Source organism: Nocardia nova NBRC 15556 (assembly GCF_001613005.1).
Taxonomy (GTDB): Bacteria; Actinomycetota; Actinomycetes; order Mycobacteriales; family Mycobacteriaceae; genus Nocardia; species Nocardia nova.
On the sequence record NZ_BDBN01000052.1, the window covers coordinates 1 to 56,027 of the forward strand.

Below are 56,027 nucleotides of genomic sequence, written 5' to 3' on the forward strand. Positions count from 1 at the left end.
GCCGGACCGGTGATCGGCGGCGTATTGCTGGCGACGCTCGGCTGGCGGTCGCTGTTCCTGGTCAATCTGGTGATCGGCGCCTGCGGACTGCTGGCCACCACCCGGGCGGCGGCGACGCCCGCGAGCACCGGCCGTGGCATGGATCCGGTCGGACAGCTCACCGTGGTTGTGGTGCTGTGCGGTTCGACCTACGGCTTGATCGAGGGTGGCCACCGGGGCTGGAGCTCGGCGCCGGTGCTGACCGGATTGATCGCGGCGGCGGCAGGTGCGGTCTTCTTCGTGCGGTGGGAGCGCCGGGTGGCGGACCCGATGTTGCCGTTGGATCTGTTCGCGCACCCGGCCTTCTCGGCCGCCTCGGTCGTCGGCTTCGTGCAGAACTTCGCCTACTACGGCATCGTCTTCCTGCTGTCGCTGTTTCTGCAGGAGCAGCGCGGTGATTCGGCGCTGGTGACCGGGCTGGTATTCCTGCCGATGAGCCTGGCCGCGCTGACCGCGAATCTGCTCGGAGGCCGGATCACCGCCGCGGTCGGCCCGCGCTCGCCGATCGTCGGTGGGCAGCTCGCCTTCGCTGGTGGTCTGCTGCTGCTCGTTCTGGCCGGTGCGGATGCTCCGCTGTGGATGATCTGGGTGGCGACCGTCCCGGTCGGCTTCGGTGCGGGAACGGTCGTGCCGGCGATGACCAGTGCGGTGCTGGAGAGCGTGCCGGCCGCCCGGGCAGGGGTGGCGTCCGCGCAGCTCAACACGGCACGGCAGGTCGGCGGCGCGGTCGGGGTCGCGGTATTCGGCACGCTGGTGGCCGGTGACTTCCTCGGCGGCCTGCGGACGTCGCTGGTGATCGCCGTCCTCGCACTGCTCGCCGCCGCGGTGGTCGGCGGGATATTCGTCCGGACCCGCTGATCGCAGCGGGGCCGCCTTCCGAACGTTGCGCCCACGAGTTAGCATCGGTATCGAATATACGTTCGAATCTACGAAGGTGCGTGCCGATATGGGCTGGGGAAACGGCCCGCCCACCTGGGCGGAAATGGAGCGGGTGCTCTCCGGTCTGCCTGGGCGCGGGGCCGCCCCGCCGGGTGACGGCGGAGACAGCCCGGCGTGGTCGCATACACGCGGCGAATACCGGGCGGGGTCGCGGCCGGAGCCGAGCGGTCCGCTGGTGCCGTATGCGGAATTGCATACGCATTCGGCCTACAGCTTTCTCGACGGCGCCTGCCAACCCGAGGAGTTGGTGGAGGAGGCGGTGCGCCTGGGGCTTGAGGCCCTGGCGCTCACCGATCACAACGGCTTCTACGGGGTGGTGCGTTTCGCCGAGGCCGCCGCCGAATGGGGGCTGCCGACGGTGTTCGGCGCCGAATTGTCGCTGGGTGAAATCCGCGACGCGACAACGATATTCGGCTCCGCTCCGATGGACGATTCGCAACCGCGCACGGGGGAACCGGACCCGTCCGGGCCGCATCTGCTGGTGCTGGCGCGCGGGCAGGAGGGATATCGGCGGCTGTCGCGGGAGATGTCGGCGGCACATATGGTGGCCGGTGAGAAGGGAATCCTGCGCTACGACCTGGACCGGCTCGCCGCCGCCGCCGACGGGCACTGGCATATTCTCACCGGCTGCCGCAAAGGTCATGTGCGCCGGGCGCTGGAGCGGGGTGACGCCGAGGCGGAGGCGGCGCTGCGCCGGCTGATGGATCTGTTCGGCCGCGACCGGGTGAGCGTCGAACTCACCCACCACGGAGTGCCCGACGACGACGAACGCAATGCCCGGTTGATCGCCCTCGCCACCCGGTTGGACGTGCCGGTGATCGCCACGACCGCAGCGCATTTCGCCACCCCGGCGCAGGGGCGCCGGGCGATGGCGCTGGCGGCCATCCGGGCACGGTGCAGTCTGGACGACATCGACGGCTGGCTGCCGCCCACCGGTGGCGCGCATCTGCGCTCGGGTGCGGAAATGGCCCGGCTCTTCGCCGAATACCCGCAGGCGGTGGCCGGGGCGGTCGATCTGGCTCGCGCATGCGCCTTCGATCTGCGCTTGATCGCCCCCGAATTACCGCCGTTCGACGTGCCGCCCGGCCACGACGAGAATTCCTGGCTGCGGGAACTCACCCTCGCCGGAGCGCGCGATCGTTACGGCCCGCCGGAGGGGAATCCCAAGGCGTACCGGCAGATCGAACACGAACTACGGATCATCACCGAACTGAATTTTCCCGGCTACTTCCTGGTCGTGCACGATATCGTCCACTTCTGCAAACAGAACGACATCCTGTGCCAGGGCCGGGGGTCGGCGGCCAATTCCGCGGTCTGCTACGCGATCGGCATCACCAATGTGGATCCGGTCGCCAACGATCTGCTGTTCGAACGTTTCCTGGCGCCCGAACGCGACGGCCCGCCCGATATCGATCTCGATATCGAATCCGATCGCCGGGAAGAGGCGATCCAGCACGTCTACCGCAAGTACGGTCGCGAATACGCCGCCCAGGTGGCCAATGTGATCACCTATCGCGGCAAGTCCGCGGTGCGCGATGCCGCTCGCGCGCTGGGTTTCTCGCCCGGCCAGCAGGACGCGTTCAGCAAACAGGTGAGCCGATGGACCGGGGTGGCATCCGAAACGCATACCGATATTCCGGACCGGGTCCTGGAACTGGCGGGTGAGATCGAGGGCCTGCCGCGACATCTCGGTATTCATTCCGGCGGCATGGTGATCTGTGATCGGCCGATCGCCGACGTCTGCCCGGTGGAGTGGGCGCGCATGCCCGGGCGCAGTGTGCTGCAGTGGGACAAGGACGATTGTGCCGCAGCGGGTCTGGTGAAATTCGATCTGCTCGGTCTGGGCATGCTCTCGGCCCTGCACTACATGATCGATCTGGTGCGCGAGCACAAAGGTGAGGTCGTGGAATTGCACGCCCTCGATCTCACCGAATCCGCCGTCTACGAGATGCTGGCGCGCGCGGATTCGGTGGGAGTGTTCCAGGTCGAGTCGCGCGCCCAGATGGCGACACTGCCGCGGCTGCGCCCGCGTGCCTTCTACGATCTCGTCGTGGAGGTCGCGCTGATCCGGCCCGGCCCCATTCAGGGCGGTTCGGTGCATCCCTATATCCGCCGGCGCAACGGCCGGGAGGAGGTGACACTCGACCATCCGGCGCTCGAGAGTTCGCTGGCCCGCACCCTCGGAATTCCGCTGTTCCAGGAACAACTCATGCAGATGGCGATCGATATCGCGGGTTTCACCGCCGCCGAGGCGGACCAGTTGCGCCGCGCGATGGGATCGAAACGGTCACCGCAGCGCATGGAGCGGCTGCGCGGCCGCTTCTATCAGGGCATGCGTGATCTGCACGGAATCACCGGAGAGCTGGCCGATCGCATCTACGAGAAGATCTACGCCTTCGCGAATTTCGGTTTCCCGGAAAGTCATTCGCAGAGTTTCGCCGCGCTGGTGTTCTATTCGGCCTGGTTCAAACTGCATCATCCCGCGGCGTTCTGCGCGGGGCTGCTGAACGCGCAGCCGATGGGTTTCTACTCTCCGCAGTCGCTGGTGGCCGACGCCCGCCGGCACGGGGTGGTGGTGCACGGGCCGGATATCAATCACAGCCTGGCCGGGGCGACGCTCGAGCAGTGCGGAACCCAGGTGCGACTGGGCTTGTCCGCGGTCCGGCACATCGGTGACGACGTGGCCGAAAAGATCGTCGCCGCACGGTCTTCCGGTCCCTATCGATCGTTTCTGGATTTGACCGGGCGGGTCGAGTTGACGGTGCCGCAGGCCGAGGCCCTGGCCACCGCGGGTGCGCTCGGCAGCATCGAGTCCGCATCGGGCCACGGTCTCGACCGGCGGCAGGCGCTGTGGGCGGCCGGTGCGGCGGCGGGGGAGCGGGCGGATCGGCTGCCGGGGACCGGGGCGGTCACCGACGCACCGGCGCTGCCCGGGATGAGCGAACTGGAAATGGCGGCCGCCGATGTGTGGGCGACCGGTGTGTCGCCCGGTCGGTATCCCACCGAATTCCTGCGTCCGCGGCTGGACGAACTCGGCGTGGTCGCGGCGAACCGGCTGCTCGCCGTGCCCGACGGGTCGAAGGTGCTGATCGGCGGTGCGGTGACGCACCGGCAGCGACCGGCCACCGCGTCCGGGGTCACCTTCATCAATCTGGAGGACGAGACCGGCATGGTGAACGTGGTGTGTTCGGTGGGGCTGTGGCGCCGCTATCGGCGCATCGCCCAGGGCGCTCCCGCGCTGCTGATCCGGGGGCGGGTGCAGAACGCCGAGGGTGTGGTGAGTGTGGTGGCGGAACATCTGCAGCGCATGGACCTGCGCATGGCCTCGAAGTCACGCGATTTCCGCTGAACGGTCGCGGCTACGCTCGTCCCACCGACCGACATCGAGGAGCAGCACGTGGCGACCGTGGTCCGCGCGACCATCAAACCCAACAGCCGCAAGGGCCCCCTCGTCGAAACCCTCGACGACGGCACCCTGCAGCTGTACGTGCGCGCCCCCGCGGTGGAAGGCAAGGCCAACAAGGCCGCGATCGAACTTCTCGCCCAGCACTACGGCGTGCCCAAGTCGGCCGTCCACCTCACCGCGGGCGCCACCTCCCGCTTCAAACGCTTCACGATCGACATCTGAGGCGTGCCGTTCGGGCGCGGGCCTCGGCGGCTACACGGCGCCCGGGAATCCCAGCTGCCGCCACGCCTCGTACACCGCGACCGCCGCGGCGTTGGACAGGTTCATCGACCGGCGACCGGGCAGCATCGGGATGCGCAGCTGATCGGTGATATGCGGGTCGGCCAGGACGTCGGCCGGCAACCCGGTCGGTTCCGGACCGAACAGCAGGACGTCTCCGGCCCGGTAGGAGATATCGGTGTTGTGCGTGGTGGCGTGCGTGGTGAAGGCGAAGACGCGCTCGGGACGCAGGGATTTCCATGCGGCGGAGAGGTTTTCGTGCACGGTGACCACCGCGAGATCGTGGTAGTCCAGTCCGGCGCGGCGCAGCTTCGGCTCCGACAGATCGAATCCGAGCGGCTCGATCAGATGCAGTTCGCATCCCGTGCCGGCCGCCAAACGGATCGCATTGCCCGTATTCGGTGGGATACGCGGTTCGAAGAACACCAGCTTGAGCACACCGAGACGGTACCCGTCCCGGATAAGTGGTACGCCTCGCAGCCCGGCCTCTGTTACCGTGATCGGCGGCCGTATGGCGACGGCCGATCCGTTTCGACGATGCCGCGATCGCCTCGGTATCGATGAGCTCCCGGGAGGTGGATCGATGACTGTGCGTGAGGCCGCCGTGCGTGCAGGTGCCGGACACCTTCCCCAGGGCCCCTTCCGCGCGTCGGCCTGATCTCGTCCGCGATTGCGCCGAGCGCCCGCTCGCGCAGCCGCGTCGACTCATCACCCGATCGATACGAAACGGATTCGTAGCATTGACTATTCGAACCTGGATCACGCGCGCCGAAACCGCCGCCGACATCCCCGCCGTCCACGCGGTCACTACCGCCGCATTCGACCGGCCCGACGAGGCCGACCTCGTCGAGGCGCTACGCGCCGACCCGGCCTGGATCGACGGCCTGTCGATCGTGGCGACCGGACCGGACGACGCAGTCGTCGGCTATGCGCTGCTGACTCGTTGTCATATCGGCGATATCCCGGCGCTGTGCCTGGGACCGTGCGCCGTACTGCCCGAGTATCAAGGCACCGGTGCCGGGGCGGCGGCCGTTCGTGCCGCACTGCGGGCCGCTGCCGACCGCGGCGAGCATTTCGTCACAGTGCTCGGCCACCCCGAGTACTACCCGCGGTTCGGTTTCCGGCGGGCAAGCCGATACGGCATCGATCTGAGCATCGATGTCCCCGATGACGCGCTGATGGCCCTCGCACTCGACGCGGACCATCCGCTCCCGGCGGGCCGTATCCGCTACGCCGCACCGTTCGGCGTCTGATCGCAGCTCGGTCGCGGCGGCCGCATCCGGTGGCCGTCGTGACCGGGCCCGCCCCCGCTCCCGGGGGCGGCACGACCGGACATGCGAGAATCGCAGCCGTGACCGACGTGCTGACCACCCACCCACAGCATTCCAGCCCGGCGAGCCGCTTCTTCCAGGTTCATCTGCCGATGTTGCTGGTCGTGGTGGTGCTGCTGGTCGCGGTGGTCTTCGTGGCCCAGGACCGGTGGCGGCGCGGCGCGTTCTTCATCGGCGGGGCGACCCTGCTGGCGGCGGTGTTCCGGTTGTGCCTGCCGACGGCCCGGGTGGGGCTGCTGGCGGTGCGCAGCCGCCCGTTCGACATCGGCGCCTACACCGTGCTGGGCGGCGCGATCATCGTGCTGGCGGTCACCATCAGCAGCCTCGGCGTCGGCTGAACTCAGGACGCGCGGGCGTCCTGCGCGGCGCGCGCCAACTCCATCGTCTGCTCCAGCAATTTGCCGATCGCCTCGGTCTCGGTGAGGAAACCGTCGTGGCCGTCGCGCGAATGCACGACTTCCAGGCCCTTGCAGCCGGGCAGGAGATCGGCCAGTTCCTGCTGAGTCCGCAACGGATACAACCGGTCCGAGTCCACGCCGCCGACCACGCAGGGCACCGGGGTGGCGGCCAGCGCGGCCTCGATACCGCCGCGTCCGCGCCCGACGTCGTGCCGGTTCATGGCCTCGGTCAGCAGCACGTAGGTGGCCGCGTCGAACCGCGCGACCAGCTTGTCGGCCTGATGTTCCAGATAACTCTGCACCGCGTAACGGCCACCGTCCCAAGGGTTTTCGTCACCCTGGGCGGTGTTGGCGAACCGATGGTCGAGTTCGAATTCGGTGCGGTAGGTCAGATGCGCGATCCGGCGCGCGATGCCCAGCCCGGCCTGCGGGCGGCGGCCGGTGTCGTGATAATTGCCGTCCTGCCAGTCCGGATCCGAGGTGATCGCGGCGATCTGGGTGGTCTGGGTGCCGATCTGATCCGCGGTGGCGCGGGCGCCGACCGCCAGCACCAGGGCCGCGTCGACGCGATCGGGATAGCCGACCATCCATTCCAGCACTCGCATGCCGCCCATCGAACCGCCGACCACCGCGGCGATGCGGGAGATGCCGAGCAGGTCCAGCAGCACCACTTCGGCGCTCACCTGGTCACGAATCGAAATCTCCGGAAACCGTGCGCCCCAAGGCTTTCCGTCCGGCGCGAGGGACGAGGGGCCGGTGCTGCCCTGGCAACCACCCAGAACGTTGGTCGCGATCACGCACCAGCGATCGGTGTCCAATGCGGCGCCCGGTCCGACCAGTCCGTCCCACCAGCCCGGAAGGGCGTGCAGTTCGTCGGGCTGTCCGCAGACGTGCGAATCTCCGGTCAATGCGTGCTCGACCAGCACCACGTTGTCCAGGCCGGGGGCCAGTTCGCCCCAGCGCTGCACGGCCAGTTCGACACCGGGGACGACCGCCCCGTTCTCGACGCGGACATCGCCGATGCCGATGATGCCCACCGTGCCGTCCGCGGGTGGTAGCAGTGTCGTTGCGCCCGGGCGTGACGTGCTCGATTCGATACTCACGGTCACCGTGCCGTCACCACGTCGAGCCGTGCCAGGCCGTCTACTCCCGTGCCGTCGAGTCCCAGGATCCGCATCGGCCCGCGGACCTGCCGGAACACGGCGCCGGAGGCCGCCGGGTCGGCGCACGGCGAGAGCGCACGCGTGGTCGAGGCGGTACGGAGGGCTGGGGCACACACATCCCCGATGGTAGCGATACGCCTGCGCCGCTCCGCCGCCTCCACGCACTTGTCGACGATGGGCACGGTGGACTCACTCACTTGTTGCTCCTGACAGTCGCGCTTGCCCTCGGCTTTCGAGAGCCCGGTCAATCACCCGGAGCACCCCACCGCAACTGGAGGGTTGCCGGCCAGCGAGCCGGGGCTTGGCGCTGGCACTCATGACCTGCCGTGGATGGTAACAATCGGTCACGGCGGGGGCGAGGGTTGGGCTCGCCCGATTCGAGGCGGATGTTCGCGGTGTATGTCCGTTTCCCTGGCGACCGGACATCGGGCCGGTGTGACGTGGGTAGCTCGCAATGGGACCGCCCCTGTCAGTGAGACCCAGCGCACCAGTACGCTTGTCTTGTTTAGCACCAGGCGTCTCGTGGACAACGCGGGGCGTATACGTTGTCTGTTGAACAGCTGGGGTCCGCTCACAAGCGTGCTCGCCTGGCCGTGCAATGGGAGCACACCTTCCTTAGGAGGACACGAAGATCCATGTCCAAGATCAAGGTTGAAGGGACCGTCGTCGAACTCGACGGCGACGAGATGACCCGGATCATCTGGCAGTTCATCAAGGACAAGCTGATCCATCCGTACCTCGATGTGAACCTCGAGTACTACGACCTCGGCATCGAAACTCGCGACAAGACCGATGACCAGGTGACCGTCGACGCGGCCAACGCCATCAAGAAACACGGCGTCGGCGTCAAATGCGCCACCATCACCCCCGACGAGGCACGTGTCGAGGAATTCGGTCTCAAGAAGATGTGGCGTTCGCCGAACGGCACGATTCGTAACATCCTCGGCGGCACCATTTTCCGCGCGCCGATCATCATCTCCAACGTTCCGCGCCTGGTGCCCGGCTGGACCAAGCCGATCATCATCGGCCGTCACGCCTTCGGTGACCAGTACCGCGCCACCGACTTCAAGGTGCATCAGGCCGGCACCGTCACGATTCAGTTCACCCCGGAGGACGGCTCCGAGCCGATCGTCCACGAAGTGGTGAAGATGCCCGAGGACGGCGGCGTCGTCATGGGTATGTACAACTTCAAGAAGTCGATCGAGGACTTCGCGCGGGCGTCGCTGAACTACGGCCTGCAGCAGAACTACCCGGTCTACATGTCGACGAAGAACACCATCCTGAAGGCCTACGACGGCATGTTCAAGGACACCTTCCAGGAGATCTTCGAGACCGAGTTCAAGGAAGAGTTCGAGGCCGCCGGACTGACCTACGAGCACCGGCTGATCGACGATATGGTCGCCTCCGCGCTCAAGTGGGAAGGCGGCTACGTCTGGGCCTGCAAGAACTACGACGGCGACGTGCAGTCCGACACCGTGGCGCAGGGCTTCGGCTCGCTGGGCCTGATGACCTCGGTGCTGCTCACCCCGGACGGCCGCACCTGTGAGGCCGAGGCCGCGCACGGCACGGTGACCCGCCACTTCCGGCAGCACCAGCAGGGCAAGCCCACCTCCACGAACCCGATCGCCTCGATCTTCGCGTGGACGCGGGGTCTAGCGCATCGCGGCAAGCTGGACAACACCCCCGAGGTCATCGGCTTCGCGCAGACCCTCGAGGACGTCGTGATCAAGACCGTCGAGAGCGGCCAGATGACCAAGGATCTGGCGCTGCTGGTCGGCGGCAACCAGGGCTACCTGACCACCGAGGAATTCCTCGGTGTGCTCGACGCCAACCTGGCGCGCGAACTGAGCTGAACGCTCACGACCGGCCGGAATCCGGCGCGGCCGGTAGACATATCCGGGCACCCGCCCCCACCGATCCCGGTGGCCGCGGGTGCCCGAATTGCTTTCCGCACCCGATCGCGCGGCGTGTGAGGTATCCGACAGCGCGCCGGGCGCGGCCTCCGATGCGGCGAGAGCCGTTGTCCCGCAACGATTTCGATGCTCCTCGGACGGCGCCGGCGAGCGGAAGCCGGTTCCGGTGAGTCGAATCACCCCGGCCGCCGGTATCACCGCGACGGCCGCGCGTGTTGGCCACACCCGTGGCCGACTCAGCTCCCGTGCGTACCGCACCTCCCGTCGACTTCCCCTCGGCGCCGTCTGCGAGTGACGCGTCGTCCCGTGCGGCGCTCGGCTCGGCGCGGGAGACTTCCGTCCGCACCGGATGGCATGTTCCGGCGATGCTCGCGCTGGCGCTCGGCGGTTTCGGAATCGGCACCACCGAATTCGTCACCATGGGACTACTGCCCGACATCGCCGCGGATCTGCATGTTTCCGAGCCCACCGGCGGACATGCCGTCTCGGCGTACGCGCTGGGCGTGGTGGTCGGCGCGCCCGTGATCGCGGCACTGTGCGCCCGCATGCCGCGTAAGCGCCTGCTGATCGGCTTGATGATCGCGTTCACCGTCGGAAATATCGCCTCGGTGCTGGCCCCGGCGTTCCCGGCGTTGGTCGCCGCGCGTTTCGTCGCCGGTCTGCCGCACGGCGCCTACTTCGGTGTCGCCTCGCTGGCCGCCGCCTCGCTGGCGCCGGTGGGGCAGCGGGCCAAGGCCGTCGCCGCGGTGATGCTGGGCCTGAGTGCCGCCAATGTGGTGGGCGTCCCCGCGGCCACCTGGCTCGGGCAGGGGCTCGGCTGGCGTGACGCCTACGTGGTCGTCGCCGTCATCGGGCTCGCCACGGTCTTCGCGATCACCCGCTTCGTGCCCGATCTGCACGGCGTGCGGGTGACCGATCCGCGCACCGAACTGACCGCCCTGCGCCGCCCCCAGGTCCTGCTGACCCTGCTGGTCGGCGCGGTCGGCTTCGGCGGCATGTTCGCGGTGTACACCTACATCACCTCGACCCTCACCGATGTCGCCGGCATGGGTCAGGGCCTCGTGCCGATCGTGCTGGCACTGTTCGGCCTGGGCATGGTCGCGGGCAACATCGGCGGCGGCGTCCTCGCCGACCGCGGCGTGGACCGCTCGGTGTTCGTCGCGCTGATCGCGATGGTCGTGATTCTCGCGGCTTTCGTTGCGGCAGCACACAATCCGTTCACCGCCGCCGCGGGCGCCTTCCTGGTCGGCGCTTCCGGAGCCGCACTGGCGCCCGGCCTGCAAACCCGCCTGATGGACGTCGCCCACGACGCCCAAACCCTCGCCGCCGCCCTCAACCACGCCGCCCTGAACATCGCCAACGCCGCCGGCGCCTGGCTGGGCGGCCTCGTGATCGCGGCGGGCCTCGGTTACACCGCGCCCGCCGTCGTGGGCGCGGGCCTCGCCGTCGCAGGGGTGGTGCTGTTCACCATCACCGTGTGGTCGTCTCGCCGCGTGGCGCGACGCCGTGAACCGGTCGCTCCTCGCCTGTAGCCGACCGGGAGAACGCCGGGCAACCTCCCCTTGTGCGACCCTCCGGCGTGGTTGAGTGATCCCGAGCAGGCGGCAGAACTCGACCGGGAGGTCAGGATGGATCCGCAGGAACAGTGGAGCGGCGGTGACGGTGCGCGGCGGCGGGCGGCGTTGTATGCCGCCGCCCGAACCGCGGTGACGACGATCGTGCTCGTCGCGCTGTATTTCGTCCTGCCCTTTCATCATCTGGACAAGCTCGGCCCGCTACTGGGCCTGTGTGGTGGTCTGGTGTTGGTCGTCGTGCTCATCGTGCGGCAGGCCACGCGGATCGTCGCCGCGCCCTATCCCGGACTCCGCGGAGCCGAGGCGCTGACCATGATCGCGGTGGTGTTCATTCTCGTATTCGCCACGACGTATGTGTTGATGTCGTCGGCCGCGCCGGACAGTTTCACGATCCTGCTGACCCGGGTCGATTCCCTCTACTTCACGGTGACCGTGCTGGGAACGGTCGGTTTCGGCGATATCGCTGCGACCTCGCAGGCCGCCCGCGTCATGGTGACTGTGCAGATCCTGGCCGATCTGGCGCTCATCGGCGCCGGCGTGCGTGTGGTGCTGGCCGCGATCCAGCGCGGCCGTGCGGCGCACGAGCCCGAGTGAGTTTCATGCACGTGTGTATGTAAGTGTAGGATTTCCGAATGGCCAGATCTGTCGTCGGTAAGCCGCCGCGTCGTACGCAGGAGCAGCGCAGCAGTGAGATGCGGGTGCGGCTGCTCGACGCGACCATCGATTGCCTGGTCGAATACGGCTATGCGGGCACCACGACGCCGCGCGTCGCGGAACGGGCCGGGGTCACTCGCGGCGCTCAGGTGCACCATTTCGGTTCCAAGACAGATCTGGTGGTGGCCGCCATCTCGCATCTGGCGCAGCGGCGCACCGAGGCCGCGATGAAGGAGCTGGGCCGGTTGCGCGCCGGCGACGATCCGATCGGCGCCACCCTCGACGCGATGTGGGAGCTGCATCAAGGACCACTGTTCATCGCGGCCATGGAGCTGTGGGTGGCCGGGCGCACCGATCCGGTGCTGGCCGCCGAGGCCGAGAAGGTCGAGCCGTTCGTCAACAACGCCGTCCTGATGGCGGTATCGCAATTGGTCCCGGACGAATTGCGGCGCAAGGAAGTTCGGGACTTCGCCTATACCGCGATGGACACCTTGCGCGGAATTCTGGTCTCCAACTTCGTATCCCCCGATCCGGAGCGTGCCCACCGCCGCTGGCAGCGAGCTTCCGCGCATCTGCGCCGGGCCGCCGAATCCGCACTGCCGGGCCTGGGAATCGGGGGCTGAGAGCTCTGAAAGGCTCCGCGCCGGCGCCGATGTGCGGTGCCGTGGGGCTTCCCGGTAGCCGCCTCGCGACGAATGACGCTGCGGCGCAGTCCGATGCGCCGACTCTCGCGCGCGGGAGATCGGGCTGCTGTTACGGGCGCCACCGCTGACTGCCGTACCGCCCCGCCGGTGCGCCGGCGGCGGGGCGCGCGCTATAGCGAGCTACAGATGCACCTGTACGTATCAACACAAACGTCCTAACTGCGCATACCTCCCGATCCGGCAGCGACCTCACGCACCCTATTGCGCATTTACATACAGCTCCGTATGTTTGTTTCCAGTTCGATCGGAACGGATCGACCGCTGCCGCTCGCCGGGGCGGCCGACTGGGAGAAGGGTGGTTCGATGACGAACAAGGTCTACGTCGTCGGCGTCGGAATGACGAAGTTCGAGAAACCGGGGCGACGGCAGGTCGAGGAGGCCGACGGGACGACCCGTGCGTGGGACTACCCGGATATGGCCCGCGAATCCGGCACCAAGGCGCTGGCCGACGCCGGAATCGACTATCGCGAGGTGCAGCAGGCCTACGTCGGCTACGTCTACGGCGAGTCCACCTCCGGCCAGCGCGCGGTCTACGAACTGGGGATGACCGGTATCCCGGTGATCAACGTGAACAACAACTGTTCCACCGGATCCACCGCGCTCTACCTTGCGGCACAGGCGATTCGGGGCGGGCTGGCCGACTGCACGCTGGCGCTGGGCTTCGAGAAGATGCAGCCCGGATCGCTCGGCTCCACCTGGGACGACCGCGAGCAGCCGATGGCCAAGCACATGATGGCGCTGGCCGAGATCTCCGAAGTGCTGTTCCCGCCGGCGCCGTGGATGTTCGGCGCCGCGGGCCGCGAACATATGAAGCAGTACGGCACCACCGCGGAGCATTTCGCGAAGATCGGATTCAAGAACCACAAGCATTCGGTGAACAACCCGTATTCGCAGTTCCAGGACGAGTATTCGCTCGACGACATCCTGGGCGCGAGGATGATCTACGACCCGCTCACCAAGCTGCAGTGCTCGCCGACCTCGGACGGTTCGGGCGCGGTGGTCCTGGCCTCCGAGAACTTCGTCGACCGCCACGGTCTGGCCGGGCGGGCGGTGGAGATCGTGGGCCAGGCGATGACCACCGATTTCGCGTCCACCTTCGACGGCACCGCGAAGAACCTCATCGGCTACGACATGAATGTGCAAGCCGCGCAGCAGGTGTACCGGCAGTCGGGCCTGGGCCCGCAGGACTTCCAGGTGATCGAACTGCACGACTGCTTCTCCGCCAACGAACTGCTGCTCTACGAGGCGCTGGGCCTGTGCGGCGAGGGCGAGGCCGGCAGCCTCATCGACGGCGAGCAGACGACCTACGGCGGCAAGTGGGTGGTCAACCCCTCCGGCGGCCTCATCTCCAAGGGGCATCCGCTGGGCGCGACGGGTTTGGCGCAATGCAGCGAGCTCACCTGGCAGCTGCGCGGCGAGGCCGACAAGCGTCAGGTGGACGGCGTCACCGCCGCGCTACAGCACAACATCGGCCTCGGCGGAGCCGCGGTCGTCACCGCCTACCAGCGCGCCGAGCGCTGAAAGGAGTACGAGCATGGGTCACATCGAAGCCACCAAGAACCTCAACGCCACCCCGGACGCGCTGTGGGCGGTCGTCTCGGATCCGCAGACCTGGGACAAGTGGTTCACCATCCACGAGCGCTGGATGGAGGAACCGCCGGCCACGCTCACCACGGGCTCGAAGCTGGTCGCCAAGATCATGATGCTCGGCATGGCGAACAAGATGGAATGGGTTGTCGAGGAGGTGAATTCGCCGAACAACCTGGTGCTCAGCGGCGCCGGTATGGCCGGTGTGAAGGTGAAGTTCTCCTTCGACATCACGCCCGAGGGGGCCGGCAGCACGTTCTCGGTCTCCGGCGATTTCGAGGGCGCGCTCATCAAGGGCGCGCTCGGCAAGGCGGTGGAGAAGGACGGCGCCAAGCAGCTGGACACCACCCTCGACCAGCTCGACGCGCTCGCGACGGCATAGCGAGGCGCATATGGCCACCGAAACAGCACCCCGGCCCGTGGAATTCGACGACGCGGGCCTCGACGTCTGGTCCGACGAGGAACGATTCGAGGTCACCCGGGAGCGGATCGCCGAGTACGCCGCGGCCACCAACGACCCGATTCCGGCCCACCTGTCCGGCGATATCGCCTCACCCGTCTTCGCCATCGTGCCCGTCTTCGAGGCGATGATGATGCCCGTGATCGACGTCGTCCCGATGGACATCTTCGGCCGAGTCGTGCACGGCGAGCAGGACTTTCACTTCCACCGCCCGATCCGGCCCGGTGATCGGCTGGTCTCGCGGGCCAAGGCGGTCGGCTACGAGGGCCGGGAGAACGGCACCACCATCACCATTCTCATCGAATGCCGGGACTCCGAGGGCGAGCTGGTCAACGAGCAGTACCTGACCGCCTTCTTCCGCAACATCGATGTCGGCAAGCGGGTCGGTGAGAGCGCGCCGGCGCACAAGTTCGATCCGGAACTGGAGGCGCGCCCGCCCCTGGCCCGGGTCGCCGCCCACGTGGACGACGATCAGACCTACCGCTACGCCCCCGCCTCCGGCGATCCGGTGCCGCTGCACCTGGACGAGCAGGTGGCCAAGGACGCGGGACTGCCCGGCATCATCGCGCACGGTCTGTGCACGATGGCGATGTCGTCGTGGGCGGTCCTCACCGAGGTCGCCGGTTCCGATGTGCACCGGTTGAAGCGTTTCGCGGTGCGCTTCTCGAAGATGGTGTTCCCCGGCGACGATCTGGAGACGCAGATCTGGAAGGTCGGCTCGACCGGCTCCGACACCACCTACGCGTTCCGCACCGCGCGCGGAACCGATCTCGTTCTGACCGACGGCCTGGCGGTCGTCGCCGACAACTCGTAGCCGAGGAGACTTTCATGGGTGTATTGGATGGGCGGGTCGCCGTCATCACCGGCGCCGGCCGCGGCATCGGACGCGAACACGCGCTGTTGTTCGCGCGCGAGGGCGCTTCGGTGGTGGTGAATGATCTGGGCGGGAGCAACGCCGGAGAGGGCGCCGACGCCGGACCGGCGCAGCAGGTGGTGGAGGAGATCCGCGCCGAGGGCGGGAAGGCGGTGGCCAACACCGACAACGTGGCGCAGTGGGACGGTGCGAAAAACCTGGTGGACCAGGCGATCTCGGAATTCGGCACGCTCGACGTGGTGATCAACAACGCCGGCATCCTGCGTGACGGGTTCATCGCCGGACTGGAGGAATCGCAGTGGGACGCGGTCATCGCGGTGCATCTGAAGGGCCACTTCAACGTGCTGCGCCATGCCGCGGCGTACTGGAAGGACCAGTCGAAGGCCGGTAAGCAGCCCAATGCCGCCGTCGTCAACACCGCCTCGGCCTCCGGCGTCACCCTGCCCAACGCCGGCCAGGCGAACTACGGCGCGGCCAAGGCCGGTATCGCCGCGTTGACCCTGGTCGCGGCGGAGGAACTGGAACGCTACGGCGTGCGGGTCAACGCCATCGCCCCGATGGCGCGCACCCGCTTGACCCTGGCCACACCCGGTATGGGCGCGATCTTCGCCGCCGAGGTGGGCGAAGGCGAATTCGACGCCTTCAGCCCGGCCAACATCTCGCCGCTGGTCGCCTATCTGGCCACCGACAAATGCCCGGTCACCGGCAAGGTCTTCGCCGTCCAGGGCGGGGCCATCTCCGAGCTCGGCGGCTGGCACGACGTGAAGACCATCGAAACCGACGGCCCCTGGCTGATCGACGACATCGCAGCCCGGCTGCCCTGACGCTGGAGGAGAATGACGATGTTCGAATGGTCCGAGACCGACGAGATGATCCGCGCGGCCGTGCGCGCCTTCATCGACAAGGAGATCCGGCCGCATCTGGACGCCCTCGACAGCGGTGAGATGCCGCCGTATCCGATCTTGCGAAAACTGTTCGGCGAGTTCGGCATCGACGTCATGGGCGCCGAGGCGATAGAGAAGATGCTCGCCAAGCAGCGTGCCGCCGAGGCCGCGCCGGACGAGGCCGGACAGCGCGACAAGAAACCCAGGTCCGGCAGTGACCCGTTCGGCGAGCAGCAGTCGTTGATGGCGGTGCTGATCAGCGAATTGTCCGGCGTCAGTATGGGTTTGGTCGCCGCGATGGGCGTCTCGATCGGTCTCGGCGCGGCCACCATCATGTCGCGCGGCACGCTCGCGCAGAAGGAACGCTGGCTCGCCGATATCGTGACCTTGAAGAAGGTCGCGGCCTGGGCCATCACGGAACCGGATTCGGGTTCGGATGCCTTCGGCGGCATGAAAACCTCGGTCAAGCGCGACGGCGAGGACTACATCCTCAACGGCCAGAAGACCTTCATCACCAACGGTCCGTACGCCGATGTGGTGGTCGTCTACGCCAAACTCGACGAGGGCGACGGCACCGACAAACGCGATCGCAAGGTGCTCACCTTCGTCCTCGACAAGGGCATGGAGGGCTTCACCCAGGGCAAACCGTTCAAGAAGATGGGTTTGCACTCCTCACCCACCGGCGAATTGTTCTTCGACAGCGTGCGATTGGGCAAGGACCGGCTGCTCGGCGAGACCGAGGAGCACAAGGGCGGCGACGGGCGAGAAAGCGCGCGAACGAGTTTCGTCGCCGAGCGGGTTGGCGTGGGCTTCATGGCGCTGGGCATCATCAACGAATGTCACCGGCTGTGTGTGGAATACGCCAAGACCCGCATGCTGTGGGGTCAGGAGATCGGCCGCTTCCAGCTGGTGCAGCTCAAGCTCGCGAAGATGGAGATCGCCCGCATCAACGTGCAGAACATGGTCTTCAACACCCTCGAACGCGGCCGCGCGGGCAAACCGCCGACCCTGGCCGAGGCCTCGGCGATCAAGCTGTACTGCTCGGAGACGGCCACCGAGGTCGCGATGGAGGCCGTGCAACTGTTCGGCGGTAACGGCTACATGCAGGAATACCGCGTCGAACAACTCGCCCGCGACGCCAAGTCGCTGATGATCTACGCCGGCAGCAACGAGATCCAGGTGACCCATATCGCGAAGGGCCTGCTGGGCCGGTGATCGCCACGTGATGGCGGCCGGCGGATCGGCGCCGAGGGGTTCGAACCGATCCGCCGGCCTTTCTCACACCGCCCGCAGACGCGTGCGGCTGGCATAGACGTGCTCGGCGATGAGGGTCGCGATGCGGTCCGGAGCCTCCAGCATCGGGACGTGACCCACGCCGTGCACCAGGATGCGGTCTGCCGTCTCGGGCAGTTCCCGCAGAAAACGCTTGGCGTACATGCGGTTCGGGATGATCCGGTCGAATTCGCACATCAGCAGGCGCACCGGCGTCCGCACGGTGGACAGATCGTCGAGAACCGCCATCCGCAGACCGCTGACGATCAGCGGCAGCATGGCCGCACAGTGGGTCGCCGACATGATCGCCGCTTCCACTCCGCGTCGCGGCGCCGCGGCGATGTTCTTGCTCAGCAACATGGCGGTGGCCCGCCGGACCGGCGCGCTGAACCGGATCCAGGCCGGCAGACGCTTGCCGATTTCGACGATCGGCAGCAGCATCAGGAACTCCAGCCCCACCCGCAACTGCGCCAGCGACGGATTGTGCCATCCACCGGCGGGTGCGATGGCGGTGAGCGTGCGCGCCCGGCCGCGGCGGGCCAATTCGAAGCCGACCCAGCCGCCGAGCGAGTTGCCCGCGATATGGCAGGTGCGCCAACCCAATTCGTCGAGCTGTTCCTCGACCCGGTCGGCGAGCAGATTCACGTCGATGTACCAGCCGCTGAGGTCGGGGCCGCCCCAGTGCCCGGCGAAGGCCGGAGCGAACACCTCGCAAGTAGCGGACAATCGGGACGCGACGTCCTCCCAGCAGTGCGGCGACATCAGGAAACCGTGCAACAGCAGCAGCGGATCGCCCGATCCGGTGTGCAGGGCTGTCATCGGCGCAAGGGAGGTGGCGGGTTGGGTGGTGCCGGACGTCATCGTCGTCACCCCTTCCGAATCGGCGGCGGCCTGCTCGGCGTGGCCGCGATGTCCGCGAGGACGGGTTGATTCCCGCATTGTACGGTCGATACGTGGCCCGCATCATCAGTTCCGTCAACGTCAATGGCATACGCGCAGCTACCGGCAAGACCGGGAAGGGGATGCTCGAATGGCTCGCAGTGACCGAGGCCGACATCATCTGCCTGCAGGAGACCCGGGCAACCGATGACCAGACCCGCAAGGCACTGGCGCCGGTCCTCGACGCCGGGTGGTTCCTCGCCCACGCCGAGCCGGGCGCCAAGGGCCGCGCCGGGGTCGGAATTCTGTCCCGCCGTGAGCCCACCCGCGTGCGAATCGGCTTCGGCAGCACCGAATTCGACGGCGTCGGCCGCTACGTGGAGGCCGATTTCGACGACGTCACCGTCGCGAGCGTGTACGTGCACACCGGTGAGGCCGACACTCCCATGCAGGACGAGAAATATCGTTTCCTCGGCGAACTGGGCGCGCATATGAAGGCGCAGACCCGCGATTTCGTGATCTGCGGCGACTGGAACGTCGCGCATACCGAACTCGACATCAAGAATTGGAAGGGCAACGTCAAGAACTCCGGCTTCCTGCCGGGGGAGCGGGCCTGGATCGACGAGATGCTGGCCGCGGGGTATGTCGACGTGGTCCGCCAACTCCATCCGGGCGTGCCCGGCCCCTACAGCTGGTGGTCCTACCGCGGCCGCGCCTACGACAACGACGCCGGCTGGCGCATCGACGCGGTTTACACAACGCAGGATATAGCATCCCGAGCCGTGTCGGCTCGGGTGGAGCGTGCCCCGGAGTACTCGTTGCGTTGGTCCGACCATGCGCCGGTAACGGTGGAGTTCGCCGACAAGGCACCCGAGCCGGTAGTCATCCCTGCCCCGTCCGGCACGGTTCCCGGTGCCGAGACGGTATCCGTGCATCCCGGCTGATAAGTTCCGGCGGGCTGACCGCCGGGGCCGATGCCCACGGCGTAGCGACATACCGGCGGTCGGCTCTCGTTTTGCTGCAACGTGTCTCGGCTCAGAGTCCGGACTTTGAGCCTAGGATTTCGGGTGTGCACTTCACCTTGACTCAGCCGTGGGCAACTATCATCGCTGCGGTACTCGCGATCGGTGCCGCAACGATCGCATATCGGGGCGTCATTAAGAACATCGAGGCGCAGGCAAAAGCCGCAAAACAAGCACGAGCCCTCGGGTTATTTGATGAATTCGTTACAGCTGTAGAAACGACTTCCCACCTGCTTTTGATTCTGCCCGTCGCGTCAACGGAGCAGGCGCGCGAACGGTACAATGAGAGATTGCTTCAGTTGTTCGAACATCTGATCACCGTGCGTGCGAAGTTTGTACTGTACGGATTGCTCGATGCTGCGGATGCCGCCCAACACTACATCCAGACTGTGAATGATCCCGATCGCAGGAATGAAGCGCTTACGAAGCTTGCGGACGCGAGAAAACAAATCGAAGGTAGTGACACGCGTCGATCGCACGGCCTAGAGCTGGAATTATTCTCTCGCAAGGTTACGCTTAGAATTTCTCGGAATAGCGACTAACTCGCTTGTTGTTCATGTGTGGACTCTGGCTTGGATTGCCTTGCGTATCAGCTCTCGGGCTACCTCTCCGGTAGCGGATTGTCCGGCGAGCGTGTCAAACGCTCGGCTATATAAAGCAATCTCCCTCGGCTGAGTGACTGTCAGTTTCGCGGTAGAACCTTCTTCGGTCACTAACCGGTTGTCGTACATGACGAAATTGTTGAACAACACGCGGGCCTCAGCGGTGAGCGGGACTATTCCGAATGTCACTCGCGGGAGACTCCCGGCGGACAGCAACCGGTCAAGCTGACCAATCATCACGCTGTCGTCTCCAACGGTGGTGTACAAGGCTTGTTCACCGATGATGAAGTGGAATCGGTGGTCTCGCCGGTACAGGACTTGTTGCCGCTCCATCCGGGCGGCTACAGCTTGCTCCACGTCATCGGGGAGCTGGTAGAACTCCGATACCCACCGAATCATTGCCTCCGCATACTCCGGTGTTTGTAGTAGCCCGGTGACGATATACGGCTGATAGTTCCGTAGGTGCTTAGCTTGTGTTTCGAGCTTAGAAGTTTTCTTCTGAGCCGACTTCACACCGGAACTCAGATGTCTACGCCATTCGACGTAAGCGGAGTCGATATTGTGCAACGTGGCTAACAAGTCTTCGAGTTGATCGTTAGCCCCGGCATGGTTGCAGTACGCCCGGATATCGTCATCGGACGGGCGTAGCTTGCCGTACTCTATTTTAGAGATACGCGATTCGTGGTAGCCCTCTAGCCGGGCAAGCTCCCGTGCGGATAATCCCGCGCGTCTGCGTATCTCCCGGAGACGTGTACCGAGAGCTTGCCTGGCCTCCTGAACGGAACTGGTCACGGGTGGAATTCCCCGTAAGGTGTCGCCACCGACCAGAGGCGCTGTGCCTCAGTTAGGGATAGTTTCAGTATTCGCGGGTCGGTTGTGACACCGGACCCGCCGACCGCACGGCCATCCGGGTCGGACAGCGTGAACGCAACAGTTTCCCGGTCGATAATCCAATAATCATCGACCGGGACTGAGCCCGCTTCGGCCCGGTTCAGGTAGCGGAGTTCTTCGCCAGCCTCGATATTGAGCGGAGCTATCTCCGCCAGCGACCAGCGTTGATAATCCACCACCGGAACCGTAACCACCCGAACCCGACGGACCGACACACCTTTAGATACGAGCCCCTGAACTAGCTCCGTCCAGTCCCTAAACCATTCCCGGTAATCGAACGGCTCGCTATTCATGAACCGCTGAAACGGTTCATCTTCGCTTGGCACTCCGTAGGTGTCTCGGACTTCTACGCGGAACAGTTCAGTTCGACACTGCCGCAAGAGGTCGCGTGTCGGCCGGAATTCCAAAGTACGTCCTTTCGAGCTTAGGCACGAGAATCGCTGTCTCGTAGTCTTCCATTTTCAGTTCTGCGACAGTCTCAGGGGAGGTAACCGGTACGCCGGTCACGGTGAACGTTCCCCGGCCGGTATCGGTCAACGCGGCCCCGATGTATGTCCGGGAGTCCACGAACCCGAGCAGCAGGTGAGGAATCTCGATCGTGTCGGGGGTGTCGGTGCGCCAGCCGACGAGTAGGTATCGGCCGTCGTCGGTGGCGTACACCGCCGGGCAGTCATCCTTGCCGGACCCACCTTTGCCCAGGAAATGCAATCGCATGGTTGAGCCTTCCGTCTACGTGTGTGCCACTTTGTGCGGCACTACCACCATGCTCGCTGACATCGGCTGTCTGCGTCGCGGTATCGGTCGAGTATTGGCAAGTTTTGGCACGTTCGTAGACCGGTATCCGGCCCGGTTCTTACGGTTCTGAGCAAGCCCCGGCACCGGGCCGAACCCGCTTCCTCGGTGCCGGGTGCCCTACCACTCTGGGAGGAACCGTGAAGCACTATCTGATCAAGGTTCATTGCTGCGGTGAGCGGTGGATTATCCACGCGCCGGGGCTTCAGTTGTGGACTACGACGAACAACCGTCGTTCGATCGAACCTGTTGCGAGAGCGATGGTTTCGGACGCCACGCGGACACCGTTGGAGGGGTTCGAGGTCGACTTGTCGGCCGGTCGGGTGGTCGGTTCGGAAGCTGAGTTCACGATGTCAGAATCGTTCGCTCAGCGGTGGATACAGTCCGCTTGGCGGATCGGTTGCAACGACGCTCGGGCGTTCGGTCCGGGGGAGCGTGAACGGGCCGGACTGTGACGGGAACGGAGTTCCCTCCGCTGCGACCCGTCCCCGACGATTGCAGCACCGGTCCGGATGAGTGTCCGTTCGAGGTCGATTTGAGCCAGCCTCGCCCGAGGGGTGTTCCGGCACTGGTGTTCAACTTTCGGCTACACGAAGGGCACGGGTGTGCCCCGGAGGCACGCCTACGCCGTATCTGCGAGGAACGTGGACTGCTGCGGCCTCGGCAACCCGAGGCCGGCGACGGAGTCGCCGCCGGTCAGAGTCGTACAGACTCAGACACGGACTGAATAGCTACCGCTCCGCGAACTGGAGAACCGGAGCGTTATCCGGGGTTGTGCGTGGTGCTCAAACCGGTTGCGGCGGTACACAACCGGGAGCCGTAACGCCCGGTGCGGCCTCCGGGTTGACCGGGTGCCATCGCTACCGCCGAAACGGTGCCTAGATCGCCCGTAGAGGCCCGAACACGGCCCGGACGGGGAGTTGTCTCGATTCCGGGGTTACGGCTCTCAGAATTGAGAAATCTGAGAGAGTCACCGCCGGTTTCTCTCATGACACGCCCGGCGGACTACCCCCGCGCGCGGGAGACCGAGTGAACGTGTGCGCGTACGCACGCGAATAAGAGATATATACAAACAACCAAGGCGACCTTGCTGGATCGCCGTAGGGCTCGCCGTCGCTGTAGGTGACGGCTCACCAACGGTGACGTTGCCCCGTACCCGGCAACCGGTTTCGTCCCTGCGAGCCTCAAGGGCTCGCTGTGGAGTAGGTCACATTCTGAGCTTCGGCTGGAAAAATGTGAGGTTCATACATGTGAAGGGCTTAGGGGCCGACCCCGAAAGTCGGCCCCAGTTAGTGAGTTACGTCACAATCCATCCAGTGACCTGCTAATTCACACCTTCATATATGTAGGGCCGGAAAATTGTCACCTTCATATAGGTAGAGCCGGTGAGATTCGCAGGTTCATACATGTAGAGGAGTAGAGACCTGGCGAGCCCCCGAAGGCTCGCGGGCGACTTACGTCACAATCTGGTCTCACGTGAAAAAATGTCACCCTTAGTTATATAGAGGGAGTGAGGGAGGTACGAAGTACCGACCAGAGACCTCCGTCACAATCTGGTCTCACGACGAAAAATTACACCTGATTACTTACTGAGGGGTTAGGAACCCTGACGGGTTCCGAACTAAGCCTGGTGAACTAGGTCACAATCCAGAGTCCAGCTCGAAATATCAGACCTGATTACTTAGTGAGGGAGTGAGCGAAGCTCCCGACCCCGATCCCGCCACCAAGGCCACCGCCGAAACGGTGGCCTTTGTTGTTTACAGACTCCCGTTAGGTGCTCGGTGGTTCTTCCGCCTAACGGTCGAGAACGGGACCGTCCCCCTCTCTGGCGGTCCTCGGTTCTTAGGCGCGGTTCTCGAAGAGAATCCGCACCGGGGAAGCCTTACCGGCTTCTACTGCATAGCCCCGCAGGCGCAGCACCCTGCGGGGTTTTTGTTTGGCCTATTTCGATTAGGCCCTACGTATCGAAAGAAGGTGAATGAATGGCTGCCGCGTGTACGCGACACCCGCACGAAGGACCGCAGGACTACCGCCCCGGAGGCGGTTGTATCCATTGCTCCCGCGAGGGACAAGCGCGGTACCGCAAGCGACGCCGAGACGAGTACCGGCGAATGAAAGAAACACTAGACCGGCTCGGGCTGTCGGTGGCAGATATCGACCCCGAGTACCCCTGAACGGTTCTAGGCCGTCTACGGCCGATCTAGTGGCCCTTACGGGGCCTTTTCTTATGTCTGGAGAACGAATGAATGACTGATACAGACCGATGTGGTTGTGGTGAACCCACAGAGACCAGGCGACACAAAAAGTGTCGCCGGTGTCGATTGGAACCGTTAGCCGGTTCCTCTCAGTGCCCTTGGTGCCTCGATTGGTACGTGAGTCACGGAGGCACGGTTAGTGAAGTTCAGAAGCACGCTAAGCGTGACTGTCGTAGATAAAGGTAAGCAAATGACGGAGTTCCGAGACCACTGGAAAGCGCGTAGCCCGGAAGACCGTGAGGCAGCGTTTAAAGCATGGTTCAACTCGGAAGCGAACAAGTCGGGAGCTTCGGAGGAACAAGCAAGAGCGTTGTTTATGCGTCGGTACGTCCGGCCGGATGCCGGGCCGTGGATCGAATGGAGAGGGTGAGCCGATGAGTGACGAGGGTCCCAGAGTGCTGTTGTGTTGGCAGAAACCTAGAAAGGCTCGGGCAACTAGTTCGTTCAAGATTTACGACCGGAAGACCGGTGCGGGTATCCGGCTCAGTCCGGCGGCCCTGCGTCAGTTTCTAGACCATGCCGAAGACAAATGGGCTGACTATGAAGCCTTCAAGATAGAACGAGGTAAATCAAATGGCTAACGGTGAAATTCGTGAGATGTTGATGAAAGCTATCAACGGTGAGCTCCCCGAGGAGCGGGACGACAACAATCGTCCGATGACAAACGCAGAACTGCGACAGTCGATGCTTGATTATTTTTCAGATACGGGTGGTGAAACCAAGAATCACACCCACACCCGGGATATGCCTACGCCGGAAGATATCGCCCAGCAGGAGAGGGAAGCGGAGGAGGCTGCACGGCAAGAGTGGTACGACGAACATGTTCGAAGGCTCGATGACCTCAAATACCGGGGTGTAACGGGGGGTGCGATCGCTCTAAACAACGATGCCGCCTTGATGCGTCGGGCGCTAGGTAACTAACTAACCCTTATTCGGGACCGTCCACGGTGGGCGGTCCTTTGTTGTGTCCGGAGAACAATCTCCCGGACTTTCCCAGAAGGAGAATCACACATGTTCGAGAACGATATTTACCAGCAGCATCTAGACGATGTAGCGATCGTTCGCGCACAAGGCGGAACGGTTTCTAAGAAGTGGACCGAGATTGATTCGCGGTATGAAGCTTTCCTGTACCGGCAGTCTTCGCCGATTGACGATTTGTACGACGCAATCGTTTCCGGAGCTGATGAAGCGACACTGAATCGGAAGTATTCGGATGTAGTGGCGGATACTGTGGCCTCCGTTGACGGAACCGCTAAGTATGTCGCGGGTACCGCTGAATCGGTAATCAAGAACACTATCCGTCGCCGGATCGCTGCGGCATTGATCCAGGAATACGCAACTACCGCCGATGCGAATATTCAGACTATCGCTGAGCAGTTCGACACCGAGTACGCGCGGTTCCTCGAACTGGCTTCGGCGATTGATCCTGAAACCCCGCCGGAGCGTCTGGTAGGTCAGCCGATGGAAGTTCAGACAGCGTGGTTGGAATCGGCGGAAGTATCCGCCCGACTGGATACGTTGCTACAGGCTCTGAAAGCGGCTGTAGGTCTCGCTGGTGTCCACAACCTGAACAACGATGCTGAGGTTAGTTTGGTTGCGCCTACGGACGCTGTAGGGATGCATAAACGTGCCGTGTGGGATGCGTGGAATACAGACGGCCGGTGCCGTCGCTGGTCTGCGCTGGCGGCTGCGGATATCGAGGTTCGCGCTATCCGGTCGGCCGGTGAGTTCAAGCGGCTAGCTAAGCCTCAGATCACATTTGTGACGGAGCCAACCGCGACCGGTGGAATTCGGCAGTGGGCTACCGATGCCGAATCCGGGGAGAAGCTACACCAGGTCGGTTTCTGAACCGGAATAACTGAAACTACGGGGACCGCTTCCGGGCGGTCCCCTTTTCGTTGGAGAACCACAAATGAATCGGATAACCGCGATAGCGGTTGCAGCGGTAGCGGTAGTTGCTGCGGTTGTGTCGTACGAGCATCTGTACACGGTGGCGGAAATATCCGGCGAGCACTGGCGGGCGTGGTTGCTTCCGTTGTCGGTAGACGGTCTGGTCATTGCCGCATCGTTGTCCGCGTTCCGTTCGAAGCGGAACCGGGAGCCGGTACACCCGATGACCAAGCTTTCTCTTGGTACCGGCCTGGTGGTCTCTGTGGCTGCAAACGTGTTGGTGCCGTTCCTACCGGCAGTGTCTTCCGGTTGGTTGTCCGCTGCGGTAGCGGCATGGCCTGCGGTAGCACTGGCACTCGCTTTCGAGGAGTTGCTACGCCTGCGCGGTAACGCTGAGCCGGAACCGCTTCCGCTAGAGCCGGAGCCGGTAGACGAACCGGCGGAAGAACTGGAAGAACCTCGACCGGCCGGAACGGAAACCCCACGGGCGGCAGCGCTGCGGGTGGCGCTAACGGAACCGGGCATTACCGGTAGCGCTCTCGGAGCTCGGTTCGCCCGCTCGGATTCGTGGGGTCGCGCAGTCATCCGGGAAGCGAAGAAGAACTATCAAAGCGAATTGAGCCTAGTGTGACAGACATTGATATCAGTACCCGGCAAGTTTTCAAGCGGTATTCGTTAGGAGAGGCGTACCGAATGTCTCAGCAGTCGGAACGCTGGGTATTCAAAGACACTATCTGTTCTTCGGTAACGCTGATCTACGGTAAGTCGAATGTCGGCAAGTCGTACTTGGTGTCGTCTATGGTTTCGTCGTTGCTGGTTGACGGTCGAGAATTCCTCGGTATGCAACCGGTCGATAAGTCGAAACTGTGGCGGCCCGCGATCGTAAGCACCGACCCCGGAACATTGCAGGACTACGGAGAGCAGATTTTCGAGACGATTCCGAACCCGACCGGTGATGAGGTCGACCTGTTTGAAGGTGCGTTAATGCTCGACCCGAGCCGCTGGGACTTGTTCGCTAACCAGGTGGTAGAGAACGGGAACAATTTCGTTGTTCTGGACAACCTTATGGGGTTGACCGGTGACACGAATTCGTCGGAACGGTGCACGGTCGTGTTTGATGCTATGGCTAAGCTGAATTCCCACGGTATCCCTACGGTTCTGTTGCATCACGAGTCAGAGCACGGATTCTCAGCGACCGGAGCTAACCCGATGGGGTCGTCGGTAATCGTGCAGAAGCCTCGGATGTGGATACAGGTACGGCAGACGAACCGTAAAGGTCTACGCGGTGGAAATACCGCGATGATCATTCGGGGTAACCGTTTGGAGCAACCGCAACAGTTGGTTGCCGCGCCGATGGCTGGCCCCAACTTTAAGGTTATAAATCGCGGCCCGTGGGAATCGACCGCAACGGAGCAAGCTAAGAAGCAAGACCGGTCTAAAGACACCTTGGACGCTAACGCGGATATGGCTCGGTTTGTGGTTACGAACTGTCAGGGTTATACGCAGAACGAAGCGGCCCGGAAACTGGCCGCTGAGTTCGGGGGCTCTATCGAGAGCTATCGGAAATGGCTACAGCCGGGAAAGCGTCTCGGTGCCCTGGTGACTCGCACCGGAACCACTTGGACGCTGGCCTAAATCAGGTGGGGACGGAAGTGGGGATACCGTCCCCACCCTGGCTCTAAATGTACTGGTCAGCCTAGGTGGGGACTGGGGACGGGGACCCTTATATAAGTAGTTCGTACCTCACTACTTAATAACCCACTTCATACCCTTTTAGTGGAGCCGTGCTCCACCGGAGACGGAACAACATAGCGGCCCTTAGTGGGGCCGCTTATCCATCGGTCAGCCGTGCTGACCTTCATCACCTGCGAACGTCGCAGGTATATACCGATAGGAGGTAGGCCGTGCCTACCGACCAACAGCACGCAACCGTGTTGCGAGCTAAGTGCAACAACGGCACGTTGTATCGAAATGATGCCAAGCTATCGCACTGGCTTGGCATCCCCGAGAACAAGGTCAAGTTTGTACTTGACCGATTGATTGCGGAGGGTGTCCTCCGCTATGTGGGCCAGTCACGGACTGGCACCAGTAAGTACGAAGTAGTGCAGGTGTCTGCACTGACTGAGGACGAAAAGAATCAGATCGTCTCTGAATACGCAGCGGCCTCAAATGCAATTAGTTGGTCTGACGAACCGGTGTTCCCGAGCAGGGTTGCTCGGAGTCCGTTCCCGACAGCTCTACCGATTACCGATGAACCAACATTCTGAGTCAACATGGATGAGACAGAGTTCGATCGGTTGTGTTTGGTTGCTCTCGAATGTGCTAGTTCCGATGATGCTAAGCGAGAGCTAACGAGTCTAAGGGAATGGGCTAAGCGTCGCCGGGTAAGCCTCAGTCCGGCTGTAGCCGTAGACGAGTCTGGTCGGCAGGAATAGGTAACTCTCCCGCTGGGCGGTTTCAGTCGCTCAGCGGGGCAATCAGAGCCCCTTAAGGGGGTAGGCGGGGAACCCTCCCACCCTGGTCGCTGGCCCCTCTCTCGGCTTTCATGCCGGTATCCCCCCGAGCTGAAAACTAGTTCCCCCATATCTGCCACCTGCGGTTTTCTTCCCTGGAAAACCGCTTAGGTTGTCAACTATTCCCCCCGAAATTCGACAGGATTCCGCGATGAAAGAGTGTTCCGTCTGTGCTGTACCTAAACCCCTAAGCGAGTTCTACTCGGACAAGTCCCGTAAGGATGGCTTAGAGCACCGCTGTAAAGTGTGCAGCAACCGTAAGCGCACCGCGTATCAGCAGCGGGCCGACGGTATCTAGACACGAAAAAGCCCCTTCGGTGACCGGGCTAACCGGTCGCCTCCGGGGCTATTCGTTGTTAGCTAGCCTGCGGGAAGACTGGGCGGCCCGCGTGGTCCCGAGCTGTCTCCGGGAAGCTGGGTCTAACTATCTTGTGCCAAATATCGTAGTCGAGCGACACCGTGCCTACGCCGGTCTCGGTTATCGCGGGTACCTCTAGGGGTTCTCCATCGCAGTCGGACAAGATTTCCTCGAAGTATCCGAATTCGGCCAGTTCACATAAGCAGTCGATAAACAGCCCCGCTGTGTATCCGCGCCACTCTAGGTCTTCGAGCGGTTGCACACCGGATCGCAAAACGATCGGTTCCCCCGATTCCGGATCATAAAACGGGGACATGGTTACATACGCCGTGTCCATGCCGTGTATCTCGCCGTGCACGTATTCGAATAGTTCTTCGCCGGTTTCTGTCATGCATCGACGTATCTGCTCGGCAAGCGTATGCGTGTGGTCGTCGAATTCGGGGTGTAGCTGAATCTCGAACAGCCACCGGTCCCAATCGAAATTCATTTCTTCCCCCTATACTCGTGCCGGAGTTCCCATGCCAACTTATCCCATTCCGGATGAGGGTTCCGGATTTCTTCTTCCTCTTCCGGTGTGAGGGGACGCTCTACCCATTCCCTGTATCGCTTGTAGTATTCTTCTCGCGGTACATTGAATGTATCGGGGAACTCGTCCGGGACAATCAGATGAGCATACCGGCCGTTCTCTCCTAATTTCCGTACATACAGCCTAATTCCGGCTTTCATTAGCAGTGCCCGACGTTCCTCGGGGTTCATCCGCTCGTAAGCCTCCGCGTAGGTTTCTCCGGTCGGTTCGTCTATGTACTGCGGTTCCCGTTGCGGAAGCGATTCGAGTAGCTTCCGCTTCTCGACTAGCGCGGCTAGGCGTTCCCGGTACTCGTCTTGGCCTCCGTCGTAGTCGTATAGACCTAGGTCGTATTCGTCTCGGATAGTCGTCATTGCTCGGGACACCGCTTGTAGTTCGTCGGTGTGGTCCTCGCCCGGAATGAACTTGCGTTCGGTAACCGGTAGAGCTTTGAGATTATCGTATACACGTGAGTCCACGGTTTCTTGAATTTCAGATTCTAGGAACGTAGAGCCCTCGCATTTGGGCTTACCACTTTTAGGGACACAGCGGTAATACGAGTACTTCTTGCCGTTCGAGTGAGTGTTAACGACACGGTACAGCCTTTCTCCGCACCCGGCGCAGTACACGATACCGAGCAATGGTGCCGCCCCATGAGACCGTTCACGGGTGCGGGAACGTGCCTTCAATACCTCTTGAATCTGTGTCCATTCCTCATCGGTGAATATGCCCTTAGGTGTGTACCGGATAGGCATTCCGTCTACCCCTCGGGCTAGCCTCCGCTCTTTCACCGAGCGCCCGATAAGCTTGTAACCCTGCGTAGCGGGAGACTTGAGTATCTTCCCGACGCTCGATTGGTTCCAGACATCGGAGACCTTAGTTTTCCGGCTTACACCTTCTTTGTGGTAGTACCGGGCAGGCGTAGGGAAGCCGTCCGCTGTGAGCCGCGCGGCAATCTCCCATTGCGATTTACCGGCTAGCGTCATCTCACCCATGATTCGCACTGCCTGAGACGACACAGGATCAATCTCTAGAGTCTTACCGGCTCGCGGGTGGTCAACGATTCGATAGCCGTAGGGCGGTTGGCCTCCAGGCCAACGGTCCATCTTCCGTAAAGCGTTGTGCGAGTCCTTGACTCGGGTCGAGAGCGTGCCCGCTTCGAGTTCGGCGAGTGCCGCAATGATGGCAACCATCGCTTTGCCGAACGGCTGAGACAAGTCGAAACCTTCGGTAGCGGAGACCAACGTCTTACCGTTGTCCTCACACCATGCGATGAGGTCGGCAAGGTCCTTCGAGGAACGAACCAACCGGTCAAGCCTCCACACCACGATTGCGTCGAATTCGTGGTGCCGGTTCTTCAACCAGTCGCCGAGTTCGGGCCGGTCGAACGGTGAGTACTTGGTGGCGGACACGTCGAGGTCGGTCGCTACACCCGCCTCAGTCCATCCGCGCGCTTGGACCGCGTTGCGGCTGTGCTCCAACTGTCGTGCTGGTGACGTAGATTCGTCAGTCATGACGGATAGCCGAGCGACCAGCAAGGCGCGTAGCGGGGGAGCAGTCATCGTGGAACCTCCGTGTTCAGAGCCGATTCTAGTTTGTAGAACCGAGTCGATCCGGTGGCGCATCGACTACCACCTCGCGCGGGGAGCGATCGCCGGGCGCGCGAAGCAGGCCGTGGTCGAGCGCGCGCCCGAATACGCGCTGCGCTGGTCGGACCATGCTCCGGTCACCGTGCAATACCGCTGAACGCGATACCGCTGAACCCTGATCGACCGAACGCGGTGGGAACATCGTCTCCACACCGCGTACCCGTCAGCGTGGACGGGACTCCGCAAGTCCGACAGCACCGATGAACAGGCACCGATGAACATGTCCGACAAGAGAATTCGCATCCTGATGGTTCTGGGTGGGCTGGTGATCGCGGCGATCGTGGCCGGCGTGCTGGGCCTGCGCGGTGGTTCCGCCACGCACGACACCGCGAGTTCGGTGGCGGCAACCGTGCACTCCATTAAGGCCGCGCAGTCCACCACCCAGGCTGCCAAGCCCGCGCCCGGCAACGGCGCCACACCCGCCGCGTCGGCGACCCGGGCGCCGGGCGTGCCCGATCGCGCCTACGCCACCCTCGTCGAGATCGACGCCGGACGCTGGCCCGGTTCGGCGAACGCGCCGGGCACCAAGGGCGGCGATCAGTGGATGAACCGCGCCGGAACCCTGCCGAAGACCGACTCGAGCGGTAAGGCGATCACGTATCAGGAATGGGACGTCAACCCGAAGCAACGCGGCCAGACCCGGGACGCCGAGCGCATCGTGACCGGCAGCGACGGGTCGGCGTACTACACCGGCGACCACTACCAGACCTTCACGAGGATGCGCTGATGGCCGAAACCATGTCGTTGTCGCAGTTCCTGGCCCCGCCGGACGCCGGCTCCGACGCGACTGCGGCGCGCGTGGACGCGCGTTCCCGCCGGACCGCCGGCGGGCCGGTACTCGGCGCGCTCGACGTCGGCGCCGGACCGTTCAGCGGTGTGCGATTTCAGGTCCCCGACGGGTATATCGCCCGTGAGGTCCGCGGCGCGAAAATGCGCACCACCGCGGGAGTATTCGACGAATTCGCCGCCGCCCTGCAATTTCCCTACTATTTCGGCGACAACCGCGACGCCTTCGACGAATGCCTGCGCGACCTGGACGAATTCGTCGGTGAGGCGCCGGGATACGTTGTCGTGATCCGTGATTCGAGCGGGCTGCTGGCCGACCAGCGCGAGGATCTGGAATGGTTCGCCGACGCGATGACCCAGGCGGCCGAATACTGGGCCGCGAAGGGCACGGTCTTCCGGGTGGTGCTACAACAGCGTCCGCCGGTGCTGTCGCCCGTCGAACTCACCATGGCCGACCCGGCGTAAGGAAGCGGCTCAGCGGAGCCGCTGTGCGAGATCCTCGCCGAGGAGGACGAACACGTCGGTGGTCTCGTCGATGAGCTGTTCCCGGGTCATATCGATATCGCCCTGCAACCAGCTGGTTAGCGTCTGCACCAGCCCGCCCACCAGGTAGGTCGCGCGGAAACCGATCGCCGGGTCCGGCGTGGGCGTGCCCAGGCCGTAGAAGTCGATGCCGCGGGCGGCGACCAGGTTCGCGAACGACGCGATGCTCTGCAGCGTGCGTGAGCGCAGCTCCGGCGTGGAGGCACTCACCGCCAGCGCGACCTGGGCCTTGCGCGGGTCGTCGGTCAGCACGTGGATACCGGCGGCGACGGCCGCGTGCGCCATCGTGCGCGTTTCGCGCTGCGTGCGGCGCGCGGACGTATCGGCGGAGTTGTCGCCGTCGCCGGACGCGCCGGCCACCTCCTGCAGCGCCCGCACGATGGCGTTCGCGAGTTCCTCGGCGATACTGTCGAACAGCGCGGTGAGCACGGCCTCGCGGCCGGTGAACTGTTCGTAGTAGTAGCGCTCGTTCAGCCCGGCCTGGGCGCACAGCCCGCCGACCGTCAGCTTGTCCACGCCCTGGGTGCCGATGATCTCGAGAGCCGCGTCGAGCAGCGCGGCACGCCGGCCCGCGCGCCGTTCGGCGGCCGAGATACCGCCATAGGTCCGCTGTGCCGTCACAGTCCGATTGTGGCACGGCCGCATTTCTGGCATGGGCTATTGCCAGAAGTGGGTTTCTGGTGGATGCTATTGCCAGATTCCATGCGAGGAGGGCGACGATGCCTGGTCCGGGATATTTCTCCGACGATTCGATGATCCGCCGGGTGATGCGCAAACGCGCGGTGGGACTGACGTACGGCCTGCGGGCGCTGGTGATCGGCGCGGTCCATCCGTTGCTGTTCGTCGGCACCGCCGAGAACACCGCCCACCGAGCCACCCCCTACACGCGTCTCGCGCTCACCGGTCGCCTGTTCGAGGCGGTATTCCTCGGCGACAAGGACGAGGCCGACCGCGCGCTGGCGTTCACCCGCAAGCGGCATCTCCCCGTCGACGGTGTGCTGCCCGAGGACGCGGGCCCGCATCATCCGGCGGGTTCGCACTATTCCGCGCTGGACCCGCACCTGATGTTCATGACCATGGCGTTCACCGCCGACTCCGCCGAGGTCATGCACGACCTGCTGGTGCGCAAACTGACTCCGGGCGAGCGGGAGGATCTGTACCAGGACTACGTGCGCTGGGGCGAGTTGTTCGGTATGCCGCGTTCGGCCGCGCCCGCCGACTATCCGGCCTTCCGGCGATCTTTCGATGCCTACCTCGCCTCGGACGAGTTGTATCTGACCGACGAGGCGCGGCTCGTGGGCTCGTATCTGGCGGGTAAGCAGGTGCCGCATCCGCTGCCGCGCCCGTTCCAGCAGGCCAGCAGCGGGGCGCATCTGCTGGTCCAGGGCTCGCTGCCGCCGCGGATCCGGCGGATGTACGACATTCGATGGGGCCGGCGTGAAGAGCTCGCGTACCGGGGACTCGCGCAGGCCGTGCGCACCGCCCACGTGCGCCCGCCGTTGGCGCCGCCGGTGCTGCGCGACACCCTGTCCGGCCCGAGCGCCCCGGTCTATCGCCTGATCACGCGGCGGGAGAAAGACCTGGTCGCCAGCGGTAGGTCCAGTATGCCGGGGGTGGATCCGCGCAACTACGCCGAACGGCACGCGGTCTGAGCGACACCGCCCCGCACGCCGCCGAGAGCACCGGCCGTGCGGGGTGGCGCACATCCTCGCTCCCTCGGAAAAAACCGCTTGGGCGTGCATGGGAAGATCGGTTCATGTCCAGTCCTGCCCCCAGCGAACGCAAGCAGCGGGTCCTCTCCGGCGTCCAGCCGACCAGCGACTCCTTCCACCTCGGCAACTACCTTGGTGCGCTGCAGTATTGGGCTCCGCTGCAGGACGACTACGAGGCGCTCTACTTCATTCCGGATATGCACGCCATCACGGTGTCGCAGGACCCCAAGCAGCTGCGCAGCCGCACCGTGCGCAGTGTCGCGCAGCTGCTCGCGATGGGTATCGACCCCAAGCGGTCCACCCTGTTCGTGCAGAGTCAGGTGCCCGAGCACGCCGAGCTCACCTGGGTGCTGAGCTGCATCACCGGCTTCGGCGAGGCCAGCCGGATGACCCAGTTCAAGGACAAGTCGGCCAAACAGGGATCCGACAACGCCACCGTCGGCCTGTTCACCTACCCGATCCTGATGGCCGCCGACATCCTGCTGTACCGCCCGCAGCTGGTACCGGTCGGTGAGGATCAGCGCCAGCACCTGGAATTGACGCGAAATCTGGCGCAGCGCTTCAACACTCGCTTCAAGAAGACCTTCGTGGTGCCCGAGCCGCATATCGTCACCGGCACGGCGAAGATCTACGACCTGCAGGATCCGACCTCGAAGATGAGCAAGTCCGCCGCCAGCGACGCGGGCCTGATCAATCTGCTCGACGATCCGAAGGTCTCGGCGAAGAAGATCCGCTCGGCCGTCACCGACACCGAGCGGGAGATCCGCTACGACCCGGAGACCAAACCGGGCGTCAGCAACCTGCTGGTGATCCTGTCCTCGCTCACCGACACGCCCATCGTGACACTCGAAAAAGGCTTCGAGGGTAAGGGATATGGCGAGCTCAAGGCCGATGTGGCCGACGCCCTGGTGGAATTCGTGACACCGCTGCAGGCGAAAGTGCAAGAGTATCTGGACGATCAGGGCGAACTCGATCGCATTCTCGCCACCGGAGCCGAGCAGGCGCGCGAGATCGCCGGTAAGACCCTCGCGCAGGTGTACGACCGAGTGGGTTTCCTGCACCGCTGATCTGCGCCGCGCGAGGCCGTGTTGCGGTTGAACAGGTTCGGGAGGACAGGTGCTCGACAAGCTCAAAGCGCGGATCCAACGTGAGGTGCGAGCACGGCCGTGGCTGGACCACGCCGTCCGCGCCGGCGGCAGCTACCAGCGCCAGCGCGGCGACTACTTCGCGGCCGGTATCACGTACTTCACCGTGCTCTCGCTGTTTCCGCTGCTGATGGTCGCCTTCGCGGTCGCCGGGTTCGTCCTCGCCCGCGATCCGCACCTGCTCGAAGAGTTGCGCGACAAGATCGTCGAGAACATCCCGGGTTCGTTCGGCGGCCAGGTCAACGATCTGATCGACCAGGCCATCAAGTCCCGGGCCAGTGTGGGCATCATCGGTCTGTTCATCGCCGCCTACAGCGGCCTGGGCTGGATGGCCAACCTGCGCGCCGCCCTGACCGAGCAGTGGGAACAGCCCGCGCAGGAAGGCAATTGGTTCCGGACCAAACTGTCGGACCTGCTGGCACTGGCCGGACTCGGTGTCGCGATGGTGGTGTCGCTGGGCTTGTCGGCGTTGTCGTCCAGCGGCCTGGCGCTGCAGCTGCTGGAGAGTGTCGGGCTCGACAAGGTGCCCGGTGTCTCCTGGCTGTTGCGATTGCTGACGCTGGTCCTGGCGGTGCTCGCGTCCTGGGCGGTGTTCGTCTGGATCATCGCCCGGCTGCCCCGACAGCCGGTAACCTTCACCAGCGCCGTGCGCGCGGCCTTCATCGCCGCGATCGCGTTCGAGATCTGGAAGCAGGTGGCCTCGTTCTACCTGCAGAAGGTGCTCACCAGTCCCGCGGGCGTCGCCTTCGGCTCGATCATCGGCCTCATGGTCTTCGCCTACATCACCGCCCGCATCATCCTGTTCGCCACCGCCTGGGCGGCCACCGCCCGGGAGAACGAGGTGGAGGCCGAGATCCCGGCCCCGGGCCCGGCGGTGATCGAACCGAGGATGCACGCGGGCATGACGGCGAGTACGGGCCTGGCCCTGTTCGGCGTGGGAGCGGCGCTGGGCTCGATGGTCGGTATCGCGCGCCGCAAGCGGTGACGCGTCGCCGGACTCGAAAGCTGTTGTCCGCCCGAGGGTCTCACCGCGCACCGGCTTCATCGGGGCCGAAGTCCGGCTCGGACTCCTCGGGATCGGGGAACCGCTCGGCATAGCGGTCGATGACGTTCGCTCCCGCTTCGTCGTCCCCGACCGTCTCGTGCACGGTGGCCGCGATCCGCTCTCGCATCCGCACCTGGGCGCGCTGCAGCGTGCGCATCAGCTCGGCCGACAGCGCGGCGGGTTCGGTGCCGCGGACGGAATCGGCGAAGCGGATATCGGTCGGAATTCCCTCGCCGTCCACCGTCACCGCGATGCCGCCACGTGAGGTTTCGGTGACGCTCAGACTCGACATCCGATCGTGCAGTTCCCGGTACTGCTCGGCCTTGTGTTCGAGGTCGTCGGCCCAGGCCGTCAGCTGATCGGCGGCGCCGTCCGGGTCGTTCGGATCCACGGGTCCATCCTGACACAACGGACAGGTTTGCCGAGTGCGGGAACCGGCTACCGATCCGATGCGTCGGAATACAGGACGCGACAAGTCCGATTGAGGGGAACCAGTGGATTCATCCGGCTACGATCAGCTGCGCGCGCGAACCGACGCCCTGCAGGTGCAGGTCGATTCGATGCTCGAGAGTTACGAGTATCAACTGCGCGATATCGCCACGGCCCGAGACACTTTGGCCGCCGCGACCGCCGAAGGGTGGTCCTCGGACAATCTGGTCCGCGTCATCAGCAATTCGGCGGGCATCCCCATCCAGGTGTGGGTCGACCCCGCCGCATTCAAACGCACCACCCCGGAGAAGCTCGGCACCGCCATCACCGAGGCGGCACAGGCCGCCGCCCGCGCGGCGAAGTCGGAGGTCGGTGCGGCGATGGCCCCGATCCTCGCCGACGAGAAACGTTTCCACATCACGAATCCGCTCGGCGAGGACGTGGATTTGCAGCGCGTCGTGGACGGCATCCTTCCGCCGCCACCGCAACCGGTGGCCGAGCCGGAACCGGCCCCGGAGCCCCCGCGCGTCGCGGAGGACGACGAGGACAACGGGCCGCACTGGAAGGGTTGGTGACCCGGATATGACCGGCGCCAACGAGTTTCGCATCGAACTCGACGAATTCCGGCGGCACGCGCCGCGTCTGGGTCAACTCGGCAAGCAGCTCGAGGAGGATCTGAAGAATCTCACGGTCGATCTCGGTGAGGTCACCGGCAAGTGGGGAGACGACATCTTCGGTTCCGCGTTCGCGCAGAACTATCTGCCGAAAGCCGAACAGGCGCTGCAGGATATCGCGAAGGCCGCGCTGATGTTCGCCCATCTGGAAGAGTCGTCCGGCGCTGCGGCCGATACGCTCGAGGCCGCCGACGAGGGACTCGCCGGGTTGTTGAACAAGGTCCGCGACACCATCGAGAAGAACGGCATCGACGGGGGGAAAGCGTAAGCGATGGGCATCGAGATACCCGACTATCTGAAGCCGGTTGCCTCCCTCGTCGCCTGCGACTGGCCCAAGGCCGACGAAACCGCCCTGCTGCGGATGGCCGACCACTGGGAACATATGGGCGACACGCTGTCGCAGATCCGTGCGGAAGGCGACGCCGTCACCACCGCGATTCTCGCCCGTATCGACGGCCGGACCCACGAATCCATCCAGCAGTTCTGGCGTACCGCCGGGGACGACCTGGACGGTCTGGTCACCTTCTGCAAAGCGATCGCCATCGCCTGCCGGGTGATGTCCGTGCTGATTCTCGCGGTGAAGCTCTACATCATCGCGATGCTGGTCGAGCTGGCGATCAACTTGGCGATCGCCGCTGCCGCAGCCGTCGAGACGCTGGGCGCGAGCATGGCCGAGGCGGCCGCGGCCGAGGTCGCGACCCGCGTGGTGATCCAGCAGGCGCTGAAGCAGCTACTGAAGCGGATCATCAAGGAAACCGTCATCGAGGGGTTCAAGGGCTTCATGAAGGGGGCCGGGAGGGAGCTGGCCTGGGAGGCGGGGGAGAACGCGCTCGGCCTGCGCGACGGCTTCAACCTCGACGATATCGGGAAAGCCGGTCTGCACAACGGTATTTCGAGCGCGGCGAGCGGTGCGCTCGGCGCGGCACTGCGCAAGGTGGGGGTGGACGAGCACAACAGGACTCCCGACGGCCGCAACCCCCACACCCATGAGCCGGAGAGTCCCGGCGCGCCGAAAACCGATGAGCGCAAGAAGTTCGAGGGCAAGGTCGGCGACTTCGGGGAGAAGGTCGCGGGAGAGGTCGTCGAGGGTCCGCAGGACGACAAGAAGCGTCTGAAGACCGACGCCACACAGCTGGCGAAGCACTGGTTCGGCCACGACTCCGGCAGCGGTACGCCGGCTCCTGCCGCGCAGCTGCCGTCTTCTACCCCGAACCTCTTGTCAGACAGCGCAACCGATCCGTACAGCTGGTATCCCGATGCGAACCCCGGCGGCGGCGGGCTGGACCACGGCCCGTCCGGCGCAACGGTGCCGGGTAGCGGCGACGACCCCTCCGTGCTGTACCCGGACTCGCGCCCGGACGGCGGCGATGCCGAGTCACCGCAGCCGGCTGTGAGTAGCGCCGTAGCGAGCGGCAACTCCGGCTTCAGTCTTGATCTTGACGGTGACACCTTCTACCGGGAGGAGAACGGGGGCCGGCTGCGCCTCGACTGACGCCGAGCGGACTATTGCGAGCGCCCGTGCATCGGAGCAGGCTGAGATGCACCGGTGGCGCCGCCGGGCGCTGCCCCGAGCAGAGAGGGGGTGGGTCGTGTTCGCACGGTCTACCACGATTCAGGCGCAACCCTCCGCGATCGATGCCGGAATTGCGCATATGCGGGACGAGGTCATGCCGATGCTTGCGGAGACCCCCGGCTGTACCGGTTTGTCCCTGCTGGTCGATCGCACGTTCGGTCGCTGCATCTCCACCACAGGATGGGAATCCGAGGCCGCGATGCACGACAGCGAGAGCGCCTTCATGGCGGAGCGTGACCGGGCGGTGACGGTCTTCGGCGGTACCGCCGCCCAGGTCGCGGAATGGGAGATCGCGGTCCTGCACCGGGACCACCGCTCCATGCCCGGGGCATGCGTGCGCGCCACCTGGATCAAGACCGATCCGAGCCGCCTCGACATGTCGACCGACGCCTACCGAAACTACATCCTGCCGGGGATGGAACAACTCGACGGATTCTGCAGCGCGAGCCTGCTGATCAACCGCGCATCCGGCCGTGCCGTGTCCTGCGGCGTCTTCGACAGCGCCGAGGCCATGCAGCGTAACCGCGAACAGTCCGCGGCGCTGCGGGTCGACGCGGCCCGCCAGGTCGGCGTCGAGGCCATCGACGTGCGCGAGTTCGAGCTGGCGCTGGCCCACCTGCGGGTGCCGGAACTGGTGTGAGGGCGGCGTGGAGCGGTGCCGTAGCTACTTCGGCGCCGCCAGCTGCTCCAGCTTCGCGGCGAGCCACCGTCCGTCCACGAACTGCATCGTCAGCAGAACCGAGATCTGACTGCTCCGTTCGGTCGAGGACGTGTTGTTGGTGAGGGCCTGGGTGATGATCGCGGCGACCTCCGCGCGATCGGCATCGGAGGTCTTCACGAAACACTGAGCGTCTGACACGTGGGATCGCGCCTTCGACTGGGTGACGACATCCTGCAAGGTAGGCATGGTCGACTGCATCTGGGTCTTCAGATCACCGGTGGTGGCATCGAGAACTGCCGTCTGATAGGCCGCGAATTTGTCGTAGTCGTAGGTGGAGACGGTGCGGCCGAAGGCGCAGGCGGCGTCGCGGGCGGCGTCGGCTGAACGCTGCGCGTCGTCGGTGGACCTGTTGTGGTACAGGACGAATGCGCCGGCCCCGCCCGCGCCGAGGACCATCAGTACGGCCACGACCGCGGCCACGATCCACCCCCAGCGGCGACCGGAGCCGGACGCCGGTGCCGTGTGCGGCGCGCGTGACGCGCTCGCGGCCGATGCGTAGTGAGCGGCCGCCGCGAGTTCGCCGCAGCTGCCGAACCGCTCCTGCGGATTCTTGGCCGTGGCCCGCGCGATCACTGCATCGAAAGCCGCTGGTAGCCAGGGGTTCTGCTGGCTCGCAGCCGGAAGCGGGAGGTTGAGGTGGGCATGGATGAGCTGAGCGGGTGAGGCGCCGGGATACGGCGGCGCTCCGGTCAGCATGTGATACAGCGTGCAGCCGAGGGCATAGACGTCCACCCGCTGGTCGACCGGCATACCGGGGTCGAGCTGTTCGGGCGCGGCGTATCGGAGGCTGGCGTGCACCTCGCCGGACCGCGTCAACTCGTTCGTATGATCCAGGATCTTCGCTATGCCGAAGTCTGCGAGGAAGACCTGCTTCGAATCACCCTGTGCGAGCAGGATGTTGGCGGGTTTCACATCGCGATGAAGCACCCCGGCGCGGTGGGCGAAGTCCAGGGCCTTCGCCGCTTCGGTGACGATCGCGACCGCGTGTTCCGGATGCATGGGGCCGTTGCGAAGCACCGCCGCGACGTCGGTGCCCTCGATGTACTGCATGGCCATCCACAGCCGATCGCCCTCCTGGCCCCGGGCGTAGACCGTCACGATGTTCGGATGTGACAGGCGCGCAATGGTATCGGCTTCTCGCAGAAACCGATGGCGGGCGTCCTCGTCCCCCGCGAAGGCCGGATTGAGCACCTTCAGGGCCGTGTAGCGCGGCAGATCGCGATCGTGAGCCAGATACACCTCGCCCATACCGCCCGCGCCGAGCAGCCGCTCGATCCGGTATCCGGCAAAGACCTGCCCGTGCACCAGTGTCTGAGCCACCGGCTGTACCTCCCACCCTGAATTCGCCCCGACCATACCGGACGCGTCGACGCATCCGGCAGTGGCCGTCGTGGTCCCGAGCCGTGCGCGGCCCGGTCCGCCGTCCGGGATGCGGGTCGAAAGACGCTGGGCGGTGCAAAGCTTCCTGGGGTTATGCGGAGATCGAATGAAATTCCGCGGTGGACGTGTCGTAGTGGTTCGCGTGATGGTGTGCTGGCGGCGTCGAATCGGAACCTGTTGGGAGGCAGGCATGTCGGAGTACGGGTCCACCTTGCCGCGACGGCAGCTCGGAAGGTATCTGCGCAACGGCCGCGAGGAATGCGGCCTGACCCTGCATCAGGCCGCTGCGCTCATTCAGCGCAGCGCGAGCACCCTGCAACGCATCGAGCACGGCATGGTCGCGCAACTGCGAGAGGTGGATATCGAAGCCCTGTGCAAGATCTACGGCTTCGAAGGAGACGACGTGCTCGCGATGAAAGCTCTTGCGGTCCAGGGCAAAGAGCTGAGCTGGTGGTGCGAATACGGAGACGTGATTCCGGAGAACTTCGACTTCTATGTCGGGTTGGAGGCATCGGCGCGAAGTTTGAAAACTTACGAACCGGAACTCGTTCCCGGTCTTCTCCAAACGCCCGCGTATGCCGGGGCGATGTGCTCGACTGCTCATCCAGAAGACACCGCCGAGGAGCATGCGCGCCGGGTGCAACTGCGGATGCGCAGGCAGACCAGAATTACACGCAAGTATCAGCCGGCCGTACTGGACGTGATTCTGCGGGAATCAGCCTTGAGGTGCGTAGTCGGCGGCCCCAAAGTGATGGCTGCGCAGCTGAAACACCTCGCGGACGTAAGCTGTCGCCCGAATGTCAGCGTGCAGGTACTGCCGGATCGCGCCGGGTTTCCGCTAGGCGAAGCAGTCGGTTCGTTTGTGATCCTTGATTTCGGCAAAGACCGCGGTGGGCAGCTCGCAGAGCCACCGGTTGTCTACGTCGAAGGCTTCATCGGGGATATGTATCTCGAAAAACCTGTAGCGGTGCAGCGGTACCATCAAGCCTACGAAGGTCTCCGGCAAAGCGTGATGGATCCGGTCGCGAGCCGATCCCTGCTCCGGCAGATAGCGAAGGAGTACGTGTGATGGTGGATCTCGCAGGTGCGCGGTGGTTCAAGAGCAGCCGTAGCGGCGGCTCCAAGAACTGTGTCGAAGTAGCGTTCCTGGCCGACAGCCTTGTTGGAGTGCGTGATTCGAAGAATATCGCTGGTCCGGCCTTGATCTTCACCGGCGCGGAGTGGTCGGCGTTCACTGCGTCCGCCGCCCGGGGCGACCTCGACATCTGATTGCGCCGACGGCCGCGAGGGGGTCTGGCGCTGCCGTCAGCCCGGTCGTGCGGTGAACTCCGCTTCGCTCCGGTAGAACCGCGAAATCTCGGTAAGCAGCTGCGCGGAACTGGCTTTCATCGCCTGCACCGTCATTCCGCCTACATGGGGGCTGAGCGTGGTGTGCGGATTCGACGCCAGTGGTGAGGTGAATCGTGTTCCCTCCGTGGCGAATACGTCGATGGCGACGTGGCCGAGCCCACATTCCGGGTCGCGCAGCGCCGCATCGAGAGCGTCTTCGGGAACAACCTGTGCGCGTGCGGTATTGACCAGAATCGAGCTGGGTTTCATCCATCGCAGTTCCCGCGCGCCGATGAGCCCGGCGGTCGCCGCGGTGGACGGTACGTGGACGGAGACGATGTCGCAGCCGGTCATCAGCTCGCGCAGCGTGCCTGTCCATCGCGCGGGCCAGTGCTCCGCATCCCGCGCGGTGAAACGCGGCGAGCCGAGGACCCAGACCTCGGCTCCGAACGGTGCGAGTCGTGCCGCGACCTCCCGCGCGATCGCTCCGCTTCCGATGAGGCCGACGCGTGAATCCGCCAGGCTCCGAACCGGAATGCCGTCGATCGCCGCCCTCCAGTCACCGGCGCGCAATGCCGCGTCGCGCCTTGCGACGCCGCGCAGAGCGTCGAGCATGAGACCGATCGTCAGCTCCGCTACCGCGCCGGCGTTGGCCCCCGGTGTGGACAGAACCGTGACACCGCGTTCGGCGGCAGCATCCAGGTCGAAGCTGTCCACGCCCGAGGCGGCCTTGGCGACCATACGAAGCGGTTGCGCGTGGGTGCTCGCGGTCAGTCGCTCGAATGCGCAGCGGGTCAGCGGAATTCCGGCGCGACATTTCAGCGCGTCGTAGCCGCCGTGGTTTTCGAATGCCGCCACGATGTCGTCGGCACGGAAACCGTCGATGTCGATCGAGTGCCAGCGGCGCGAGATTTCCGAACGAAGGTTCTGATCCGTCACCCGCCGCAGATTGACCGTCGGGGTGAGCCCGAGTTCCGCCAGGCCCGCGAGTTCCGGGATCGCCGACTCACCGGGCGCCGGATCGATGACGAGTACGCGAGGTTGCGCGGGACAGGGCCTCGACTCGGAGGGTGTCACCGCGCCACTCTCGAAAGCTGTCTCGGCCTGCGAAGCTACCGCCGCGACCGGCCCAGGCGTGACCACCCGAACAAGCCCAGCACGATCGCCAATCCCAAGGCGCCGATGATCCCGATCGTGCGCAGGTTCGAGTTGCTGTGGGGTGTCGAGGGGGCGGCGGCGGTCGGGGTGTCGTGGGCGGGCGGGGACGCCAGGGCGACGTTGGTGTTCGAGTCCTCGCCGGTGTTGCGGTCGGGCAGGGAGCCGATGTTCGCGCCGGCGGGGAGGGCGAAGGCGTAGTCGAGGAGGCGGGCGGCTTGCTCCGGCGGGCGGATGGGGAGGACGTCGGCCTTGAGCAGGGTGACGACCAGGCGGTGGCCGTTGCGTTCGGCGGCGGTCACGAAGGTTTGCCGGGCGTCGTCGGTGTAGCCGGTCTTGCCGCCCAGGTCACCGTCGTAGTCGTACAGCAGGCGGTTGTCGTTGGCGATGGGGAAGCCGGGGTGGTCCTTGTCGTCGGGGATCTTGGGGTCGGCGGGGTAGCCGGGGAAGTCGTACTGCTCGGTGTGGATGATCGAGGCGAAGGTGGGGTTCTGCATGTCGTGGCGGAAGATCGTCGCCAGGTCGTAGGCCGAAGTGCTCATTCCGGGGCCGTCCAGGCCGGAGGGGGTGGCGGCCCGAGTGTCCATGGCCTGCAACTGTTTTGCCATCGCGTTCATCTTCGCGACGGTGGCTTCGTCGCCGCCGAGCTGGGTGGCGATGGCATGGGCGGCGTCGTTGCCGGAGCACATCAGCAGCGCGTGGAACAGCTGGTCGTTGGTGTAGCGGCCGCCGGGGCCGATGCCGACGCGGGTGCCGTCGGCGTTCGCGTCGTCCTGCGTGCCGATCACGACCTGGTTGGGGTCCAGCGCGGGGAGTGCGACCGCGGCCAGCAGCGTCTTGATCGTGGAGGCCGGTCGGTAGCGGCCGTGGGGATCCTTCGCGGCCAGCACCTTGCCGGTGTCGAGGTCGGCGACCAGCCAGGCGGTCGCCGAGATGTCGGCGGGCACCGGTGGTGCGCCCGCCGGAACCACCACGCCGCAGCGTCCGAGTTTGTCGCCGCCGATCGGATTCGACGGCACCGGTAGCGGCGACGGCGTCGTACTGCCGGGCGCCGGCACCTCCGAGGTATCGATCGGCGCGGGCGGGGCCGTCTTGTTCGGGCAGGAATCCGTATTCGGGGTGGTGAACGGCGTGGACGGCGGCGCGGGGGCCGCGTCGGCCACGCCGAGCCCGGTAACCGTGGTGGCGCCCAGCAGCCCGGCAGTCAGTACGGCGGCCGCCAGCGAGCGGGTTCGGCGGAAGCGGACGGTGCGGGACATGCGGGTGTTCATCGACATGCAGCTTATGCGGCGTTGCGCGATGGTGCCGCGAACACCCGCGCCCGCAAAGTATTGACAGAGACCATGAAATGAAAGCTACTATCAAAATATAGACACAACCAACTGAATGGACATGTCATGAACTTGCGGAGATCATCGGAATCGCCCGCATCGACCGGGACCGCGGCGCGGGAGGAAGAGGCCGGACGCTCGGTAGCGACCGACCGCCCGTCGGCAGCGGACCGCGAACCGCGCCCGGCCGATGCGCCGGGAGTCGATGTGCCGGGCGCCGGCCGGGCGCGCTGGCTCGCCCTCGGTGCGCTCGGGCTCGCGATGCTCACCATCGGCCTCGACACCACCGTGCTGGTCGTCGCGCTACCCACCATGGCTCTCGACCTGCATGCGAATACCGCTGCGCTGCAATGGTTCACCACCGCCTACACCCTCGCGCTGGCCGCCGTGATGCTGCCGGCGGGTGCGCTCGGCGACCGCTACGGCCGCAAGAAGTTCCTGCTGGCGGCGCTGGTCGTCTTCGGTGGAGCCTCGCTGTGGTGTGCGCTGGCGACCTCGGCGGGGATGTTGATCGCCGCCCGCGCGGTGCTGGGTATCGCGGCGGCCGCGATGATGCCGCTGTCGATGTCGGTGCTGCCCGGCCTGTTCCCGGATCGCACCGAACGACAGCGCGCATTGACGATCTGGGTCAGCTCCACCGCATTGGGGCTGCCGCTCGGCCCGATCGTGGGTGGCTGGCTGCTGAACCATTTCTGGTGGGGTTCGGTCTTCTTGATCAACGTTCCCCTGGTCGTGGTCGGGTTGATCGCGGTGGCGCTGCTGGTTCCGGAGACCCGCAGCGATTCGGCCTTCCGCATCGATCTGCCCGGTGTGCTGCTCTCGGCCGCGGGCATGCTGGGGTTCACCTACGGATTCATCCGCTTCGGCGAACAGGGGTGGGGCGACGGCGCGGCCTGGGCGGCGGTGGTCGCCGGTGCGGCGCTGCTGGCCGGCTTCGTATGGTGGCAGCGGCGGATCACGCACCCACTGGTCGACATCGCACTGTTCGCCAACCGCGGATTCCGTTGGGGCACCGCGTATTCCGTTTTCGTGAACTTCGCGATGTTCGGCATGTTCTTCACCGTGCCGCAGTACTTCCAGGCGGTGCTCGGCGTCGACTCGCTCGGTAGCGGGCTGCGGTTGCTGCCGCTGATCGGCGGGCTGGTGGTCGGCACGCGCGTGGTCGACAAGCTGCTGCCGAAACTCGGGGCGCGAATCGTGCTCAGCGGTGGCTTCCTCATCCTCGGCGCCGGGCTCGCCATGGGCGCCATGACCCGGGTGAGCAGCGGATACGGCTACACCGCGGCCTGGACCACGATCCTGGGCTTCGCGATGGGCCTGGTCATGCCGGCCGCGATGGGAATGGCGATGGGGCAGCTGGGAGCCGAGCGCGCCGGTTCCGGCTCGGCGCTGCTGCAGGCGCTGCGCCAGGCCGGTGGCACCATCGGCGTGGCGGTGCTGGGTACCGTCCTGGCCACGCAGTATCGCTCCGACCTGGGCTCCTACAACCACGAGCCGGTGTCGGACGGTGTGAACGCGGGTGTCGCGGTGGCTCGGACCACCGGCAACGCCGACATGCTCGCCCATGTGCAATCGGCCTTCGTCTCCGGGATGGGCGCGATGCTGTGGCTGTGCGCTGGAGTGTGCGTGGTGGCGGCGCTGCTCGCCGCGATCCGGACCCGAAGCGGGGAGCCGGACCCGCACTCCGCGGCCGATGCGGGAGAATCGGTGCATGTCGGCTGAGTCGAAAGCACCCGCTCGGGCCCACTCCGGGGCGACCACGTCGCCCCGGGTGGGTCTGCGCGAACGCAAGAAGCAGCGCACCCGCCGCACCATTCGCGCGGAAGCGATGAAACTGTTTCAGGCACAGGGATATTCGGCGACCACGATCGAGCAGATCGCCGAGGCCGCCGATATCTCGCCGAGCACCTTCTTCCGCTATTTCCCGTCCAAAGAGCAGGTGGTGCTGGCCGACGACGTCGATCCGATCATGATCCACGCGCTCGAATCCCAGCCGCCGGAGCTGACGCCGCTGGCCGCGTTCCGCCAGGCGATGCGCGACACCTTCGACAATCTGGACCCGCAGGATTGGCAGTTCGAGCAGGACCGGATGAAGCTGATCTACAACGAGCCCGAGCTGCGCAGCGTGATCATGCAGGAGACCGAACGCAACGTGGATCTGGTCTCCGCGCTGCTCGCCCGCCGAGTCGGCCGCGAACCGAGCGACTTCGAGGTCCGTGCCTTCTCCGGGGCCATGATCGGGGCGATGATGACCGCGTTCGGCCGGGAGGGGCTCGATCTGGACAAGATCGACCGGATCGTCGAATTCATGGAGGCGGGCATGCCGCTGGGGCCGGCGGTCCCCGGGCCGGAATCGGGCGACTGACGCCACCCTCCGATCAGGACGCGGTCAGCTCGGCGGCCGCGCTGTCGTCGGTCATGCCGGCGAAGAAGCCGCCGATCACGTCCTCGATCTCGGAAATCGACTCCGCGCAATACAGAATCGGCTGATAGTGCGTGATGTCGTAGGTCGCGGTGCCCATGTCGTGAATGTTCAGCGGCCGCAGCCGGGCGTGCCGGAACTCCTCGATCTCACCGAACGAGGACAGCAAACCCGCACCGTAGCAACGCACTTCGCCCTTTTCGCGCACTACACCGAATTCCATGGAGAACCAGAATACGTCGGCCAGGAATTTCAACGCCGCCTCGGTCTCCAGCCGGGACACCGCGGCGCCGACTTCGGCATAGATCGCGGCGAACCGTGGTGACGCCAATTGATTTGCGTGCCCGATGATTTCGTGAATCGAATCGGGCTCCGGCGTGTACAGCGGAGCGGAATGGTGGCGAATGTACTGGGTGGAGTGGAAAATTCGATCGGCGAACGAGCCGAAGAATTCGCGCAGCGGCACCAGGCCCGCCGCCGGCACGTAGCGAAAACCGGTGAGCGGCACCAGTTTCGCGGTCACCTCGTCCAGTTGCGGAATATGATCGGCAGGCAGGTCCAGTCGCCGGGCGCCGTCGAGCACCTCCGCCGACGCGTACGTCCGATGTTTGCGCGTCAACTCCGCCGACACGATGCGCCAGACCCGCTGCTCCTCCTCGGTGTAGTCGATGCGCGGCAGCGTCTCGCCCTCCCGATACGCCAGCGCCAGCGCGGCGATCGCGTTGCGCCGCGCCCGATACTCCGGATCGTGCACCCCCGGATGCTCGGCACTCAAATGCACCGTGACATCGCCGTCGTTACCCGTGGTAACCGGCGAATACAGCTGACCTTCGGTGAACATGCCTCCAGGCAAGCACCCGCACCCCGATCCGACAACAAACCCCCAGCAAACTGAGCAAATTGCCTAGTAAACGAAAGACCGCCCGCATCGCGTGATGCGGGCGGCCTGTCGAGTTCGAACTGCTACCTACCTCAGGGCCGGGCGAACAGGAGGGCTCGCTTGACCTCCTGGATGGCCTTGGTGACCTCGATGCCGCGGGGGCAGGCGTCGGTGCAGTTGAAGGTAGTGCGGCAGCGCCAGACGCCTTCGACGTCGTTGAGGATGTCGAGACGCTCGCGGGCGCCCTCGTCGCGGCTGTCGAAGATGAAGCGGTGAGCGTTCACGATCGCAGCCGGGCCGAAGTAGCTGCCGTCGCTCCAGTACACGGGGCAGGAGGTGGTGCAGCAGGCGCAGAGGATGCACTTGGTGGTGTCATCGAAGCGCGCGCGGTCGGTCTGGGACTGGATGCGCTCGCGGGTGGGCTCGTTGCCGTGCGTGATCAGGTACGGCTTCACCGCGCGGAACGCGTCGAAGAACGGCTCCATGTTCACCACGAGGTCCTTCTCCACGGGCAGGCCGCGGATCGGCTCGACGGTGACGGTGAGCTCCTTGCCGTTCTTGGGCAGCATGTCGCTCATCAGCACCTTGCACGCCAGCCGATTCACACCGTTGATGCGCATGGCGTCGGAACCGCAGACACCGTGTGCGCAGGAGCGCCGGAAGGTGAGCGTGCCGTCCAGGTAGGACTTGATGTAGATGAGCACGTTCAGGAAGCGGTCGGTCGGCAGGACCGGCACCTGGAACGAATCCCAGTGCGCGCCCTTGTCGTCCTCCGGGTTGAACCGGGCGACCTTCACCGTCACCATGGTCGACCCGTCGGGCACGGGGGCCGGCTTCTGCCCGGCCGGGGCTTCGGCTACAGCAGTCATCAGTACTTACGCTCCATCGGCTCGTAACGGGTCTGCACGACCGGCTTGAAGTCGAGCTGGATGTCGGCGATCAGCTCCGCCGGCTTACCGGGCTCGACCTGCTTGTACGCCATGGTGTGGCGCATGAAGTTGACGTCGTCGCGGTCGGGGTAGTCCTCGCGGGCGTGGCCGCCGCGCGATTCCTTGCGGTTGAGCGCGCCCACGACGGTGACCTCGGCCAGCTCCAGCAGGAAGCCGAGCTCGACGGCCTCGAGCAGGTCGCTGTTGTAGCGCTTGCCCTTGTCCTGCACGGTGATGTGCTGGTAGCGCTCCTTGAGCGCGTGGATGTCGGTCAGCGCCTGCTTGAGGGTCTCCTCGGTGCGGAACACCGCGGCGTTGGCGTCCATGGTGACCTGCAGCTCGGTGCGGATGTCGGCGACCCGCTCGTTGCCGTGGTCGCTCAGCAGCAGCGTCAGCCAGTCCTGCACCATCTGCGCCGGGTTCTCCGGCAGCTCGACGAATTCGGTGCGGGCGGCGTACTCCGCGGCGGCGATACCCGAGCGGCGGCCGAACACGTTGATGTCCAGCAGCGAGTTGGTGCCCAGGCGGTTCGAGCCGTGCACCGACACGCAAGCGCACTCACCGGCGGCGTACAGGCCGGGGACCACGTCGGTGTTGTTGCGCAGCACCTCGCCGCGGATGCGGGTCGGGATACCACCCATCACGTAGTGACAGGTCGGCATGACCGGCACCGGCTCCTTCACCGGGTCCACACCCAGGTAGGTGCGGGAGAACTCGGTGATGTCGGGCAGCTTCTCCTCGAGCACGTCCTCGCCGAGGTGGGTCACGTCGATGAAGACGTAGTCCTTGTTCGGGCCGCCACCGCGACCCTCGAGGACCTCCTTGACCATCGACCGGGCCACGATGTCGCGCGGCGCGAGGTCCTTGATGGTGGGGGCGTAGCGCTCCATGAAGCGCTCACCGGAGGCGTTGCGCAGGATGCCGCCCTCACCGCGGACGGCCTCGGAGATCAGGATGCCCAGACCGGCCAGGCCCGTCGGATGGAACTGGTGGAACTCCATGTCCTCCAGCGGCAGCCCCTTACGGAACACGATCGCCATACCGTCACCGGTCAGCGTGTGCGCGTTGGAGGTGGTCTTGTACATCCGGCCGGAACCGCCGGTGGCGAAGATGATCGCCTTGGCGTGGAAGACGTGGATCTCGCCGGTGGCCAGCTCGTAGGCGACCACGCCGGTGGCGACCGAACCGCGGTCGGTCTCGCTCATCACCAGGTCGAGGACGTAGAACTCGTTGTAGAACTCCACGTCGTGCTTGACGCAGTTCTGGTAGAGCGTCTGCAGGATCATGTGGCCGGTGCGGTCGGCGGCGTAGCAGGCGCGGCGGACGGGCGCCTTGCCGTGGTCGCGGGTGTGACCGCCGAAGCGACGCTGGTCGATCTTGCCCTCGGGCGTCCGGTTGAACGGCAGGCCCATCTTCTCCAGGTCCAGCACCGCGTCGATGGCCTCCTTGGCCATGATCTCCGCGGCGTCCTGGTCGACCAGGTAGTCACCACCCTTGACGGTGTCGAAGGTGTGCCATTCCCAGTTGTCTTCTTCGACGTTGGCCAGCGCGGCGCACATACCGCCCTGTGCCGCGCCGGTGTGGCTGCGGGTCGGGTACAGCTTGGTCAGCACGGCGGTGCGAGCCCGGGGGCCGGCCTCGATCGCCGCGCGCATCCCCGCGCCACCGGCACCGACGATGACCACGTCGTAGCGGTGTTCCTGAACCGGACGGGATTCACTCATCGCGGAGGCGTTCCTAACTGATGTTGGGGTCGAAGGTGAAGATGACGTAGGTGCCCACGCCCATGATCAGGATCATGGCGACGGCCAGCAGGGTCTTCAGCCAGAAGCGGGTGGAGTCCTTACGGGAGTAGTCGTCGATGACCGTGCGCAGGCCGTTGCCACCGTGCAGCTGCGCCAGCCACAGCATGGCCAGATCCCAGCACTGCCAGAACGGGCTGGCCCAGCGGCCGGCCACGAAGCCGAAGTTCAGTCGCTTCACGCCGCCGTCGAGCATCAGCATGATCGTCATGTGGCCCAGCACCAGCACGATCAGCAGCAGGCCGGAGAAGCGCATGAACAGCCACGCGTACTTCTCGAAGTTGTTGCCGGAGGAACGGCGCGGGGTGCGGGGCGAGTCGAGGCTGGCGGGACGGTCGTAGGACTTGCCGAGAACAGGTGCGGTCATATCAGTGCTCCGTCAGCAGGTAGAAGAACTGGCGGCCGACGCCGGCGGCGGAGACCAGAACCCAGATGGTGAGCACGATCCACAGCATCAGGCGCTGGTACTTGGGGCCCTTGGACCAGAAGTCGACGAGGATCACGCGGACGCCGTTGAGCGCGTGGAACAGCACGCAGACGACCAGGCCCATCTCCATGAGGGCCACGACCGGGTTCTTGTAGGTCTCGATGGCCCGGTTGTAGGTGTCCGGGCTGACCCGCACCAGAGCGGTGTCGAGTACGTGGACGAACAGGAAGAAGAAGATCGTGACACCGGTGATCCGGTGCATCGCCCAGGACCACATACCCGGGTCGCCGCGGTACAGGGTCTTCCGCTTCGGCTGAGCCGGAGCTTCCAGTGTGGTCGTCATAGAGTGCGGTGCCTCCAACGTCGTTGATGGACACGCCGGCGAGCCGGCAGTCGGATCCGGTCGCAGCTTCGGCATACGCCGAGCATGTGAATCTGGAGAAACACCAGCTCAACTCGGGCGCTGACATCCGGAGGCGGTGGCCGGCGGTGCGTTGCCAAACCTGGACCGATCTGTGGAGAACTCTAATCCCCGGCGATTCGCGGAACTAATTCGGCGTGCCGTGCGTTGAGCCTCCAAGCGGCGAGTTAGGTTTGCCTTGCCTGAATGTTCGACGGCGTCGCGGTGCCATTTCTACGCTGTCATATCAGCCATTCGAGCGGAGGTCCGATATGCCGGAAATTGATTGGGATTCCCTGCGTCACAACGCATTTCGAGTAATGCGTAATGCGTATGCACCGTACTCCGGCTTTCCGGTCGGCGCCGCCGCTCTCACCGCCGGCGGTTCCATTGTGAGCGGCTGCAATGTGGAAAATGTCTCATACGGGCTCGGCGTCTGCGCCGAAACTGTACTCGTCGGTAACTTTTGTTCGTCCGGCGGCGGCCGTTTGCTGGCGGTCGCTGTCTGTGATTCGCACGGGGAAATCCTGATGCCCTGCGGGAGGTGCCGGCAGGTGCTCTACGAGCACGGCGGGCCGGAACTGCTCGTCGACCATCGCGACGGCCCGGTACCCCTGGCGAGGTTGCTGCCGGACGCCTTCGGGCCGGACGATCTGGCCGCCGGCCGGAAATGATGTGAATTTCCGCACCCCGAACGGGATCTGGAAGGCTTTTCGCCATGACCCATACGGCGGTGTCGGTGATCGCGGCCAAGCGCGACGGTGCGGAACTCGACGACGAACAGATCGATTGGGTGGTCGACGCGTTCACTCGCGGCGAGGTCGCCGACGAACAGATGTCGGCCCTGGCGATGGCGATCGTGCTGCGCGGCATGACCCGCCGCGAACTCGCCCGGTGGACCGCCGCGATGATCGCCTCCGGGCAGCGGATGGACTTCACGAACCTGCCCCGGCCGACCGTCGACAAACACTCGACGGGAGGAGTCGGCGACAAGATCACCCTGCCGCTGGCGCCACTGGTGGCCGCCTGTGGCGCGGCGGTGCCGCAGTTGTCGGGCCGCGGCCTGGGTCACACGGGCGGAACCCTGGACAAGTTGGAATCGATTCCGGGCTGGCGAGCCGATCTGGATACCGCGCGGATGCGGTCGATCCTCGCCGACCCGGAGATCGGCGCGGTGATCTGCGCGGCCGGGGCGGATCTGGCACCGGCCGACAAGCGTCTGTACGCGCTGCGCGATGTGACCGGCACCGTGGAATCGGTTCCGCTCATCGCCAGTTCGATCATGAGCAAGAAGATCGCCGAGGGAACCGGCGCACTCGTCCTGGATGTGAAGGTCGGCAGCGGCGCGTTCATGAAGAATTTCCGCGACGCCACCGAATTGGCCACGGCCATGGTCGAATTGGGGACCGACGCGGGGGTGCGGACGGTCGCGTTGCTCACCGCGATGGACACCCCGCTCGGGCGTACCGCGGGCAATGCGCTCGAGGTCGCCGAAGCGGTGGAGGTTCTGGCCGGCGGCGGCCCGGCGGATGTCGTCGAGCTGACGGTGGCGCTGGCGCGAGAGATGGTGGCGCAGGCCGGTATTCGCGATGTCGACCCCGCCGCCGCGCTGGCCGACGGCCGCGCGATGGATCACTGGCGGGCGATGATCACGGCGCAGGGTGGCGATCCCGACGCGCCCCTGCCGCGGGCGCGGCACACCGAAACCCTGGTGGCGCAGGAATCGGGCGTCCTCACCCGGCTGGATGCGATGGCCGTGGGGCTCGCCGCCTGGCGGCTCGGCGCCGGACGCGCTCGTCAGGGCGATCCCGTGCAGTTCGGCGCGGGCATCGAGATGCACTGCAAGCCGGGCGATCCGGTGACGGCCGGGAAGCCGCTGTTCACCCTGCACACCGACTCCGAAGCGGCCGTACCCACGGCGATCGCGACACTGCGGGCGGGATTCGACATCGGAGCGGTTCCGCCGACCGCGCATCCGCTGATCCTGGGGCGGATCGGCCTCTGAGCACAGTTGGTGACCTGTCTATTGTGCCAATAACCAACGGCACGTCATTCAGGTTGCTATTCTGTGCTCGCGCGACCGCAGAATCCGGCTGGTGAGCACCGCCTGCGTGCGGCGGCATTCGTTGTCACCTAGCGAAGGACGTGTCTCGTGGGTGCTGTCGCTCTCGGACTGATCTTCTTGTTCATCCTGGCCGCCGGCGGATTACGGTCCGTCGAGGTCGGATGCCAGAACACACAGAAATTCCATCTGAAGAACATGTGGCTGTGCGCGGTGGTGTCCTACGCCGTCGCGCTGGCCGGATTCTCGGTCTTCCTCGTGATCTCGACCGTGGTTTCGCATTCGCCGTGGCCGACGTGGGCCGATGTGGAACGGATGCCCTGGTGGGCGCCGTTCGGCGGGCTGATCGGCGGTGTCGCGGTGATCGGCATGATCACCGTGGCCAAATATGTCGGTGTCGCCACCTTCAACGCCGTCGTCATCGTGGCCGAAATGCTGGTCGCGCTGGTGATGGACGACCTGGGCGCGATGGGTTTCGCCGAGCGGCACGCGACGCCGCCGCGGCTGCTCGCCGCGGCGCTGATCACCGTGGCGGTGTATCTCATGGCGAGCGATTCCCGGGAGGCGGCGCCCCGGCCACCCGAGTTCGTGCCGGCCGGGGAGGCGGCGCGATGACCGCCCGCACCACTGTCCGGCAGGCGGCGCTCGGCCGCGGGGCGATGATTCTCGTCTTCGTCCTGATGCTCGTCGGCGGCGCCCTGCGCTCGGTCGAGGCCGGATGCCAGAACTCGCTCAAACTCGCCCTGCACAACGTCTTTCTGTGCGGCGTGATCTCGTACGCGGTGGCGCTCGCCGGTGTCGGCGCGATATTCGCTGTGACACTGGCGATTTCGCCGCATCAGCCGTGGCCGTCCCGATCGGATCTGAAGACGATGCCCCGATGGGCTCCCTTCGGCGGGCTCACCGGCGGCGCCGCCATCTTCGCGATGATCACGGTGGCCTCCAGCGTCGGAGTGAGCACCTTCAACGCCCTGATCATCGCCGGTCAGATGCTGCTCGCGGCGGCCATGGACCATTTCGGTGTGATGGGTTTCCCACGCCGGCCGGTCAGCGCGCAGCGGCTGGCGGGCTGTGCGCTGATCGTCGTGGGCGCCTATCTGATGGCCAGGTACTGAGCCGAGTCCGGCTACATGGGGGCGACCGCCGGGCAACGACAGGCCGGCGGGCAGATGCACACCCGGCAAGTTGCCTGCACGGGCCCGCGAATGCGGATAGCGTCGTTACATGACTGGACCGATGCCTTTGACTCTCGCCTCGATCCGCCAGGCCCCCAAGGCCGTGCTGCACGACCATCTCGACGGTGGCCTGCGTCCCGCGACCGTGCTCGAACTGGCCGAGGACTGCGGATACGACCAGCTACCCGCCACCGACGCGCAGGCCCTGGCGCAGTGGTTCCGCGAAGCGGCCGACAGCGGATCGCTCGAGCGCTATCTGGAGACCTTCGCGCACACGGTGGCGGTGATGCAGACCCCGGAGGGACTGCGGCGGGTGGCGCGCGAATGCGCACTGGACCTGGCCGCAGACGGGGTGGTGTACGCCGAGGTCCGCTTCGCGCCCGAACAGCATCTCGAACGCGACCTCACTCTCGACGAGGTCGTCGAGCACACCCTGGCAGGCTTTCGCGAGGGCGAGCGGCTGGCCGCCGAAGCCGGCACCCCCATCCGGGTGACCTGCCTGCTCACCGCCATGCGTCACGCCGCCCGCTCCCGCGAGATCGCCGAGCTGACGGTGCGCTTCCGCGACCGCGGGGTCGGCGGATTCGACATCGCCGGAGCCGAGGCGGGCTATCCGCCCTCGCGGCATCTGGACGCCTTCGAATACATGCGCGCCAACTGTGCGCAGTTCACCATTCACGCCGGGGAGGCGTTCGGGCTGCCGTCGATCCACGAGGCGCTGGCGTTCTGCGGCTGCGATCGGCTCGGGCACGGGGTGCGGATCACCGACGACATCTTCGACGGCGACGGCTCCGAGCCCACCCTCGGGCTGGTGGCCAATTACGTTCGCGACAAACGGATTCCGCTCGAGCTGTGTCCCTCGTCCAATGTGCAGACCGGTGCCGTGCCGGCTCTGGACAAGCATCCGTTCGACCTGCTGGCGCGGTTGCGGTTCCGGGTCACCGTCAATACCGACAACCGGCTCATGAGCGATACCGACATGAGCCGGGAAATGTTGAAGCTGGTCGAAACCTTCGGCTACGGCTGGAGCGATCTGGAACGGTTCACGATCAACGCCATGAAGTCGGCGTTCATTCCGTTCCCGGATCGACTGCGCATCATCGACGAGGTGATCAAGCCCGGTTACGCCGTGCTGATCGGATGACCACCGCGTCCCTCGGCCGATGACCGCGCCTCGGGAACCGGCTAGCCCTTCTCCAGCCGGTTCTCGAAGG

60 protein-coding genes, 1 pseudogene and 1 riboswitch (1 of these 62 running past the window's edge) are annotated in these 56,027 nt (G+C 65.2%); of the genes and pseudogenes, 41 read left to right on the plus strand and 20 right to left on the minus strand.

Annotated features, from left to right (window positions below; all coding sequences use genetic code 11):
• From NN2_RS20875 to NN2_RS20885, 3 genes are all read left to right on the plus strand, one after another.
• The coding region (locus tag NN2_RS20875) for an MFS transporter (RefSeq protein WP_156511388.1) at positions 1 to 897 on the plus strand (897 nt) is incomplete at its 5' end.
• 88 nt (positions 898 to 985) lie between these two features.
• Positions 986 to 4,327, plus strand: coding sequence for an error-prone DNA polymerase (locus NN2_RS20880; protein WP_063015594.1), 3,342 nt, complete (start codon positions 986 to 988; stop codon positions 4,325 to 4,327).
• Positions 4,328 to 4,375: 48 nt separating this feature from the next.
• The gene (locus NN2_RS20885; RefSeq protein WP_030513536.1) at positions 4,376 to 4,606 is read left to right on the plus strand and encodes a DUF167 domain-containing protein; all 231 of its coding nucleotides are present in this window, start codon (positions 4,376 to 4,378) and stop codon (positions 4,604 to 4,606) included.
• A gap of 30 nt (positions 4,607 to 4,636) precedes the next feature.
• Here the strand turns inward: NN2_RS20885 and NN2_RS20890 are convergent, their stop codons facing one another.
• Positions 4,637 to 5,101 carry a tRNA (cytidine(34)-2'-O)-methyltransferase gene (locus NN2_RS20890; RefSeq protein WP_030513537.1) on the minus strand — a complete coding sequence of 155 codons (465 nt, stop codon included), beginning with the start codon at positions 5,099 to 5,101 and terminating at the stop codon, positions 4,637 to 4,639.
• Between the two features lie 302 nt (positions 5,102 to 5,403).
• Here NN2_RS20890 and NN2_RS20895 point away from each other — a divergent pair, with 302 nt between their 5' ends.
• Both NN2_RS20895 and NN2_RS20900 read left to right on the plus strand, forming a co-directional pair.
• A complete protein-coding gene (locus NN2_RS20895; RefSeq protein WP_228792825.1) occupies positions 5,404 to 5,916 on the plus strand; it encodes a GNAT family N-acetyltransferase in 513 nt (170 codons plus the stop codon).
• Positions 5,917 to 6,086: 170 nt separating this feature from the next.
• Positions 6,087 to 6,332, plus strand: coding sequence for a DUF3017 domain-containing protein (locus tag NN2_RS20900; protein WP_081879271.1), 246 nt, complete (start codon positions 6,087 to 6,089; stop codon positions 6,330 to 6,332).
• A 2-nt stretch (positions 6,333 to 6,334) separates the two neighbouring features.
• Here NN2_RS20900 and metX read toward each other — a convergent pair whose 3' ends face one another.
• Entirely contained in the window at positions 6,335 to 7,495 is a 1,161-nt protein-coding gene (gene metX / locus NN2_RS20905) for a homoserine O-acetyltransferase MetX (protein WP_063015637.1), read from the minus strand.
• A gap of 2 nt (positions 7,496 to 7,497) precedes the next feature.
• Positions 7,498 to 7,752: a hypothetical protein gene (locus NN2_RS20910; protein ID WP_063015595.1), complete on the minus strand. Its 255-nt coding sequence runs from the start codon at positions 7,750 to 7,752 to the stop codon at positions 7,498 to 7,500.
• 13 nt (positions 7,753 to 7,765) lie between these two features.
• Positions 7,766 to 7,877: riboswitch (SAM riboswitch) on the minus strand.
• Between the two features lie 313 nt (positions 7,878 to 8,190).
• On the opposite strand from NN2_RS20910, the gene NN2_RS20915 reads away from it, so the two are divergent.
• From NN2_RS20915 to NN2_RS20955, 9 genes are all read left to right on the plus strand, one after another.
• Positions 8,191 to 9,408, plus strand: coding sequence for an NADP-dependent isocitrate dehydrogenase (locus NN2_RS20915; protein WP_063015596.1), 1,218 nt, complete (start codon positions 8,191 to 8,193; stop codon positions 9,406 to 9,408).
• A 305-nt stretch (positions 9,409 to 9,713) separates the two neighbouring features.
• Positions 9,714 to 11,000: an MFS transporter gene (locus NN2_RS20920; RefSeq protein ID WP_245658795.1), complete on the plus strand. Its 1,287-nt coding sequence runs from the start codon at positions 9,714 to 9,716 to the stop codon at positions 10,998 to 11,000.
• 51 nt (positions 11,001 to 11,051) lie between these two features.
• Positions 11,052 to 11,636: a potassium channel family protein gene (locus tag NN2_RS20925; RefSeq protein ID WP_146098797.1), complete on the plus strand. Its 585-nt coding sequence runs from the start codon at positions 11,052 to 11,054 to the stop codon at positions 11,634 to 11,636.
• A 38-nt stretch (positions 11,637 to 11,674) separates the two neighbouring features.
• Positions 11,675 to 12,319: a TetR/AcrR family transcriptional regulator gene (locus NN2_RS20930; RefSeq protein WP_030513545.1), complete on the plus strand. Its 645-nt coding sequence runs from the start codon at positions 11,675 to 11,677 to the stop codon at positions 12,317 to 12,319.
• A gap of 384 nt (positions 12,320 to 12,703) precedes the next feature.
• Positions 12,704 to 13,921, plus strand: coding sequence for a lipid-transfer protein (locus NN2_RS20935; RefSeq protein WP_063015638.1), 1,218 nt, complete (start codon positions 12,704 to 12,706; stop codon positions 13,919 to 13,921).
• Positions 13,922 to 13,934: 13 nt separating this feature from the next.
• Entirely contained in the window at positions 13,935 to 14,369 is a 435-nt protein-coding gene (locus NN2_RS20940) for a type II toxin-antitoxin system Rv0910 family toxin (RefSeq protein ID WP_063015599.1), read from the plus strand.
• A gap of 10 nt (positions 14,370 to 14,379) precedes the next feature.
• Positions 14,380 to 15,261, plus strand: coding sequence for a MaoC/PaaZ C-terminal domain-containing protein (locus NN2_RS20945; protein ID WP_063015600.1), 882 nt, complete (start codon positions 14,380 to 14,382; stop codon positions 15,259 to 15,261).
• Between the two features lie 14 nt (positions 15,262 to 15,275).
• On the plus strand, positions 15,276 to 16,145 hold the full coding sequence (locus tag NN2_RS20950; RefSeq protein ID WP_063015601.1) for an SDR family oxidoreductase: 870 nt from the start codon (positions 15,276 to 15,278) through the stop codon (positions 16,143 to 16,145).
• An 18-nt stretch (positions 16,146 to 16,163) separates the two neighbouring features.
• Positions 16,164 to 17,420 carry an acyl-CoA dehydrogenase family protein gene (locus NN2_RS20955; protein ID WP_063015639.1) on the plus strand — a complete coding sequence of 419 codons (1,257 nt, stop codon included), beginning with the start codon at positions 16,164 to 16,166 and terminating at the stop codon, positions 17,418 to 17,420.
• 63 nt (positions 17,421 to 17,483) lie between these two features.
• On the opposite strand, the gene ephH is transcribed toward NN2_RS20955, so the two are convergent.
• Positions 17,484 to 18,416, minus strand: a complete 933-nt coding sequence (gene ephH, locus NN2_RS20960; RefSeq protein WP_227463188.1) for an epoxide hydrolase EphH — start codon at positions 18,414 to 18,416, stop codon at positions 17,484 to 17,486.
• Between the two features lie 14 nt (positions 18,417 to 18,430).
• On the opposite strand from ephH, the gene NN2_RS20965 reads away from it, so the two are divergent.
• Positions 18,431 to 19,300, plus strand: a complete 870-nt coding sequence (locus tag NN2_RS20965) for an exodeoxyribonuclease III (RefSeq protein WP_156511389.1) — start codon at positions 18,431 to 18,433, stop codon at positions 19,298 to 19,300.
• A gap of 125 nt (positions 19,301 to 19,425) precedes the next feature.
• Positions 19,426 to 19,920, plus strand: a complete 495-nt coding sequence (locus tag NN2_RS37285) for a hypothetical protein (protein ID WP_156511390.1) — start codon at positions 19,426 to 19,428, stop codon at positions 19,918 to 19,920.
• Between the two features lie 12 nt (positions 19,921 to 19,932).
• Here NN2_RS37285 and NN2_RS20970 read toward each other — a convergent pair whose 3' ends face one another.
• From NN2_RS20970 to NN2_RS20975, 3 genes are read right to left on the minus strand one after another with little or no spacing between them, the layout of a single operon-like run.
• Positions 19,933 to 20,772 carry a helix-turn-helix domain-containing protein gene (locus tag NN2_RS20970; protein WP_063015602.1) on the minus strand — a complete coding sequence of 280 codons (840 nt, stop codon included), beginning with the start codon at positions 20,770 to 20,772 and terminating at the stop codon, positions 19,933 to 19,935.
• Positions 20,769 to 21,278, minus strand: coding sequence for a DUF6879 family protein (locus NN2_RS39120; protein WP_369689967.1), 510 nt, complete (start codon positions 21,276 to 21,278; stop codon positions 20,769 to 20,771). The genes NN2_RS20970 and NN2_RS39120 overlap by 4 nt, the downstream gene beginning before the upstream one ends.
• Positions 21,232 to 21,585: a hypothetical protein gene (locus tag NN2_RS20975; protein WP_063015603.1), complete on the minus strand. Its 354-nt coding sequence runs from the start codon at positions 21,583 to 21,585 to the stop codon at positions 21,232 to 21,234. Before NN2_RS20975 ends, NN2_RS39120 begins: the two co-directional genes overlap by 47 nt.
• Before the next feature lie 218 nt (positions 21,586 to 21,803).
• On the opposite strand from NN2_RS20975, the gene NN2_RS37295 reads away from it, so the two are divergent.
• From NN2_RS37295 to NN2_RS37300, 6 genes are all read left to right on the plus strand, one after another.
• The gene (locus NN2_RS37295) at positions 21,804 to 22,118 is read left to right on the plus strand and encodes a hypothetical protein (RefSeq protein WP_156511392.1); all 315 of its coding nucleotides are present in this window, start codon (positions 21,804 to 21,806) and stop codon (positions 22,116 to 22,118) included.
• Positions 22,119 to 24,491: 2,373 nt separating this feature from the next.
• The gene (locus tag NN2_RS20985; protein WP_156511393.1) at positions 24,492 to 24,839 is read left to right on the plus strand and encodes a hypothetical protein; all 348 of its coding nucleotides are present in this window, start codon (positions 24,492 to 24,494) and stop codon (positions 24,837 to 24,839) included.
• Between the two features lie 90 nt (positions 24,840 to 24,929).
• A complete protein-coding gene (locus NN2_RS20990) occupies positions 24,930 to 25,766 on the plus strand; it encodes a hypothetical protein (protein ID WP_063015606.1) in 837 nt (278 codons plus the stop codon).
• 64 nt (positions 25,767 to 25,830) lie between these two features.
• Positions 25,831 to 26,439: a DUF2637 domain-containing protein gene (locus NN2_RS36450; protein WP_082857151.1), complete on the plus strand. Its 609-nt coding sequence runs from the start codon at positions 25,831 to 25,833 to the stop codon at positions 26,437 to 26,439.
• A 62-nt stretch (positions 26,440 to 26,501) separates the two neighbouring features.
• Complete coding sequence (locus NN2_RS20995; protein WP_063015607.1) at positions 26,502 to 27,443, plus strand: AAA family ATPase; 942 nt, start codon at positions 26,502 to 26,504, stop codon at positions 27,441 to 27,443.
• A 269-nt stretch (positions 27,444 to 27,712) separates the two neighbouring features.
• A complete protein-coding gene (locus NN2_RS37300) occupies positions 27,713 to 28,075 on the plus strand; it encodes a hypothetical protein (protein ID WP_156511394.1) in 363 nt (120 codons plus the stop codon).
• A gap of 602 nt (positions 28,076 to 28,677) precedes the next feature.
• On the opposite strand, the gene NN2_RS21000 is transcribed toward NN2_RS37300, so the two are convergent.
• Positions 28,678 to 29,166 (minus strand): hypothetical protein, encoded by a 489-nt coding sequence (locus tag NN2_RS21000; protein WP_063015608.1) that lies wholly within the window; start codon positions 29,164 to 29,166, stop codon positions 28,678 to 28,680.
• Positions 29,163 to 30,869, minus strand: coding sequence for a recombinase family protein (locus tag NN2_RS36455; protein ID WP_082857152.1), 1,707 nt, complete (start codon positions 30,867 to 30,869; stop codon positions 29,163 to 29,165). Before NN2_RS36455 ends, NN2_RS21000 begins: the two co-directional genes overlap by 4 nt.
• On the opposite strand from NN2_RS36455, the pseudogene NN2_RS38665 reads away from it, so the two are divergent.
• The 3 genes and pseudogenes from NN2_RS38665 to NN2_RS21015 all read left to right on the plus strand — a co-directional run.
• A pseudogene (locus tag NN2_RS38665) lies at positions 30,862 to 30,990 on the plus strand (exodeoxyribonuclease III); the annotation flags it as partial. The gene NN2_RS36455 and the pseudogene NN2_RS38665 sit on opposite strands and share 8 nt — an antisense overlap.
• Positions 30,991 to 31,113: 123 nt before the next feature.
• The gene (locus NN2_RS21010; protein WP_342749287.1) at positions 31,114 to 31,620 is read left to right on the plus strand and encodes a guanyl-specific ribonuclease; all 507 of its coding nucleotides are present in this window, start codon (positions 31,114 to 31,116) and stop codon (positions 31,618 to 31,620) included.
• Entirely contained in the window at positions 31,620 to 32,144 is a 525-nt protein-coding gene (locus NN2_RS21015; RefSeq protein ID WP_063015611.1) for a barstar family protein, read from the plus strand. The genes NN2_RS21010 and NN2_RS21015 overlap by 1 nt, the downstream gene beginning before the upstream one ends.
• A 9-nt stretch (positions 32,145 to 32,153) precedes the next feature.
• On the opposite strand, the gene NN2_RS21020 is transcribed toward NN2_RS21015, so the two are convergent.
• Positions 32,154 to 32,843: a TetR/AcrR family transcriptional regulator gene (locus tag NN2_RS21020; protein WP_227462803.1), complete on the minus strand. Its 690-nt coding sequence runs from the start codon at positions 32,841 to 32,843 to the stop codon at positions 32,154 to 32,156.
• 98 nt (positions 32,844 to 32,941) lie between these two features.
• Here NN2_RS21020 and NN2_RS21025 point away from each other — a divergent pair, with 98 nt between their 5' ends.
• From NN2_RS21025 to yhjD, 3 genes are all read left to right on the plus strand, one after another.
• A complete protein-coding gene (locus NN2_RS21025; RefSeq protein ID WP_063015613.1) occupies positions 32,942 to 33,874 on the plus strand; it encodes an oxygenase MpaB family protein in 933 nt (310 codons plus the stop codon).
• A gap of 104 nt (positions 33,875 to 33,978) precedes the next feature.
• Entirely contained in the window at positions 33,979 to 35,001 is a 1,023-nt protein-coding gene (gene trpS, locus NN2_RS21030) for a tryptophan--tRNA ligase (RefSeq protein WP_030513557.1), read from the plus strand.
• A 49-nt stretch (positions 35,002 to 35,050) separates the two neighbouring features.
• Positions 35,051 to 36,064, plus strand: a complete 1,014-nt coding sequence (gene yhjD / locus NN2_RS21035) for an inner membrane protein YhjD (RefSeq protein WP_063015614.1) — start codon at positions 35,051 to 35,053, stop codon at positions 36,062 to 36,064.
• Between the two features lie 40 nt (positions 36,065 to 36,104).
• Here yhjD and NN2_RS21040 read toward each other — a convergent pair whose 3' ends face one another.
• On the minus strand, positions 36,105 to 36,515 hold the full coding sequence (locus tag NN2_RS21040; protein ID WP_063015615.1) for a YbaB/EbfC family nucleoid-associated protein: 411 nt from the start codon (positions 36,513 to 36,515) through the stop codon (positions 36,105 to 36,107).
• 103 nt (positions 36,516 to 36,618) lie between these two features.
• On the opposite strand from NN2_RS21040, the gene NN2_RS21045 reads away from it, so the two are divergent.
• From NN2_RS21045 to NN2_RS21060, 4 genes are all read left to right on the plus strand, one after another.
• A complete protein-coding gene (locus tag NN2_RS21045; RefSeq protein WP_063015616.1) occupies positions 36,619 to 37,128 on the plus strand; it encodes a YbaB/EbfC family nucleoid-associated protein in 510 nt (169 codons plus the stop codon).
• A 7-nt stretch (positions 37,129 to 37,135) separates the two neighbouring features.
• Entirely contained in the window at positions 37,136 to 37,495 is a 360-nt protein-coding gene (locus NN2_RS21050; RefSeq protein WP_063015617.1) for a WXG100 family type VII secretion target, read from the plus strand.
• Between the two features lie 3 nt (positions 37,496 to 37,498).
• On the plus strand, positions 37,499 to 38,719 hold the full coding sequence (locus NN2_RS21055) for a WXG100-like domain-containing protein (protein WP_063015618.1): 1,221 nt from the start codon (positions 37,499 to 37,501) through the stop codon (positions 38,717 to 38,719).
• A gap of 97 nt (positions 38,720 to 38,816) precedes the next feature.
• Positions 38,817 to 39,440, plus strand: coding sequence for an antibiotic biosynthesis monooxygenase (locus NN2_RS21060; protein ID WP_063015619.1), 624 nt, complete (start codon positions 38,817 to 38,819; stop codon positions 39,438 to 39,440).
• A gap of 24 nt (positions 39,441 to 39,464) precedes the next feature.
• Here the strand turns inward: NN2_RS21060 and NN2_RS38670 are convergent, their stop codons facing one another.
• Complete coding sequence (locus NN2_RS38670) at positions 39,465 to 40,841, minus strand: serine/threonine-protein kinase (RefSeq protein WP_245658796.1); 1,377 nt, start codon at positions 40,839 to 40,841, stop codon at positions 39,465 to 39,467.
• Between the two features lie 250 nt (positions 40,842 to 41,091).
• Between NN2_RS38670 and NN2_RS21070 the strand changes: the two genes are divergently transcribed.
• Positions 41,092 to 41,970, plus strand: coding sequence for a helix-turn-helix domain-containing protein (locus tag NN2_RS21070; RefSeq protein WP_063015621.1), 879 nt, complete (start codon positions 41,092 to 41,094; stop codon positions 41,968 to 41,970).
• The gene (locus tag NN2_RS21075) at positions 41,970 to 42,170 is read left to right on the plus strand and encodes a DUF397 domain-containing protein (protein ID WP_063015641.1); all 201 of its coding nucleotides are present in this window, start codon (positions 41,970 to 41,972) and stop codon (positions 42,168 to 42,170) included. The genes NN2_RS21070 and NN2_RS21075 overlap by 1 nt, the downstream gene beginning before the upstream one ends.
• A gap of 36 nt (positions 42,171 to 42,206) precedes the next feature.
• Here NN2_RS21075 and NN2_RS21080 read toward each other — a convergent pair whose 3' ends face one another.
• Together NN2_RS21080 and NN2_RS21085 are read right to left on the minus strand one after the other, a co-directional pair.
• Positions 42,207 to 43,307 carry an NAD(P)-dependent oxidoreductase gene (locus NN2_RS21080; RefSeq protein WP_169812425.1) on the minus strand — a complete coding sequence of 367 codons (1,101 nt, stop codon included), beginning with the start codon at positions 43,305 to 43,307 and terminating at the stop codon, positions 42,207 to 42,209.
• Between the two features lie 35 nt (positions 43,308 to 43,342).
• The gene (locus NN2_RS21085) at positions 43,343 to 44,656 is read right to left on the minus strand and encodes a serine hydrolase (protein WP_063015642.1); all 1,314 of its coding nucleotides are present in this window, start codon (positions 44,654 to 44,656) and stop codon (positions 43,343 to 43,345) included.
• Positions 44,657 to 44,977: 321 nt separating this feature from the next.
• On the opposite strand from NN2_RS21085, the gene NN2_RS21090 reads away from it, so the two are divergent.
• Both NN2_RS21090 and NN2_RS21095 read left to right on the plus strand, forming a co-directional pair.
• On the plus strand, positions 44,978 to 46,438 hold the full coding sequence (locus NN2_RS21090; RefSeq protein WP_063015643.1) for an MFS transporter: 1,461 nt from the start codon (positions 44,978 to 44,980) through the stop codon (positions 46,436 to 46,438).
• A complete protein-coding gene (locus NN2_RS21095; protein WP_063015623.1) occupies positions 46,428 to 47,081 on the plus strand; it encodes an acyl-CoA-like ligand-binding transcription factor in 654 nt (217 codons plus the stop codon). Before NN2_RS21090 ends, NN2_RS21095 begins: the two co-directional genes overlap by 11 nt.
• A 13-nt stretch (positions 47,082 to 47,094) precedes the next feature.
• On the opposite strand, the gene NN2_RS21100 is transcribed toward NN2_RS21095, so the two are convergent.
• The 5 genes from NN2_RS21100 to sdhC all read right to left on the minus strand — a co-directional run bounded on the left by NN2_RS21100 (position 47,095) and on the right by sdhC (position 51,519).
• The gene (locus NN2_RS21100) at positions 47,095 to 47,979 is read right to left on the minus strand and encodes a phenylalanine 4-monooxygenase (RefSeq protein ID WP_063015624.1); all 885 of its coding nucleotides are present in this window, start codon (positions 47,977 to 47,979) and stop codon (positions 47,095 to 47,097) included.
• Between the two features lie 131 nt (positions 47,980 to 48,110).
• Positions 48,111 to 48,887 carry a succinate dehydrogenase iron-sulfur subunit gene (locus tag NN2_RS21105; RefSeq protein WP_030513570.1) on the minus strand — a complete coding sequence of 259 codons (777 nt, stop codon included), beginning with the start codon at positions 48,885 to 48,887 and terminating at the stop codon, positions 48,111 to 48,113.
• Positions 48,887 to 50,671, minus strand: coding sequence for a succinate dehydrogenase flavoprotein subunit (sdhA, locus tag NN2_RS21110; protein ID WP_030513571.1), 1,785 nt, complete (start codon positions 50,669 to 50,671; stop codon positions 48,887 to 48,889). Before sdhA ends, NN2_RS21105 begins: the two co-directional genes overlap by 1 nt.
• Positions 50,672 to 50,684: 13 nt before the next feature.
• Positions 50,685 to 51,116 (minus strand): succinate dehydrogenase hydrophobic membrane anchor subunit, encoded by a 432-nt coding sequence (locus NN2_RS21115; protein WP_030513572.1) that lies wholly within the window; start codon positions 51,114 to 51,116, stop codon positions 50,685 to 50,687.
• 1 nt (position 51,117) lies between these two features.
• Positions 51,118 to 51,519 carry a succinate dehydrogenase, cytochrome b556 subunit gene (sdhC, locus tag NN2_RS21120; protein WP_051755344.1) on the minus strand — a complete coding sequence of 134 codons (402 nt, stop codon included), beginning with the start codon at positions 51,517 to 51,519 and terminating at the stop codon, positions 51,118 to 51,120.
• Positions 51,520 to 51,848: 329 nt separating this feature from the next.
• Between sdhC and NN2_RS21125 the strand changes: the two genes are divergently transcribed.
• The 5 genes from NN2_RS21125 (at position 51,849) to NN2_RS21145 (ending at position 55,957) form a co-directional block, all read left to right on the plus strand.
• Positions 51,849 to 52,250, plus strand: coding sequence for a cytidine deaminase (locus NN2_RS21125; RefSeq protein WP_030513574.1), 402 nt, complete (start codon positions 51,849 to 51,851; stop codon positions 52,248 to 52,250).
• Between the two features lie 44 nt (positions 52,251 to 52,294).
• Positions 52,295 to 53,581 carry a thymidine phosphorylase gene (locus NN2_RS21130; RefSeq protein WP_063015625.1) on the plus strand — a complete coding sequence of 429 codons (1,287 nt, stop codon included), beginning with the start codon at positions 52,295 to 52,297 and terminating at the stop codon, positions 53,579 to 53,581.
• Between the two features lie 147 nt (positions 53,582 to 53,728).
• Complete coding sequence (locus NN2_RS21135) at positions 53,729 to 54,253, plus strand: DMT family transporter (RefSeq protein WP_030513576.1); 525 nt, start codon at positions 53,729 to 53,731, stop codon at positions 54,251 to 54,253.
• On the plus strand, positions 54,250 to 54,753 hold the full coding sequence (locus NN2_RS21140) for a DMT family transporter (protein WP_063015626.1): 504 nt from the start codon (positions 54,250 to 54,252) through the stop codon (positions 54,751 to 54,753). The genes NN2_RS21135 and NN2_RS21140 overlap by 4 nt, the downstream gene beginning before the upstream one ends.
• Positions 54,754 to 54,862: 109 nt before the next feature.
• On the plus strand, positions 54,863 to 55,957 hold the full coding sequence (locus tag NN2_RS21145; protein WP_063015627.1) for an adenosine deaminase: 1,095 nt from the start codon (positions 54,863 to 54,865) through the stop codon (positions 55,955 to 55,957).
• A gap of 41 nt (positions 55,958 to 55,998) precedes the next feature.
• Here the strand turns inward: NN2_RS21145 and NN2_RS21150 are convergent, their stop codons facing one another.
• Positions 55,999 to 56,027: the 3' end of a SatS C-terminal domain-containing protein gene (locus NN2_RS21150; protein ID WP_063015628.1), read on the minus strand. It continues 1,234 nt past the right edge of the window; 29 of the gene's 1,263 nt are visible here — the last part of the coding sequence; its start codon lies off the right edge, out of view; it ends in the stop codon at positions 55,999 to 56,001.

Bases quoted from the DNA above. Each gene is read 5' to 3' on its own strand.
- NN2_RS20880 (WP_063015594.1), top strand. From the start codon at position 986: ATGGGCTGGGGAAACGGCCCGCCCACCTGGGCGGAAATGGAGCGGGTG.
- NN2_RS20900 (WP_081879271.1), top strand. From the start codon at position 6,087: ATGTTGCTGGTCGTGGTGGTGCTGCTGGTCGCGGTGGTCTTCGTGGCC.
- NN2_RS20915 (WP_063015596.1), top strand. From the start codon at position 8,191: ATGTCCAAGATCAAGGTTGAAGGGACCGTCGTCGAACTCGACGGCGAC.
- NN2_RS20930 (WP_030513545.1), top strand. From the start codon at position 11,675: ATGGCCAGATCTGTCGTCGGTAAGCCGCCGCGTCGTACGCAGGAGCAG.
- NN2_RS20935 (WP_063015638.1), top strand. From the start codon at position 12,704: ATGACGAACAAGGTCTACGTCGTCGGCGTCGGAATGACGAAGTTCGAG.
- NN2_RS20940 (WP_063015599.1), top strand. From the start codon at position 13,935: ATGGGTCACATCGAAGCCACCAAGAACCTCAACGCCACCCCGGACGCG.
- NN2_RS20945 (WP_063015600.1), top strand. From the start codon at position 14,380: ATGGCCACCGAAACAGCACCCCGGCCCGTGGAATTCGACGACGCGGGC.
- NN2_RS20950 (WP_063015601.1), top strand. From the start codon at position 15,276: ATGGGTGTATTGGATGGGCGGGTCGCCGTCATCACCGGCGCCGGCCGC.
- NN2_RS20955 (WP_063015639.1), top strand. From the start codon at position 16,164: ATGTTCGAATGGTCCGAGACCGACGAGATGATCCGCGCGGCCGTGCGC.
- ephH (WP_227463188.1), bottom strand. From the start codon at position 18,416: ATGCGGGAATCAACCCGTCCTCGCGGACATCGCGGCCACGCCGAGCAG.
- NN2_RS20975 (WP_063015603.1), bottom strand. From the start codon at position 21,585: ATGCGATTGCATTTCCTGGGCAAAGGTGGGTCCGGCAAGGATGACTGC.
- NN2_RS20985 (WP_156511393.1), top strand. From the start codon at position 24,492: ATGGCTAACGGTGAAATTCGTGAGATGTTGATGAAAGCTATCAACGGT.
- NN2_RS20990 (WP_063015606.1), top strand. From the start codon at position 24,930: ATGTTCGAGAACGATATTTACCAGCAGCATCTAGACGATGTAGCGATC.
- NN2_RS36450 (WP_082857151.1), top strand. From the start codon at position 25,831: ATGAATCGGATAACCGCGATAGCGGTTGCAGCGGTAGCGGTAGTTGCT.
- NN2_RS20995 (WP_063015607.1), top strand. From the start codon at position 26,502: ATGTCTCAGCAGTCGGAACGCTGGGTATTCAAAGACACTATCTGTTCT.
- NN2_RS21000 (WP_063015608.1), bottom strand. From the start codon at position 29,166: ATGAATTTCGATTGGGACCGGTGGCTGTTCGAGATTCAGCTACACCCC.
- NN2_RS36455 (WP_082857152.1), bottom strand. From the start codon at position 30,869: ATGCGCCACCGGATCGACTCGGTTCTACAAACTAGAATCGGCTCTGAA.
- NN2_RS21010 (WP_342749287.1), top strand. From the start codon at position 31,114: ATGTCCGACAAGAGAATTCGCATCCTGATGGTTCTGGGTGGGCTGGTG.
- NN2_RS21015 (WP_063015611.1), top strand. From the start codon at position 31,620: ATGGCCGAAACCATGTCGTTGTCGCAGTTCCTGGCCCCGCCGGACGCC.
- NN2_RS21025 (WP_063015613.1), top strand. From the start codon at position 32,942: ATGCCTGGTCCGGGATATTTCTCCGACGATTCGATGATCCGCCGGGTG.
- trpS (WP_030513557.1), top strand. From the start codon at position 33,979: ATGTCCAGTCCTGCCCCCAGCGAACGCAAGCAGCGGGTCCTCTCCGGC.
- NN2_RS21050 (WP_063015617.1), top strand. From the start codon at position 37,136: ATGACCGGCGCCAACGAGTTTCGCATCGAACTCGACGAATTCCGGCGG.
- NN2_RS21055 (WP_063015618.1), top strand. From the start codon at position 37,499: ATGGGCATCGAGATACCCGACTATCTGAAGCCGGTTGCCTCCCTCGTC.
- NN2_RS21070 (WP_063015621.1), top strand. From the start codon at position 41,092: ATGTCGGAGTACGGGTCCACCTTGCCGCGACGGCAGCTCGGAAGGTAT.
- NN2_RS21075 (WP_063015641.1), top strand. From the start codon at position 41,970: ATGGTGGATCTCGCAGGTGCGCGGTGGTTCAAGAGCAGCCGTAGCGGC.
- NN2_RS21085 (WP_063015642.1), bottom strand. From the start codon at position 44,656: ATGAACACCCGCATGTCCCGCACCGTCCGCTTCCGCCGAACCCGCTCG.
- NN2_RS21090 (WP_063015643.1), top strand. From the start codon at position 44,978: ATGCTCACCATCGGCCTCGACACCACCGTGCTGGTCGTCGCGCTACCC.
- NN2_RS21095 (WP_063015623.1), top strand. From the start codon at position 46,428: ATGTCGGCTGAGTCGAAAGCACCCGCTCGGGCCCACTCCGGGGCGACC.
- NN2_RS21100 (WP_063015624.1), bottom strand. From the start codon at position 47,979: ATGTTCACCGAAGGTCAGCTGTATTCGCCGGTTACCACGGGTAACGAC.
- NN2_RS21105 (WP_030513570.1), bottom strand. From the start codon at position 48,887: ATGACTGCTGTAGCCGAAGCCCCGGCCGGGCAGAAGCCGGCCCCCGTG.
- sdhA (WP_030513571.1), bottom strand. From the start codon at position 50,671: ATGAGTGAATCCCGTCCGGTTCAGGAACACCGCTACGACGTGGTCATC.
- NN2_RS21115 (WP_030513572.1), bottom strand. From the start codon at position 51,116: ATGACCGCACCTGTTCTCGGCAAGTCCTACGACCGTCCCGCCAGCCTC.
- sdhC (WP_051755344.1), bottom strand. From the start codon at position 51,519: ATGACGACCACACTGGAAGCTCCGGCTCAGCCGAAGCGGAAGACCCTG.
- NN2_RS21125 (WP_030513574.1), top strand. From the start codon at position 51,849: ATGCCGGAAATTGATTGGGATTCCCTGCGTCACAACGCATTTCGAGTA.
- NN2_RS21130 (WP_063015625.1), top strand. From the start codon at position 52,295: ATGACCCATACGGCGGTGTCGGTGATCGCGGCCAAGCGCGACGGTGCG.
- NN2_RS21140 (WP_063015626.1), top strand. From the start codon at position 54,250: ATGACCGCCCGCACCACTGTCCGGCAGGCGGCGCTCGGCCGCGGGGCG.
- NN2_RS21145 (WP_063015627.1), top strand. From the start codon at position 54,863: ATGACTGGACCGATGCCTTTGACTCTCGCCTCGATCCGCCAGGCCCCC.